The sequence below is a fragment of the Dechloromonas aromatica RCB genome, from assembly GCF_000012425.1.
This window is the reverse complement of the sequence record NC_007298.1, coordinates 2497071-2553697: the sequence shown is the minus strand read 5'-3', so window position 1 is coordinate 2553697 and position 56627 is coordinate 2497071. Positions and strand designations below refer to the sequence as shown.

The 56627-nt window shown below is 59.7% G+C and carries 53 protein-coding genes and 1 tRNA gene (2 of these 54 cut by a window edge); 28 read left to right on the top strand and 26 right to left on the bottom strand.

Annotated elements, in window-relative coordinates; all coding sequences use genetic code 11:
• Positions 1–876 carry the 5' portion of a beta-ketoacyl-ACP synthase III gene (locus tag DARO_RS12205; RefSeq protein WP_011288103.1) on the bottom strand. 276 nt of this gene lie to the left of the window's left edge, so 876 of the gene's 1152 nt are visible here — the first part of the coding sequence; its start codon is at positions 874–876; the stop codon falls past the left edge of the window.
• On the bottom strand, positions 860–1942 hold the full coding sequence (locus DARO_RS12200) for a dialkylresorcinol condensing enzyme (RefSeq protein WP_497462970.1): 1083 nt from the start codon (positions 1940–1942) through the stop codon (positions 860–862). Before DARO_RS12200 ends, DARO_RS12205 begins: the two co-directional genes overlap by 17 nt.
• A gap of 26 nt (positions 1943–1968) precedes the next feature.
• Here DARO_RS12200 and pyrG point away from each other — a divergent pair, with 26 nt between their 5' ends.
• The 5 genes from pyrG (at position 1969) to DARO_RS12175 (ending at position 6645) form a co-directional block, all read left to right on the top strand.
• The gene (gene pyrG / locus DARO_RS12195) at positions 1969–3609 is read left to right on the top strand and encodes a CTP synthase (RefSeq protein ID WP_011288101.1); all 1641 of its coding nucleotides are present in this window, start codon (positions 1969–1971) and stop codon (positions 3607–3609) included.
• The gene (kdsA, locus tag DARO_RS12190; RefSeq protein WP_011288100.1) at positions 3606–4442 is read left to right on the top strand and encodes a 3-deoxy-8-phosphooctulonate synthase; all 837 of its coding nucleotides are present in this window, start codon (positions 3606–3608) and stop codon (positions 4440–4442) included. Before pyrG ends, kdsA begins: the two co-directional genes overlap by 4 nt.
• Before the next feature lie 73 nt (positions 4443–4515).
• Positions 4516–5799, top strand: coding sequence for a phosphopyruvate hydratase (eno, locus tag DARO_RS12185; RefSeq protein WP_011288099.1), 1284 nt, complete (start codon positions 4516–4518; stop codon positions 5797–5799).
• Positions 5800–5805: 6 nt separating this feature from the next.
• On the top strand, positions 5806–6090 hold the full coding sequence (ftsB, locus tag DARO_RS12180) for a cell division protein FtsB (protein ID WP_011288098.1): 285 nt from the start codon (positions 5806–5808) through the stop codon (positions 6088–6090).
• 84 nt (positions 6091–6174) lie between these two features.
• A complete protein-coding gene (locus DARO_RS12175) occupies positions 6175–6645 on the top strand; it encodes a peroxiredoxin (protein WP_011288097.1) in 471 nt (156 codons plus the stop codon).
• A 118-nt stretch (positions 6646–6763) separates the two neighbouring features.
• Here DARO_RS12175 and DARO_RS12170 read toward each other — a convergent pair whose 3' ends face one another.
• On the bottom strand, positions 6764–7771 hold the full coding sequence (locus tag DARO_RS12170) for an AraC family transcriptional regulator (protein WP_011288096.1): 1008 nt from the start codon (positions 7769–7771) through the stop codon (positions 6764–6766).
• 293 nt (positions 7772–8064) lie between these two features.
• Between DARO_RS12170 and DARO_RS12165 the strand changes: the two genes are divergently transcribed.
• The 12 genes from DARO_RS12165 to DARO_RS12110 all read left to right on the top strand — a co-directional run bounded on the left by DARO_RS12165 (position 8065) and on the right by DARO_RS12110 (position 22380).
• The gene (locus DARO_RS12165) at positions 8065–8901 is read left to right on the top strand and encodes an ABC transporter ATP-binding protein (RefSeq protein WP_011288095.1); all 837 of its coding nucleotides are present in this window, start codon (positions 8065–8067) and stop codon (positions 8899–8901) included.
• Between the two features lies 1 nt (position 8902).
• The gene (locus DARO_RS12160) at positions 8903–9781 is read left to right on the top strand and encodes a branched-chain amino acid ABC transporter permease (RefSeq protein WP_011288094.1); all 879 of its coding nucleotides are present in this window, start codon (positions 8903–8905) and stop codon (positions 9779–9781) included.
• On the top strand, positions 9781–10827 hold the full coding sequence (locus tag DARO_RS12155) for a branched-chain amino acid ABC transporter permease (RefSeq protein WP_011288093.1): 1047 nt from the start codon (positions 9781–9783) through the stop codon (positions 10825–10827). Before DARO_RS12160 ends, DARO_RS12155 begins: the two co-directional genes overlap by 1 nt.
• Before the next feature lie 16 nt (positions 10828–10843).
• A complete protein-coding gene (locus tag DARO_RS12150; protein WP_011288092.1) occupies positions 10844–12013 on the top strand; it encodes an ABC transporter substrate-binding protein in 1170 nt (389 codons plus the stop codon).
• 7 nt (positions 12014–12020) lie between these two features.
• Positions 12021–12830, top strand: coding sequence for an ABC transporter ATP-binding protein (locus DARO_RS12145; RefSeq protein WP_011288091.1), 810 nt, complete (start codon positions 12021–12023; stop codon positions 12828–12830).
• Positions 12827–14659, top strand: coding sequence for an AMP-binding protein (locus DARO_RS12140; RefSeq protein WP_011288090.1), 1833 nt, complete (start codon positions 12827–12829; stop codon positions 14657–14659). The genes DARO_RS12145 and DARO_RS12140 overlap by 4 nt, the downstream gene beginning before the upstream one ends.
• Entirely contained in the window at positions 14652–15452 is an 801-nt protein-coding gene (locus DARO_RS12135) for an enoyl-CoA hydratase (RefSeq protein ID WP_011288089.1), read from the top strand. Before DARO_RS12140 ends, DARO_RS12135 begins: the two co-directional genes overlap by 8 nt.
• Before the next feature lie 121 nt (positions 15453–15573).
• Complete coding sequence (locus DARO_RS12130) at positions 15574–16710, top strand: acyl-CoA dehydrogenase family protein (RefSeq protein WP_011288088.1); 1137 nt, start codon at positions 15574–15576, stop codon at positions 16708–16710.
• A gap of 36 nt (positions 16711–16746) precedes the next feature.
• Positions 16747–17934 carry a thiolase family protein gene (locus tag DARO_RS12125; protein WP_011288087.1) on the top strand — a complete coding sequence of 396 codons (1188 nt, stop codon included), beginning with the start codon at positions 16747–16749 and terminating at the stop codon, positions 17932–17934.
• 15 nt (positions 17935–17949) lie between these two features.
• Positions 17950–19503, top strand: a complete 1554-nt coding sequence (locus DARO_RS12120; RefSeq protein WP_011288086.1) for an acyl-CoA synthetase — start codon at positions 17950–17952, stop codon at positions 19501–19503.
• 20 nt (positions 19504–19523) lie between these two features.
• Entirely contained in the window at positions 19524–21659 is a 2136-nt protein-coding gene (fadB, locus tag DARO_RS12115; RefSeq protein WP_011288085.1) for a fatty acid oxidation complex subunit alpha FadB, read from the top strand.
• 220 nt (positions 21660–21879) lie between these two features.
• Positions 21880–22380 (top strand): FKBP-type peptidyl-prolyl cis-trans isomerase, encoded by a 501-nt coding sequence (locus DARO_RS12110; protein ID WP_011288084.1) that lies wholly within the window; start codon positions 21880–21882, stop codon positions 22378–22380.
• A gap of 84 nt (positions 22381–22464) precedes the next feature.
• Here the strand turns inward: DARO_RS12110 and DARO_RS12105 are convergent, their stop codons facing one another.
• The 4 genes from DARO_RS12105 to menD are packed head-to-tail and all read right to left on the bottom strand — an operon-like array spanning position 22465 to position 28550.
• Entirely contained in the window at positions 22465–23430 is a 966-nt protein-coding gene (locus DARO_RS12105; protein WP_011288083.1) for a metallophosphoesterase, read from the bottom strand.
• Positions 23427–26009 carry a DNA mismatch repair protein MutS gene (mutS, locus tag DARO_RS12100; protein ID WP_011288082.1) on the bottom strand — a complete coding sequence of 861 codons (2583 nt, stop codon included), beginning with the start codon at positions 26007–26009 and terminating at the stop codon, positions 23427–23429. Before mutS ends, DARO_RS12105 begins: the two co-directional genes overlap by 4 nt.
• Positions 26010–26041: 32 nt before the next feature.
• Positions 26042–26893: an NADPH-dependent 7-cyano-7-deazaguanine reductase QueF gene (gene queF, locus DARO_RS12095; protein ID WP_011288081.1), complete on the bottom strand. Its 852-nt coding sequence runs from the start codon at positions 26891–26893 to the stop codon at positions 26042–26044.
• Between the two features lie 43 nt (positions 26894–26936).
• Positions 26937–28550 (bottom strand): 2-succinyl-5-enolpyruvyl-6-hydroxy-3-cyclohexene-1-carboxylic-acid synthase, encoded by a 1614-nt coding sequence (menD, locus tag DARO_RS12090; protein ID WP_011288080.1) that lies wholly within the window; start codon positions 28548–28550, stop codon positions 26937–26939.
• Between the two features lie 110 nt (positions 28551–28660).
• On the opposite strand from menD, the gene DARO_RS12085 reads away from it, so the two are divergent.
• Positions 28661–28737, top strand: a tRNA-Asp gene (locus DARO_RS12085).
• Between the two features lie 185 nt (positions 28738–28922).
• Positions 28923–29294, top strand: coding sequence for an Hpt domain-containing protein (locus DARO_RS12080; protein ID WP_011288079.1), 372 nt, complete (start codon positions 28923–28925; stop codon positions 29292–29294).
• A gap of 15 nt (positions 29295–29309) precedes the next feature.
• On the opposite strand, the gene DARO_RS12075 is transcribed toward DARO_RS12080, so the two are convergent.
• Positions 29310–29945, bottom strand: coding sequence for a response regulator transcription factor (locus DARO_RS12075; protein WP_011288078.1), 636 nt, complete (start codon positions 29943–29945; stop codon positions 29310–29312).
• Between the two features lie 107 nt (positions 29946–30052).
• Positions 30053–30502: an SsrA-binding protein SmpB gene (gene smpB / locus DARO_RS12070; protein WP_011288077.1), complete on the bottom strand. Its 450-nt coding sequence runs from the start codon at positions 30500–30502 to the stop codon at positions 30053–30055.
• Between the two features lie 59 nt (positions 30503–30561).
• Here smpB and DARO_RS12065 point away from each other — a divergent pair, with 59 nt between their 5' ends.
• Both DARO_RS12065 and DARO_RS12060 read left to right on the top strand, forming a co-directional pair.
• Positions 30562–31005, top strand: coding sequence for a type II toxin-antitoxin system RatA family toxin (locus tag DARO_RS12065; RefSeq protein WP_011288076.1), 444 nt, complete (start codon positions 30562–30564; stop codon positions 31003–31005).
• Positions 30998–31324 carry an RnfH family protein gene (locus DARO_RS12060; RefSeq protein WP_011288075.1) on the top strand — a complete coding sequence of 109 codons (327 nt, stop codon included), beginning with the start codon at positions 30998–31000 and terminating at the stop codon, positions 31322–31324. Before DARO_RS12065 ends, DARO_RS12060 begins: the two co-directional genes overlap by 8 nt.
• An 11-nt stretch (positions 31325–31335) precedes the next feature.
• Here DARO_RS12060 and DARO_RS12055 read toward each other — a convergent pair whose 3' ends face one another.
• Positions 31336–31836 (bottom strand): DUF4124 domain-containing protein, encoded by a 501-nt coding sequence (locus tag DARO_RS12055; protein ID WP_011288074.1) that lies wholly within the window; start codon positions 31834–31836, stop codon positions 31336–31338.
• A 63-nt stretch (positions 31837–31899) separates the two neighbouring features.
• On the opposite strand from DARO_RS12055, the gene guaB reads away from it, so the two are divergent.
• The 7 genes from guaB (at position 31900) to DARO_RS12020 (ending at position 39799) form a co-directional block, all read left to right on the top strand.
• Positions 31900–33363: an IMP dehydrogenase gene (guaB, locus tag DARO_RS12050; protein ID WP_011288073.1), complete on the top strand. Its 1464-nt coding sequence runs from the start codon at positions 31900–31902 to the stop codon at positions 33361–33363.
• A 61-nt stretch (positions 33364–33424) separates the two neighbouring features.
• Entirely contained in the window at positions 33425–35059 is a 1635-nt protein-coding gene (gene guaA / locus DARO_RS12045; protein ID WP_011288072.1) for a glutamine-hydrolyzing GMP synthase, read from the top strand.
• A gap of 222 nt (positions 35060–35281) precedes the next feature.
• On the top strand, positions 35282–36562 hold the full coding sequence (locus tag DARO_RS12040; protein ID WP_011288071.1) for a site-specific integrase: 1281 nt from the start codon (positions 35282–35284) through the stop codon (positions 36560–36562).
• Between the two features lie 99 nt (positions 36563–36661).
• Complete coding sequence (locus DARO_RS12035) at positions 36662–37381, top strand: DUF6088 family protein (protein ID WP_198134031.1); 720 nt, start codon at positions 36662–36664, stop codon at positions 37379–37381.
• A complete protein-coding gene (locus tag DARO_RS12030) occupies positions 37378–38457 on the top strand; it encodes a nucleotidyl transferase AbiEii/AbiGii toxin family protein (protein ID WP_011288069.1) in 1080 nt (359 codons plus the stop codon). Before DARO_RS12035 ends, DARO_RS12030 begins: the two co-directional genes overlap by 4 nt.
• The gene (locus DARO_RS12025; protein WP_011288068.1) at positions 38454–39398 is read left to right on the top strand and encodes an AbiJ-NTD4 domain-containing protein; all 945 of its coding nucleotides are present in this window, start codon (positions 38454–38456) and stop codon (positions 39396–39398) included. The genes DARO_RS12030 and DARO_RS12025 overlap by 4 nt, the downstream gene beginning before the upstream one ends.
• 77 nt (positions 39399–39475) lie before the next feature.
• The gene (locus tag DARO_RS12020; protein ID WP_011288067.1) at positions 39476–39799 is read left to right on the top strand and encodes a hypothetical protein; all 324 of its coding nucleotides are present in this window, start codon (positions 39476–39478) and stop codon (positions 39797–39799) included.
• Here the strand turns inward: DARO_RS12020 and DARO_RS12015 are convergent, their stop codons facing one another.
• The 16 genes in view from DARO_RS12015 to DARO_RS11940 are tightly spaced (at most 33 nt apart) and all read right to left on the bottom strand, a layout consistent with a single transcriptional unit that may run on beyond the window.
• On the bottom strand, positions 39800–42571 hold the full coding sequence (locus tag DARO_RS12015) for a conjugal transfer protein TraG N-terminal domain-containing protein (protein ID WP_011288066.1): 2772 nt from the start codon (positions 42569–42571) through the stop codon (positions 39800–39802).
• A gap of 33 nt (positions 42572–42604) precedes the next feature.
• Entirely contained in the window at positions 42605–44053 is a 1449-nt protein-coding gene (locus DARO_RS12010; protein ID WP_011288065.1) for a conjugal transfer protein TraH, read from the bottom strand.
• Complete coding sequence (locus DARO_RS12005) at positions 44050–44913, bottom strand: thioredoxin family protein (protein ID WP_011288064.1); 864 nt, start codon at positions 44911–44913, stop codon at positions 44050–44052. Before DARO_RS12005 ends, DARO_RS12010 begins: the two co-directional genes overlap by 4 nt.
• A gap of 8 nt (positions 44914–44921) precedes the next feature.
• On the bottom strand, positions 44922–45296 hold the full coding sequence (locus DARO_RS12000) for a hypothetical protein (protein WP_011288063.1): 375 nt from the start codon (positions 45294–45296) through the stop codon (positions 44922–44924).
• On the bottom strand, positions 45293–47398 hold the full coding sequence (gene traN / locus DARO_RS11995) for a type-F conjugative transfer system mating-pair stabilization protein TraN (RefSeq protein WP_049758899.1): 2106 nt from the start codon (positions 47396–47398) through the stop codon (positions 45293–45295). The genes DARO_RS12000 and traN overlap by 4 nt, the downstream gene beginning before the upstream one ends.
• Before the next feature lie 9 nt (positions 47399–47407).
• Positions 47408–48166: a type-F conjugative transfer system pilin assembly protein TrbC gene (gene trbC / locus DARO_RS11990; RefSeq protein ID WP_011288061.1), complete on the bottom strand. Its 759-nt coding sequence runs from the start codon at positions 48164–48166 to the stop codon at positions 47408–47410.
• Positions 48153–49181, bottom strand: a complete 1029-nt coding sequence (gene traU, locus DARO_RS11985; protein WP_011288060.1) for a conjugal transfer pilus assembly protein TraU — start codon at positions 49179–49181, stop codon at positions 48153–48155. Before traU ends, trbC begins: the two co-directional genes overlap by 14 nt.
• On the bottom strand, positions 49178–49813 hold the full coding sequence (gene traW, locus DARO_RS11980) for a type-F conjugative transfer system protein TraW (RefSeq protein ID WP_011288059.1): 636 nt from the start codon (positions 49811–49813) through the stop codon (positions 49178–49180). Before traW ends, traU begins: the two co-directional genes overlap by 4 nt.
• Positions 49810–50178, bottom strand: a complete 369-nt coding sequence (locus tag DARO_RS11975) for a hypothetical protein (RefSeq protein ID WP_011288058.1) — start codon at positions 50176–50178, stop codon at positions 49810–49812. Before DARO_RS11975 ends, traW begins: the two co-directional genes overlap by 4 nt.
• A gap of 10 nt (positions 50179–50188) precedes the next feature.
• On the bottom strand, positions 50189–50785 hold the full coding sequence (gene traF, locus DARO_RS11970; protein ID WP_011288057.1) for a conjugative transfer signal peptidase TraF: 597 nt from the start codon (positions 50783–50785) through the stop codon (positions 50189–50191).
• On the bottom strand, positions 50782–51150 hold the full coding sequence (locus tag DARO_RS11965) for a hypothetical protein (protein ID WP_011288056.1): 369 nt from the start codon (positions 51148–51150) through the stop codon (positions 50782–50784). The genes traF and DARO_RS11965 overlap by 4 nt, the downstream gene beginning before the upstream one ends.
• Positions 51147–53714: a type IV secretion system protein TraC gene (gene traC, locus DARO_RS11960; protein ID WP_011288055.1), complete on the bottom strand. Its 2568-nt coding sequence runs from the start codon at positions 53712–53714 to the stop codon at positions 51147–51149. Before traC ends, DARO_RS11965 begins: the two co-directional genes overlap by 4 nt.
• Before the next feature lie 7 nt (positions 53715–53721).
• Positions 53722–54303 carry a type IV conjugative transfer system lipoprotein TraV gene (gene traV / locus DARO_RS11955; protein WP_011288054.1) on the bottom strand — a complete coding sequence of 194 codons (582 nt, stop codon included), beginning with the start codon at positions 54301–54303 and terminating at the stop codon, positions 53722–53724.
• Positions 54300–55118, bottom strand: a complete 819-nt coding sequence (locus tag DARO_RS11950; RefSeq protein WP_011288053.1) for a DsbC family protein — start codon at positions 55116–55118, stop codon at positions 54300–54302. The genes traV and DARO_RS11950 overlap by 4 nt, the downstream gene beginning before the upstream one ends.
• On the bottom strand, positions 55105–56475 hold the full coding sequence (locus DARO_RS11945) for a TraB/VirB10 family protein (protein WP_011288052.1): 1371 nt from the start codon (positions 56473–56475) through the stop codon (positions 55105–55107). Before DARO_RS11945 ends, DARO_RS11950 begins: the two co-directional genes overlap by 14 nt.
• Positions 56472–56627 carry the 3' portion of a type-F conjugative transfer system secretin TraK gene (locus DARO_RS11940; RefSeq protein ID WP_011288051.1) on the bottom strand. It continues 720 nt past the right edge of the window, so the window shows 156 of its 876 coding nt (coding positions 721–876); the start codon falls outside the window, past its right edge — the gene reads right to left on this strand; its stop codon occupies positions 56472–56474. The genes DARO_RS11945 and DARO_RS11940 overlap by 4 nt, the downstream gene beginning before the upstream one ends.

Here is a 56627-nt window from a genome sequence, read left to right as displayed (position 1 = left end):
GGCTTCCGCCGTCAAGCCGCGGCTGGCTTGTGCTTTGGCCAGTGGCTTGCCGAAGGTCTGCTCGACAATGGCTTCGTTGAGCAGGCGAACGTCCTGCTTGACGGAGAAAATCGAGCGTTCGCCCCACTGGCTGGCCGCGTATTCCTGCCAACCCTTCAAGGATCCATCGTCCGCCTTGTCGCCGCCGGCATACATGCAGACCGGCATGCTGTCGGCCTGCGACTGGATGTCGATCCAGTCGATGCGCAACGACAGCCCTTCGCTACGTGGTGCCGGTTGCAGGAGAAAGGCGCCTGCACCATCTGACAGCATCCAGCGCAGGAAGTCCTTCTCGAAGGCGATTTCCGGATTGTCTTCCAGTTCGGCCACGCGATGTGCCGATTCCGGTTCGTAATGGCGCGCCAGCAGGCCGCCGGAGGCGCGTTCCGAACCGCTGGCCACCGCTTTGTCAGCCAGTCCGGTCAATACGGTCATGTAAGCATATTTCAGCGCGCCGATCCCGGCGGCGCAAATGCCGGCAGTCGACACTACTTCGCAAGGCGGAATAGCCAGTTCGCCATGCACCATCACGGCATGGCTGGGCATCAGCTGGTCGGGGCAGGACGTGCCGCAAGCCAGGACATCGATTCCGCCAGCCTCGAGGCCGCGAATGGCTTCGGCCGTCAGTTGGGCATTGGAATGCGTAAATTCGCCGCTTACCGGGTCGATGGCGTAGTGCCGGCTACGGATACCGTTGTTGCGCAGCACGATGCGCCGGGCACGCGAGGGCTTGCCACCGATCACGCCGAGCACTTGTTCGATATCGTCGTTGGCTATCGGAGCGTTGGGCAGAAAGGAAGACGTGCCTGTGATGTAAGCACTACCGCGACTGGTCATATTTTTCTAGATTGAATTCTTGGGACCCGCTCGGCAGTTCCAGCTGAGTGCGCAACCCCTCCAGGCGCGATTTCAGCAGCGGGGAAAACAACCATTGTAACAATAGGCTTGTCGGAACGACCGTCAATACCATCGTAATTAGATAAATGGCGAATACGAGCAGGATAGGGCGGCGCTGCCATTGCCCACGTTTGCCGAAGGCGCGGATTAGCCGGGACCAGACGCCAAAGGCCCGCCGACCGGCCCGTTCGCTGATGGCCAGCCGCGGGTTGACGGTGACGGCGCGTAGTCCGGTCAGCATCGGGCGGCCAGTCTTTTCTTGGTCTTTGTTCAATGCATCGGCCAGCGCCCGGCCGAAACGACTGGCGGCAATGATTTCGTCGGGGGCGACGCCGGCCGGTGGCATGCCGAGAAAGCAATCACGTTTTCCCGTCAGTACCCAGCGGGGCGTGGTGATGAAGGTGGCCAGCGGGTGCCCGCGGTCGGTGAAGGCGAGATGGTCGCGCAATTGGCCGCCAGCCGCGGCAATCAATCGCTGCATTGTTTCCTGTGCCGAAAGCCACATGTTGCGACAAGCGACGAGTGTGATGACCGGTTTGCCTTGGATCAGGCGCCGGCCTTCGGGGCTTTTCAGAAAAGCGGTCATGGGCAGGCCTGGAGACAGAAACCAGACCTGATAACTGAGTATGACCAGATCGAAGTCGGCATCCAAAGGAATGCTCAATGGTTTTAGCGGGGGCGCATCAAGCTGGATGCACTCGGGCATGGCGTCGACAAAATCGATAATCGGCCACGGAAAAGGGAATGAAGTCTCTGGCTGCAGCGTTTCCAGATGTACCTGATGTCCGGCATTGCGCAGCGGGCCAATCAACTGCGCGGTGATGTCCGATAGTTGGCCGGTTTGCGAAAAATTGACGACGAGAATGCGCTTCAAGGAGGTTTCTGGTGATTGATTAACAAGCGATTCTACCAAATGCCTGTGTGCTGCCGCTGCTACGGCACTAGTCACTTTGAATGAGGGCTTGTGTCGACGGGCTTGGGAAAATGTCAGCTTATCGGCTATCATTCTGCTTTCCCGCAGCCTGTCTTTCCATGACCAAATATGTTTTCGTTACGGGTGGTGTCGTGTCCTCTCTGGGCAAAGGCATCGCCGCCGCGTCGCTCGGGGCCATTCTGGAATCCCGCGGCATCAAAGTCACCCACCTCAAGCTTGACCCCTACATCAACGTCGACCCCGGTACGATGAGTCCTTTCCAGCATGGAGAGGTTTTCGTCACCGATGACGGAGCCGAGACCGATCTGGATCTGGGGCATTACGAGCGCTTTACCAGCGCCAAGATGGCCAAGCGCAACAACTTCACGACCGGCCAGATTTACGATTCGGTGCTCAAGAAAGAGCGTCGTGGCGAATATCTCGGCAAGACCGTGCAAGTCATCCCGCACATTACCGACGAGATCAAGGATCGCATCAAGGCCGGCGCCGAAGGTGCAGACGTGGCCATCGTTGAAGTCGGTGGCACGGTTGGCGACATCGAGTCGCTGCCCTTCCTCGAAGCCATTCGTCAAATGGGTATCATGGAGGGGCGTAACAACGTCTGCTTCATGCATCTGACGCTGTTGCCCTACATCCCGACTGCCGGTGAGCTGAAGACCAAGCCGACTCAGCATTCCGTCAAGGAACTGCGCGAAATCGGTATCCAGCCGGACATCCTGCTGTGTCGCGCCGATCGTTCGATTCCAGTCGAAGAGCGCCGCAAGATCGCACTGTTCTGCAATGTGATGCCGGAAGCCGTCATCGAGTGTCTTGATGCCGATTCGATCTACAAGATTCCGGGCATGCTGCACGAACAGATGCTCGACGAGATCGTCTGCCACAAGCTGAATATCCTGGCCAAGGCAGCCGACCTGACGGTCTGGGAAAATCTGATCGTGGCGCTGGAGCACCCGCTGCACCAGGTCAAGATCGCTTTTGTCGGCAAGTACGTTGATCTGACCGAGTCCTACAAGTCCTTGATTGAAGCCATCAAGCATGCCGGTATCCATACCCGCAGCCAGGTCAACATCATTTATCTCGATTCCGAAGATATCGAGAAGAATGGCACCGGCGTCCTTGAAGACCTCGATGCCATCCTCGTTCCCGGCGGTTTCGGTCGTCGCGGTACGGAAGGCAAGATTGCCGCGATCCGCTATGCCCGCGAGAACAAGGTGCCCTATCTCGGTATCTGTCTCGGCATGCAACTGGCCGTCGTTGAATTCGCTCGTGATGTGGCCGGTATGCCCGGTGCGCACTCCACCGAATTCGTGCAGGACACGCCATACCCGGTAATCGGCCTGATTACCGAGTGGCTGGACGCTTCCGGCAAGATCGAGAAGCGTACCGAGGATTCCGATATCGGCGGCACCATGCGTCTTGGCGCTCAGGTCTGCAAGCTGGGTGAGGGCACGCTGGCTCGTAGCATCTATGGCGCGCCGGAAATCACCGAACGCCATCGTCACCGCTACGAAGTGAACAACACGCTGCTCGCCAAGCTGGAAGAAAAGGGCCTGATCGTCGCCGGTCGTGCCCCTGGTACCGATCTGTGCGAAATGGTCGAGTTGCCGGCCGATGTGCATCCGTGGTTCGTCGGTTGTCAGTTCCACCCGGAATTCACCTCCAATCCGCGTCAAGGTCATCCGCTCTTCTCTTCTTACGTGAAGGCGGCGCTGGCCAATCAAAAGGCCAAAGGCAAATGAAGCTCTGCGGTTTCGAGGCTGGTCTTGACCAGCCTTTTTTCCTGATTGCCGGGCCATGTACTGCTGAATCCGAGCAGCTGTGCCTCGATGTGGCTGGCCATATGAAAGAGGTTTGCGCTCGCCTTGGCATCAACTACATTTTCAAGGCGTCCTACGACAAGGCCAATCGCAGCTCCGGCAAGTCGGTACGCGGCCTTGGTCTTGAAGAAGGTCTGCGTATCTTCTCGGAAGTACAGCGCCAGATTGGCGTGCCGGTGCTGACCGACGTTCATACCATCGAAGACATTCCCGCTGTAGCGGCAGTGGTCGATGTGCTGCAGACGCCGGCTTTCCTGTGCCGCCAGACTGATTTCATTCACGCGGTTGCTACCTGCGGCAAGCCGGTGAATATCAAGAAGGGGCAGTTTCTGGCACCGGGTGACATGAAGAACGTGGTCGACAAGGCGCGTGAAGTGAACAACGGTGCCGACAACATCATGGTTTGTGAGCGCGGAGCCTCTTTCGGCTACAACAATCTGGTTTCCGACATGCGTAGCTTGGCAATCATGCGCGAGACGGGTTGCCCGGTCGTATTCGATGCCACGCACAGCGTGCAGTTGCCGGGCGGCCAAGGGACGACTTCCGGTGGTCAGCGCGAGTTTGTGCCGGTGCTGGCGCGAGCCGCGATCGCGGTCGGCATTTCGGGTCTGTTCATGGAAACCCACCCTTGTCCTGAAAAGGCGTGGTCGGATGGCCCGAACAGTTGGCCGCTCGATCGCATGGAAAGCCTTTTGGCAACACTAGTTGCGCTGGATAAGGCCGTAAAAACTGCTGGTTTTGAAGAGTTGAAATAAGCCGCCGCTTAATTCTGATAATAATATTTTAATTTAAGTTGTCTATTTAACCTTCTGATAATAAGGAAGAAACATGAGTTCTATCGTTGATGTTATTGCCCGTGAAATTCTGGACTCCCGTGGCAATCCCACTGTCGAAGCTGACGTTCTGCTCGAATCCGGCGTCATGGGCCGTGCTGCCGTCCCGTCCGGCGCCTCGACCGGTACCCGCGAAGCCATCGAACTGCGTGATGGTGATGCCAGCCGTTATCTCGGCAAGGGCGTCATGCAGGCTGTCGAGAACGTCAACACCGAGATCTCCGAAGCCATCATCGGCCTTGACGCACAAGAGCAGGCTTTCATCGATCAGACCATGATTGACCTCGACGGTACGGACAACAAGTCCCGCCTCGGTGCCAACGCCATTCTGGCCGTGTCGATGGCTGTCGCCAAGGCTGCTGCCGAAGAGTCCGGTCTGCCGCTCTATCGCTACTTCGGTGGCATGAGCCCGATGCAGATGCCGGTGCCGATGATGAACATCATCAACGGTGGTGAGCACGCCAACAACAGCCTGGATATTCAGGAATTCATGGTGATGCCGGTTGGTGCTGCCAATATTCGTGAAGCGATCCGTTGCGGTGCAGAAATTTTTCATGCGCTGAAGAAGCTGCTGAACAAGAAGGGTCATTCGACCGCCGTCGGCGATGAAGGTGGCTTTGCCCCGAATCTGGGTAGCCATGCCGAAGCCCTGCAGATCATCATGGAAGCCATCGAAATTGCCGGTTATGTGCCGGGCCAGGATGTGCTGCTGGCGCTCGACTGCGCTGCTTCCGAGTTCTACAAGGACGGCAAATACAAGTTGGCTGGTGAGGGACTGGAGCTGACCTCGGCCCAGTTCGTCGATTACCTGGCCAACCTGGCTGACCAGTTCCCGATCGTTTCGATCGAAGACGGCATGTCCGAAGCCGACTGGGATGGCTGGAAGCTGCTGACCGATCGCCTCGGCGACAAGGTACAGATCGTTGGTGATGACATCTTCGTCACCAACACCAAGATCTTCAAGGAAGGTATCAAGAAGGGGATCGGCAATTCGATCCTGATCAAGATCAACCAGATCGGCACCCTGTCCGAAACCTTTGCTGCCGTTGAAATGGCCAAGCGTGCCGGTTACACCGCCGTGATCTCGCATCGCTCCGGTGAAACCGAAGACAGCACCATCGCCGACATCGCCGTTGGCCTGAACGCCGGTCAGATCAAGACCGGTTCGCTGTCGCGTTCCGACCGCATTGCCAAGTACAACCAGCTGATCCGTATCGAGGAAGATCTGGGCGATACCGCTTCCTACCCGGGCCGCGAAACCTTCTACAACCTGCGTTAATCACGCATGCGTTGGCTGACGGTCGGCCTCCTCGCAGCCATCGGCCTGCTCCAATACCCCCTGTGGGTGGGTAAGGGCGGCTGGCTGAAGGTATGGGAGTACGACCGTCAGTTGCAGCAACAGAAAGAAGTGACGCGCAAGCTGGAAATCAGGAACGCGGGCCTCGATGCCGAAGTCCGCGACTTGAAACAAGGCTATGATGCGATTGAAGAACGTGCCCGTTTCGAGCTGGGTATGGTCAAGCAGGACGAAACTTTCGTCCAGATCCCGGAAAAAGTTCCCGGAAAATAAATCTCGAAACTCTGCCAAACGTAGTAGTCACCCGGATTTACCTCCGCTAGAATCGTTCTCAGCAGTCCCCCCGAGGAGAACTAGATGCTGCTCAAGGTTGGCGAAAAAGCCCCTGTGTTTTCACTGCCGGATGCCGACATGGAGACTGTCGATCTGGCCAGGTACCAAGGCAAGCACATCGTGATCTTCTTCTACCCGAAGGATGGCACGCCGTGTTGCACCAAGGAAGTGACCGATTTCTCGGATCACGAAGACGAATTTCTCCGCCATAACTGTGTCTTGCTCGGCATCAGCCGTGACGATTGTCTGAAACATGCGGAATTCCGCGACAAGGAAGGTATCGGCATCGAGTTGCTGTCCGATACTGAAGGTGTCGTCTGTAAGCAGTACGGCGTCTGGCAGGCCAAGGATGTCGATGGTCACCGGAAATTCGGCGTTTGCCGATCCACCTTCGTGATCGATCGCACGGGCACCATCCGCCATGCGCTCTATGGCGTCAATTACAAGGGGCATGCCCTTGAAGTACTCCGTTTGGTCAAGGAGCTGAATTCATAAACCGGGCGGCAATAACTTCTATCAAGCATACAAGGGGCCGGGCGGCCCCTTTTTGTTATGCCCCATTCTTCATCAGGGGTTGGGTTGGTAGTGGTCTTGTATCCTGATAGCCTTGGCTTTATTTCGTTCGCCGTCGATACACGCCGGGAGAGCTGCCGGTCCATTTTTTGAAGGCGCGATGAAAAGTAGTCGGGTCGTCAAAGCCGATCTGATTGCCAATGACGGCAACCGGCAACCTGGTTTTTGTAAGTCGCTGAATGGCCACATCGCGCCTTAGTTCATCCTTGATCGCCTGAAAGCTGGTTCCTTCTTCGCCGAGGCGGCGGGAGAGGGTGCGTAGCGAGAAATGCAGGGCCTTGGCGACTTCCTCGATATTGGTAGTCTGATCCAGTCGCTTTTCAAGATGCTCGCGAACGCGGTGACTGACGATGCGTTCGGCAAAGGAAACGAAGATCCAGTCGGCCGGGGCATGGGCCAGGAATTCGCTCAGTGAATGCTTGTCCTGGCGAATTGGGGTTTGCAACTGCGATCCCTCAAAGTAGAGCGCAGTCAGTGCCTGATCGAAATAGGCTGGGCCAGGATATAAAAAAACATATTCGGAGACGTGCGCCGGACGCGAATAGGTGAAGTCGATCCGGGCTAGCGGAATCTTGCGCCCGGCCAGCCAGGAGGCGATCCCGTGCACCAGCTTGAGCATCATCTCCTGCGCAAAATAATTCTGGCTGACTTCACTGGTTTTTGGAATCAGTGCAATCCGTACCAGGTTTTCCTTGTTCTCCAGTTCGAACTCCAGGTCATCAAGGATCAGCCGGAAGAACTGGGTAAAGCGATACAGCGCGGCGATCAGGTTGGCCGATTCGAGCATGCTGAGGCACAGGAATTTCAGGGTGCCACCCCGCAGCGGACGAGAGAACATGCCCGGCGTTTCGTCATCGATTTCCCGGGCCAGCAGACGGTAAAGGCCGGCAAACTGGTCTGTCGTGACGCGGGCGCTGCCTTCATCCAGCAAATCCATCGAAATGCCGATTTGCTGCATGTATCTGGCGCGCTGTTCGAGGCTCAGGCTTAGTCCGCCGAGCAGGTTCTTGATGAAATCGATGGGGACTGTCGTTGCCGATTTGTTCATTGTAGTGGGTGCCGGGAACGATTCGCCTTTGCATAACCGGATGCAAATATTTTGGCCGATTATGCAATGTTTTCGGCGTGACCGGCAAGCGCGGCAAGTTTCTGATTAGTACAATCCATTTCACCAATTGCCAAGGTAAGCAGAAAACCAGAAGGTTTCGGGCGTTTGGCGGCCTCTGTTGGAGGCTTGGAGACTGAATGGGAAAGGTGTTCCGGCTGGCCTGAAAGTCACGTTCATGCAACGACTTCAGGGCGATAGGGAGCATCCGGTAACAAGCACAGGAGGAGGCCGGCGTGAAAACGAATTTATCCAATCCGATACTTGAATTATCCGGGCTAGGATTGGCTTTTGGCGGGGTCAAGGCGCTTAATGGCGTCAGCTTCGAAGTGGCGCCGGGTTCCATTACTTCGGTCATTGGTCCGAATGGCGCCGGGAAGACCTCGTTGTTCAACACGATCTCGGGTTTCTACCGCCCGAGTGCCGGCAGCATCCGTTTCGACGGTAACGACATCTCGGCCTTGCGGCCACCGGCTCGGGCCAAGTTGGGGTTGGCGCGCAGCTTCCAGAACATCGCCCTGTTTCGCGGGATGACCGTTCTCGACAACATCAAGCTTGGCAGACATTGTCATCTTGAGACCGGCGTACTCGATGCGCTGCTCTATTTCGGCAAGGCCCGTCGGGAAGAAAGCGAACTGCGCCGCGAGATCGAGGAAAAGGTGATCGACTTTCTCGAAATCGACCATATCCGCCATCAACCGGTGGCAGCCTTGTCCTACGGCCTGCAGAAGCGGGTCGAGATGGCCCGTGCCCTGGCCATGAAACCACGGGTGCTGATGCTCGACGAGCCGGTGGCCGGCATGAATCGCGAGGAAACCGAGGACATGGCGCGTTTCATCCTCGACGTGCGCGAGGAGTGGGGCGTGACGGTGCTGATGGTCGAGCACGACATGGGGATGGTGATGGACATTTCCGATCACGTCGTGGTCCTCAACTTCGGCCAGGTGATCGCCGATGGCCTGCCCAAAGAGGTTCAGGAAAACCCGGAGGTGATCCGTGCCTATCTCGGCTCGGGTGATGTCAGTGAGTTGCGCGCCCGTTTGCATCAACCCGTTGTGGCAAAGGCAGCCTGACATGGATTGGCTCTACTTACTCGAAATTTCCCTGGCCGGTATCGGTAGCGGTGGCCTGTACGCCCTGACGGCGCTGGCTTTCGTGATGATCTACAAGGCAACCAAGGTGGTGAATCTGGCCATTGGCGAAATGCTGATGCTCGGCGCCTACCTGATGTTCGGCATGGCCTCCAATCTTGGCTGGCCGATCTGGGTCGCCATCGTTGCCGCCATCATCGGCAGCGGCATTGGCGGCGCCATCGTCGAGCGGCTGGCCATCCGGCCGATGCTGGGCGAATCGCCGATCTCGGTCTTCATGGTCACGGTCGGCCTGTCGTCGGTGATGATCGGCCTGGTGGAATTGATCTGGACGGCTGACCAGCAGCGTCTGCCGGAATTCATGCCCTCCGATCCGATCATGCTGGGTGAAGCCTTCATTTCGCCCAAGCTGTTTTACGGCTTTCTGGTGGCGGCGGCGCTGATCATCATCGCGCTGGTGGTCTTCCGCTTCTGGCGTGGCGGTGTGGCGCTGCGGGCTACCGCTTCCGATCAGGCTGCGGCCTACTCGGTCGGCATCAATGTGCCGCGTGTTTTCTCGCTGGCCTGGATTGCCGCTGCCATGATCGCCGCCATCGCCGGCATCGTCGTCGGCTCGATTGGCGGCCTCTCATCGAGCATGGGCGTTTTCGGCCTGTCGGTGCTGGTCGTCGTCATTGTCGGCGGGCTGGATTCCGTTCTGGGCGCGCTGGTTGCCGGCCTCGGTATCGGCCTGCTGGAATCCCTGGCTGGCGGCTATCTCGGTGGCGAATTCAAACTGCTGGCCACCTTCTCCACCCTGATCCTGGTGCTGATGATCCGTCCCTACGGTCTGTTCGGCACCCATGAAATCGAGAGGCTCTGATGCGTATCGGTACCGCCAAGCAAAGCTACGCCCACGACGAGTCGCTGTTCGACACCAGGACCCAGTGGATCTGGCTGGGCCTCCTCGGCGTCAGTCTGCTGGTCTTCCCCTTCGTCGTCGATGATTACTGGCTCTATCTGGCCTGTCTGGTTGCGATCAACATCGCCAGCGCCACCGGGCTGAACATCCTGACCGGCTATACCGGCCTGGTCAGCCTTGGGCAGGCTGCTTTCATGGGGCTGGGCGCTTACACGGTGGCCATTCTGGAACAGCGTTTCGGTACGCCGGCCGTGCTTAATCTGGTGGCCGGCGGCGCCGTTGCCATGCTGGTCGGCGTTGTCGTCGGCATTCCATCCTTGCGGGTCAAGGGGCTGTACCTGGCCATTTCGACCATTGCGGCATCGTTCATCCTGCACTTCGTCTTTGCCAACTGGAGCAGCCTGACCGGTGGCACAGGCGGGATGACAGTGCCGCCGGCCAACTTCTTCGGTATTCCGCTGGATACATCGTTCCGCCTGTACTGGCTGATCGTCCCGGTGGCGCTGACCATGCTGGTCTGTGCCGCGAACCTGTTCCGCACGCGGATCGGCCGGGCCTTCATCGCCATCCGTGATCGCGACATCTCGGCTGAGGTGCTGGGCATTCCGCTGCTTCGCTACAAGCTGACCTCATTTGCGCTGTCGTCGTTTTACGCCGGCGTCGCTGGTGGCTTGTGGGCCTACTTCTTCCGGGTCGTTACGCCGGAAAGCTTCCCGCTGATGATGTCCATCTTCTTCCTGGCCGCGGTGATCGTCGGCGGCATGGGCACCATCCTTGGCGGCATCCTCGGTGCCATCTTCATGACCATGGTGCCGGAAGTCCTCAAGCTGATCGTTGGCTGGCTGCCGCTGGGCAGTGAGGGCGCCGTGATTCTTTCGCCGGTGCGGACCATCGTGTTTGGTCTGCTCATCGTCGGATTCCTGATCTTCGAGCCCCTTGGGCTCCAGGAACTGTGGCGCCGTGTGCGCCGCTTCTTTCACCTGTGGCCTTTCCGGGCTCAGGGATAACAACGGAGGAGACACCGTGGAACAAAAGAAAATCATCAAATGGCTGGGTTCGCTGGCTGCTGCTGCCAGCCTGATCGCTGCACCGCTGGCGCAGGCCGAGGAGGAAATCGTCATCGGCGGTTCGATCCCGATGACCGGCGTCTTTGCTTTTGCCGGCATTGGCATCCACGCTGGCATCACCGACTACGTCAAGATGGTCAATGACGCCGGTGGTATCAAGGGGCGCAAGATCAATTATGTGCCCGAGGATACCGGCTACAAGGTCGATGCTTCGGTCGCCGCGTTCAAGAAGATCACCAGCCAGAACAAGGTGAACCTGTACTACGGCGATTCGACCGCCTTCGCCAAGACGATCAATCCGGAACTGGAACGCATGGGCAGCATCATGATGGCCGGTGCCTCCTTTGCCACCGAGATCAACGATCCCAAGAAATATCCGAATCAGTTCCTGGTCGGCCCCGATTACACGGAAATGATGGGCATCCTGATGCGCCACATTGCCAAGGAAAAGCCGGGCGCCAAGGTGGCACTGGTCTATTCCGACACCGAGTTCGGGCGCGATCCGATCGACGAAGGCGAGGCGCTGGCCAAGAAACTCGGTCTCAATGTGACCGGCAAGATCATGACGCCGCCGGGCAGCGTCGATGTCTCTACCGAGATCGTCAAGCTGCGTCGTGCTGCCCCTGACTACACCATCTTCCATGGCTACGTCCTGGCCCCGATTCCCGAGTTCATCTCGCAGGCGCGCAAGATGGGCATGACCAGCCAGTTCATGGGTACCTTCTGGTCGATGGACAACTCGATGGTCATGAAGATGGGCGAGGCGGCCGAAGGCTTCATGGGGGTCATGCCTTTCCGCTACTACTACGAGAGCGATGCCAAGGCCCCCATGCTGGACAAAATCCGCAAGATGCGGCCGGAGTACCAGTCCAACGCCTACATGCAGGGCTTCCTGACCGCCATGCTGTTCACCGAGGCCACCAAGCGCACCCTTGATGCCGGCAAGCCGCTCGATGGCAAGAACCTGAAGGCATCGCTGAACACCATCAAGAACTTTGACACCGGTGGCGTGGTTGGCGTGCCGATCACCATTCGCGGCAATTCCATCCCGGTTGGCCGTATCTACCGCTTCGATGCCAAGCAACAGAAGATGCTGCCGGCCTCGGACTGGATCCACCTGGACTGATACCGGCATGAGCAAGCCCCTGGTTCTCGACCTCAACAACATTGAGGTCATCTACAACAACGCAGTCCAGGTGCTGCGCGGTCTCTCCCTGCAAGTGCCGCGGGGAGAGATTGTCGCGCTGCTCGGCTCCAATGGGGCCGGCAAGAGCACCACGCTGAAGGCCATCTCGAAGCTGCTTTCTCTGGAAAATGGCGAGTTGACCGGGGGCACCATTCGTTTCAATGACCGCGACACGGCCGGTCTGGCACCGCACGAACTGGTTCGTGCCGGCCTCTTCCACGTCATGGAAGGCCGGCGGGTATTCGAGGATCTGACGGTCGAGGAAAATCTGGTCGCCGCCACCTATGCGCTGAACGGGCGGGGTGGTGCGAAGCCGGATTTCGACCTGGTCTATGAATACTTCCCACGCCTGTTCGAACGGCGGCGCGGCCTGGCCGGCTACCTTTCCGGCGGTGAGCAGCAGATGCTGGCCATCGGCCGGGCGCTGATTGCCCGGCCGACCCTGATCCTGCTTGACGAACCGTCGCTCGGCCTGGCGCCGCTGCTGGTCGAGAACATCTTCTCGATCATCGCCCGCATCAATGCCGAGCAAGGCGTCTCGATGCTGCTGGTCGAACAGAACGCTTCAGTGGCGCTGGCGGTGGCCCATACCGGTTACATCATGGAAACCGGCAAAGTGGTCATCGATGGTCCGGCCGAGAAGCTGGCTGCCGATCAGGATGTCCGCGAGTTCTACCTCGGCATGGGCCATGGCGGCGAAATGAAGAGTTTTCGCGATATCAAGCATTACAAACGGCGTAAACGGTGGCTGTCATGAGCATGGAACTGGAAAACCTGACCCTGCCGCAGATGCTGCGTCAGCGCGCCCAGCAGCAGCCGAACCGGGTTGCCATCCGGCAAAAGGATTTCGGTATCTGGAACCCGATCAGCTGGGACGACTACTACCGCCGCGCTGGCCATTTTGGTCTCGGCCTGTGCGCGCTGGGTGTCCAGCCAGGCGGCCACATCGGCGTCATTTCCGAGAACCGTGTCGAATGGGTGCTGGCCCAGATGGGCGCCGGCCTGGTCGGTGCAGTGACGGTCGGTGTTTATCCGACCAGTCCGACCAATGAAGTCTCCTACGTGCTGGAGCACGCCGATATCGATGTGGTGATCTGCGAGGACCAGGAGCAGAGCGACAAGGTGCTGGCGGCCATCGACAGCCTGCCGCGTCTGCGCAAGATCGTCGTCATGGAAGAGAAGGGGCTGCGCAACACGCCGGCCGAATTTCGCGACAAGGTGCTGGCATTTTCCGAAGTTGAAGCTCTGGGCGTCGATTACGAAGCCGTGCATCGCACCCTGATCGACGAGGTGCTGGCCAAACAGTCGCTCGACGATATCGGCCTGATGATCTACACCTCCGGTTCGACCGGCAAGCCGAAGGGGGCGATGATCAGCTACGGCAACATCCGCGCCGTGGCGCCGGGCATCATCGAACGCCTCGGCCTCGACGAACATTCCCGGCATCTGTCCTACCTCCCACTGTGTCATGTGGCGGAGCAGATGCTGACGACCTTCACGCCGATCTATCTCGGCTCGCAGGTCAATTTCGGCGAATCGCTGCGCACCGTGCAGGAAGACCTGCGCGAAGTGGCACCGACGCTATTCCTCGGCGTGCCGCGCATCTGGGAGAAGCTGCATGCCTCGATCAGTATCCGCATTCATGAAACCGGGCGTTTTCGTCGCTGGCTGTTCGACAAGGCTCTGGTGGCCTGCGAGACCTTTGCCTGCAAGGCGGTGCACCAGCGCACGCTGGGCGAAAAGCTGACCTTCGGTTTCTACTATGTGCTGATTCTGCGCGCCCTGCAGAACTACATCGGCCTGCGCAACGCCAAGGTCGCGCTGACCGGTGCGGCGCCGATTTCACCAGCGATCATCAGCTTCTTCCGGGCGCTTGGCGTACCGCTGGTCGAGGTCTATGGCCTGACCGAATCGAGCGGCATGATCTTTGGCCAGCGTCTCGACCATGTGCAACTCGGCACGGTCGGCGCGGCGATCAGCGGTATCGATTACCGCATTGCCGAGACCGGCGAACTGCAGGTCAGGGGCGGGGCCGTGTTTGCCGGCTATTACAAGAATGCCGAGGCCACTGCCGCGTCGATCCGCGATGGCTGGCTGCACACCGGCGACGTGGTCAGGGAACTCGATGGCGATATCAAGATCGTCGATCGCCTGAAGGACATCATGATCACGGCCGGCGGCAAGAACCTGACGCCGTCGGAGATCGAGAATGGCATGAAGGCCAGTCCGTACATCAAGGAGTGCATCGTCGTCGCCGACGGCCGGAATTTCGTCGCGGCGCTGATCCAGATCGACTTCGAAACGGTCGGCAAATGGGCCGAGCGCAATCGCATGGCCTTCACGCATTTCCGCTCACTGGTCGAAAGCCCGCAGGTCCGGGAGCTGGTTGCCGAGGAGATCAACAAGGCCAACGCCAAGCTGGCCCAGGTTTCGCAAATCCGGAAATTCCATTTGTTGACCAAGGAGCTGGATCACGACGATGGCGAAGTCACTGCGACCATGAAGGTCCGCCGCAGCAGCATCTACAAGACCTACGAGAAGGAAATCGAGGCGATGTACGGCAAGGGAGGGCTGGCCAATGCCTGATGGCGCAATTCTGATCAGCCGGGAGGGAGGCATCGCCACACTGACCCTCAATCGCCCGGCCAGCCGCAACCTGCTCGACATGGAGATGGCGTTGGCCCTGCGTGCCTGTCTCGACGAAGTGGCGATCGATGCCTCGGTGCGTGCCGTCGTGTTGCAGGCGGCCGGCAAGCACTTCATGGTCGGCGGCGATGTGAACTGGTTTCACGGGTTGCTTGATGCCGCACCGACCGAGCGCCGGACCCAGCTCAATCGGATGATCGACGAGGTGCATGGCGCCATCGGCCGTATCCGTAGCATGGACAAGCCGGTATTGGCCGCCGTGCGTGGCGCCGCGGCCGGCTTCGGGTTTTCGCTGATGGCCGCCTGTGATCTGGTGGTGGCTGACCGGACGGCCTTCTTCACGCTGGCTTACAGTGGCCTGGGGGCCTCGCCGGATGGCGGTTCCACCTACAGTCTGCCGCGCCTGCTCGGGCCGAAGCGCGCCATGGAAATGGCTCTGCTCAACGAACGCATGGATGCTGGCAGGGCGCAGGAGCTTGGCCTGATCAACCGGGTTGTCGAGGCAGCCGATCTCGATGCGACGGTGGCTGACCTGGCCACACGACTGGCCACCGGCCCGACACTGGCCTTTGCCCGAACCAAGCGCCTGATCAACGAATCCCTCGAACACAGCCTGGCCAAGCAGTTGCAGGCCGAGGAGCGGGGTTTTCTTGAATCTTCACTGACCGGGGATTTTGCCGAAGGCGTTCGCGCTTTCGTGGAGAAGCGTATGCCTGAATTCCACGGGCGCTAGGCCCATCCCCTTCCTTTGCCGCTGCCGAGAGGCGGTTCGGCAAGTTATTACCTAACGCTAAAACATGACCTGAATGGGGTCAATGGGGCTTGTTCGCCCAAAATTTTGGAGAAACACACCGATGGACTTTTCCCTCACTGAAGAGCAACGCATGATCCAGGACTTGGCCCGGGAGTTCGCCGATCGCGAAATCGCGCCCCTGGCGGCCCAGGCCGATGTGGACAAAGTATTTCCGCTCGCTGTCCAGCAAAAGGCGCTGGAACTGGGCTTGCTGAACATCGTCCTGCCCACCGAATACGGTGGTGCCGGCCTCGGTTGTCTGGAGGTTGCCCTGATTACCGAGCAGTTTTGTCGGGCCTGCCTGGGCATTGGAACGACGCTATGCATCAATGCCCTGGCTGCCGAACCCATAGTGCTGGCTGGCAACGAAGCGCAAAAGCGCAAGTATTTTTCACGTCTGGCGGCCGGCGAATTTGCCAGCTTTGCGCTGACCGAGCCGGCAGCAGGTTCCGACTCCGCGGCGATTCGTACTTCGGCCAAACGGGTCGCCGGTGGCTACGAGCTGACCGGCAGCAAAATCTGGATTTCCAATGCCTCGCTGGCCAGCTTCATGGTGGTCTTTGCCAAGACCGATCCGGCCGCCGGGCACAAGGGCATCAGCGCCTTCATCGTCGAGCGCGAATCGGCTGGTCTTTCCGTCGGCGAGCCCCTGGGCAAGCTGGGCCAGCGGGCAGCGCCGACCTGCGAAGTGTTTTTCGATCAGGTCTTCGTGCCCGAAGAAAATCGTCTCGGGGCGGAGGGTGAGGGCTTCTCGATCGCCATGCGCACCTTCGACCAGTCGCGGCCGATGGTCGCTGCCTTCGGCCTGGGCCTGACCCAGCGTTGCATCGACGAATCGCTGGCCTATGCCTGTGAACGCCAGTCGATGGGCAAACGCCTGATCGACCATCAGGTGATCGCGCACCGCCTAGCCGACATGCGCATTCGTCTCGAAGCCTCACGCCTGCTGACCTACCAGTCGGCCTGGCTGGCTGACCAGGGCTTGCGCAATACCAGCCAGGCCTCGATTGCCAAGGCCTTTACCTCGGATGCCGCGATGTGGGCCGCAACCGAGGCCATCCAGATTTTTGGCGGCATGGGTTACAGCACCGAGTACCCCGTCGAAAAACTCTTCCGCGACGCCAAGGTGCTGCAAATCTACGAAGGCACCAGTGAAATTCAACGCAACATCATCGCCCGGGACATGGAACGGGCCTGAGCCTGTTCCTCCCGTATTCATCGCAAAGGAATCAACATGCAGAATTCTCAAGATCCGGTCATCCTGGCCGCCGTCCGTACCCCGTTTGGCCGCCGCAATGGGGCCTTCCGTCAGACCCGTCCCGATGAACTGCTGGCCGGTATTGTCAGTGAAGCCGTCAAGCGTTCCGGCGTTTCGGTGTCTGGTGTTGCCGACGTCATTGCCGGCTGTGTCAGTCAGGCTGGCGAGCAGGGGGCCAACATTGCCCGCCAGGCCTTGCTGCTGGCCGGTCTGCCAGCCGAGATTCCCGGTGTCAGCCTGAACCGGATGTGCGGATCGAGTCAGTATGCGGTACATGCGGCTGCCCAGTCGATTCTGGCGGGCGATGCGGAATTTTCGGTAGGCTGCGGCGTCGAGAACATGAGCCGGGTGCCAATGTTTCTCGACCTGACCCTGGGCAAAGGCGATTTCAAGGGCTTCGACAACCTGCACCCGGGTATCACGGCCCGCTTCGCCATCCCGCATCAGGTCGAGAGCGCCGAACTGATCGGCGACCACTGGCAGATCAGCCGCGCCGAGTGCGACGAATTTGCCCGCGAAAGCCATCGTCGCGCCCATGCCGCCCGGCTGGCCGGCGTGCATAAGGAAATCGTGGCGACGGCCGGCGTCGACAAGGAGGGCAACGCGATTACCCTCGATTACGACGAGGGCGTTCGCCCGGTGATTGATGTCGATAAGATGTCGGCCATGCTGCCGGTGTTCCGCACGCCTGAAACCGGTGTCGTGACGGCCGCCAACGCCAGCCAGATGTCCGACGGCGCGGCAGCGGTCGTGCTCGGCAGTGCCGAATCTGCCGCTCGCCTGGGCCTGAAGCCGAAGGCTCGTTTCAAGGCGCGGGTCGTGGTCGGCTCCGATCCGGTCATGCAGTTGACCGGCGTCATCCCGGCGACTCGTCTGGCACTGAAGAAGGCCGGCCTGAGTATTGCTGATCTGGACTGGATCGAAGTCAATGAAGCCTTTGCCACTGTGGCGATAGCCTGGGCGCGCGAGTTTTCTCCCAATATGGATAAACTTAACCCGTGGGGCGGGGCGATTGCCCACGGGCATCCGCTGGGTGGCACCGGCGCCGGCCTGATGGCCAAGATGCTGTCCGGGCTGGAGTCGTGCAACGGCCGTTTCGGCCTGCAGGTCATGTGCATCGGCCACGGCATGGCGACCGCCACCATCATCGAACGTCTGGCCTGATTGCGGAGCATTCTCATGGAGCACAAATTGACACCGGAAATCAAACAAAGCATTCGCAACACGCTGGGCGACGCCCTGCAGCGCTCGGTTCGCCGCTGGCCCAGCAAGGAAGCCTTGCTCTATGGCGCTCGGCGCTGGACATTTCAGCAACTGGCGCAGGCGGCTAATCGCGTGGCCAACGGTTTGCTGGCCAGGGGCCTGCAGCCGGGCGACCGGGTGGCCGCTTACGGCAAGAACTCGGATGCCTACGTGCTGCTCTGGCTGGCGTGCAACCGGGCCGGCCTGATTCACGTGCCGATCAATTACGCCCTGACCGAAGGGGAGTTGAAGTACATCCTAGACCAGTCGGGTGCCAAGGCGGTATTTCACGATGTAGCCATTGCCGGACATGTCGAACATCTGAAGCCTGAGTTGCAGTGTGCCCTTTACGGTACCTTCTACGACGGCGGCGATCTCGATGTCCTGGCCATGGCGCAGGCGCGCGGAAACGAGCAAATGCCGGCGGTTACCATCGACGAAAACTGCGTCGCGCAGATTCTTTATACCTCTGGCACGACGGCCAACCCCAAGGGGGCCATGATGACCCACCGGGCCCTGCTGGCCGAATACGGCAGTGCCATCGTCGCGCTTGAAATCAGCGCCTCCGACCGCTCGCTGGCTTCACTGCCGCTCTACCACTCGGCGCAGATGCATGCCTTCCTGATGCCGCAATTGCTGATGGGGGCGACAACGCTGATCATCGCGGCGCCGGTGCCCGATATCTGTTTCGACGTGATCGCGCGGGAGGGCATTACCTCGTTCTTTGCGCCGCCGACGGTCTGGATTTCTCTGCTCCGCCACCCGGGTTTCGATACGCATGACTTGTCCTGTCTGCGCCGTGGCTATTACGGGGCGTCGATCATGCCCGTGCCGGTGCTTGAAGAGCTGCGCCACCGCCTGCCTTCGATGCGGGTGTTCAACTGCTACGGTCAAAGCGAGATCGCGCCGCTGGCTACGGTGTTGTCGCCCGAGGATCATCTGATCGCGCCGGCTTCGGCCGGGCGGCCGGTGATGAACGTCGAGACCCGCGTCGTCAATGAACAAATGGAAGACATGGCGCCGGGCGAGATGGGGGAAATCATCCATCGCTCGCCGCAGGCGATGATCGGCTACTGGGACAAGCCGGATCAGACCGAAGAGGCTTTCCTGGGCGGCTGGTTCCATTCCGGCGACGTCGGTTACATCGACGAAAACGGTTTCCTGTTCATTTGCGATCGCATCAAGGACGTGATCAACACTGGCGGCGTGGTGGTTTCCAGCCGCGAGGTCGAGGAGTGTCTCTACACCCATCCGGCCGTCGCCGAAGTGGCAGTGATTGCGCTGCCCGATGAAAAATGGGTCGAAGCGGTGAGTGCCGTCGTCAGCTTGAAGGTCGGGGCTCAGGTCAGCGAAGCGGAGTTGATCGATTTTGCCAAAGGCCGGATTGCCCCTTTCAAGGTGCCGAAAAGCATCTTCTTCAAACAGGAATTGCCCCGCAACACTGCCGGCAAACTGTTGAAACGCGAGTTGCGTCGGGAATATTCGGTCTAGATAAGATAAAGGAGAACCTGATGTTTTCAGGGAAATGCATGGCAGTCCATCGTCTCGACAATGATGTTGCACACCTCGTTTTCGACCGCCAGGAGAGTGTGATCAACAAGCTGGATCGTGCCACGCTTGAAGAAATCGAAATTGCAGTCAAGCTGGTGGCAGCCGATACCAGCCTGCGCGGCTTGCTGGTCAGCAGCGCCAAGGATAATTTCATCGTCGGCGCGGATATCAAGGAGTTCGGCGAACTCTTTGGCCGGGACGAAGCAGCGCTTGATGCCCATATGCGCTGGGCCAATCAGATATTCTGTGCCTTCGAGGATTTGCCGATTCCAAGTGTCGTCGCCATCAATGGCATGGCGCTGGGTGGCGGTCTTGAATTTGCGCTGGGCGCGACGCTGCGCGTGATGGCCGAGAACGCCCAGATTGGCCTACCCGAGGTTACTTTGGGAATTTTTCCCGGCTACGGTGGCACGGTTCGCCTGGGGCGTCTGGCCGGTGCACAGGTCGCCGTCGATTGGGTGGCCTCCGGAAAGCCGCGGCGTGCTGCCGAGGCGCTGGTCGCCGGGGTGGTCGATGCCGTCAGTCCGGCCGAGCAACTGCAGGAGCAAGCCCTGAGTCTTCTGGGCAGGGCAATGGCGGGCGAGATCGATGTTGCGGCAATTCGCCGGAAGAAGCAGGGCGCGATTCCCGGTCACCATGATGCCGTCTTCGCCGACGCCTTGACCAGGCAGGCAAAGGCACTCGCTGTCCATTTGCCGGCGGCAGCGATGGCCATCGCATCGATGGCGCGCGGTGCGGGTAAAGGCCGGGATCTGGCCCTCGATGAAGAACGCCACGCTTTGCTCAAGGTTGTCAAAACCCAGGCGGCAGGCGCGATGATCCAGGGATTCCATAACCAGCAAGCCTTGAAGAAGCTGTTCGGTCGGCACCGTGCCAATGCCCGTCGGGTCCGCTCGGCCGCGGTGCTTGGCGCCGGTATCATGGGGGGCGGGATAGCCTTCACCAGCGCCCTGAAGGGCGTGCCGGTCCGGCTCAAGGATATTTCCCGGCAGCAGCTTGATCTGGGTATGGCCGAGGCGAAAAAACAGATTGGTCGCCAGATCAAGAGCGGTCGGGTCAGCGAGGCAAAGGGGCAGCAGGTACTGACCTCCATCCAGCCGCAGCTCGATTACGCCGGCTTTTCCGATTGTGATCTTGTCGTCGAGGCCATCATCGAGAACCTGAAGGTCAAGCATGCGGTGCTGAGCGAACTGGAACAGGCGGTCGCGCCGGATACCGTCATCGCTTCCAATACGTCCAGCCTGCGTATCGATGAAATCGCCATGCCCTTGCAACGCCCGGAAAATTTCGTGGGCATGCATTTCTTCAACCCGGTCCCCGTGATGGCGCTAGTCGAGGTCATCAAGGGCAGCAGGACCAGCGATGTCGCGGTTTCGACTGCGGTCGACTATGCAGTAACCATGGGCAAGACACCGATTGTCGTGCAGGACTGCCCGGGGTTTCTCGTTAACCGTATCCTGACCCCTTATGTTCGGGCTTTTCTCGACCTGGTGGCCGATGGGGTCGATTTCGTGCGTATCGATCGCGTGATGGAAGTCTTCGGGTGGCCAATGGGGCCGGCTTATCTGATGGACGTGGTGGGCATTGACACTGGTTGCCATGTCTTCGATGTCATTTCGGCCGGTTATCCCGCCGTGATGCCGATCCAGGAAAACAATGCGCTGGCCGTGATGGTCGCCAACCAGCGCTATGGCCAGAAAAACGGTATTGGCTTCTATCGCTACGAGAACGACCCCACCGGCAAGCCGAAGAAAACGGTTGCCGAGGACAGCTATCCCCTGCTGAAACCTATTCAGCTTTCGCCGCCAAGAGAAGTCTCGGATGAAGAGATTGTCGAGCGCATGATGTTGAGTTCCATCCTCGAAGCGGCCCGGGCATTGGAAGACGGTGTTGTCGCCACGGCGGGGGAACTCGATGTCGCCATGCTGCTCGGTATCGGCTACCCGCAATACCTCGGTGGCCCGCTGAAATACGCCGACTGGCTTGGGCTTCCGAAGGTCGTTGCGCTCGGCGAGAAGCACGGCCATCTGGGACCACAGTATCGGGTAACCGACAAAATAAGGAGCATGGCGGCTTCGGGCGCGCAGTTCTATTGACTGAACGAACGGCAACCCCCCAGGAGAGACAGTGGGCTAGCCTTCTCTTGGGGGATGATCCGGGGCACCAAGGTCGCTAGTGTTCGTTGGCGCTACCGGATAGGGTAGAGAGGGTGTGGTGGTAGAATTCGCCAATCTGGCGGACTCAGGATGTGCCACGTGCTGGCGGCAATATCCGTAGTTTGCTGAAAAAGCCCATCAATACTAGGAATGCCACAGAATGAACATGCAAGTCGCCAAGAATACCGTCGTTACCCTCGACTACCACGTCACCGATCCGGATGGCGAAGTGGTCGATGAAGGCCGTGAGCCGTTGGTCTACCTGCATGGTGGTTATGAAGACATCTTCCCGAAAATCGAAGAAGCCATGCAGGGCAAGAAGATTGGCGAATCGATCCAGGTCAAGCTGCAGCCCGACGAAGCCTTTGGTGACTACGATGCCGAGATGGTGCAGATCGAGCCGCGCAAGGATTTTCCGAAGGAACTCCAGGTTGGCATGCAGTTCGAAGGCGGTCCGGAAGATGGCGGCGAGGATGACTTCATCATCTATCGCGTCACCGATATCGCCGACGACAAGGTCGTCCTCGACGGCAATCACCCCTTGGCCGGCATGGCACTGGTGTTCACCTGCACGGTGACGTCGATTCGCCCGGCTAGCGAGGAAGAAGTCGAACACGGTCACGTCCATCACCCGGATGAAGATGGCGAAACCTGCCACTGATTCCGGTTTCAGCCGGATGGAAAGATACCCGCTGCGGCGGGTATTTTTTTGCCCCCGATTTATTGTGCTTCCTGCTGTGCTGCGTCAATCCGGCTTTGGCGGCCAGGGGTGATTTTCGAAGCGGAACAGGGCAGGCGAGGTCGTATCGATCGTGCCGGTGGTCCAGCCCATGAACGGATAGCCGAAGGTTTCAATCCGGATGAAGTTCTGTATCGGACGGCCGGCCTGATCACGCATGGGGTGGTCGATCCGGTTCATGTGGGTATCGCCGTGAACCGCGACGACCTGACCCTGAAAATGCAGGGTTTCTGCGCTCAGGGTGTCGAGAAAATCGCGATAACCGCGGTGAGCCAATCCCTGGGCATGGTGAGAGAAACCCGGATTTGCCTGGAACAGCAGGACTATGCCTGACAGCTTTTCGCGGCGGGCCAGGGCGAAATTTTCCTTCAGCCAGGCGAGTGTGACGGGATTCCGGGCTGCATACTCGGCCCTTGGTTCTCCGGTCAGCCCCCAGTTGTTGTTGCCACCGGGAAGATTGAGCGTGACGAACAGCACCGGACCGAGGCGAAACCGGGCGTGCTCGGGGTAGCTTCCCGGTTGGCGCTCGACGGTCAGCGTCTGTTGACCGAGCGATTGGTTGCTGTTCCAGAACAGGCTGCGCAGCTTTTCCAGTCGCTCAAGCGGTTCGTAAGCCCCGTTATTGAGGCGCTCGCAATCGGTCCATTCGTTATCGCCCGGGACGAAGACAAAGGGCGCCCGGCTGGCATTGAACAGGGCGAAGCGATCGGCATATACCTCGTCATCGCAGCGGCTGGCGCCGGACTTGATGTCACCGATATGCGTGATGACATCCACCTGACTGTCGGCGATAGCGGACAGCATCTTTGGCAGTTCGGAGCGCTCATGGCTGCTGTAGGGGGTGTCGCCAATCAGTGCAAAGCGCCAGCTTTCCGCCTCTGCCGAGATGGCCACTGCAACAAGTGCCAGGGCCGGTAGCAGATTGCGGAGCAGGATGCAGCGCGATATGGCGACCGACCACCAGCCTGTCACCGCAAAAGGCCTTTCAAGGCATACAGGGCATCGAGCGCTTCGCGCGGCGTCAGGCTGTCCGGATCGATGGCGGCGAGTTGCTCTACGACTGGATGCGGCTCCGGTTCGGCCGGCTCGGGTGCGCCCTGAGCGAAGAGGTCGGGCTGCAGCGGATCGACGGCCGCCCGCTGTTCGAATTCGCGCAGTTGCTTGCGTGCAGCACGGACGACGGCGGTTGGGATGCCGGCCAGTGCGGCGACCTGGATACCGTAACTCTGGTTGGCCGGGCCTTCTTCGACGGCATGCATGAAGACGATGCGGTCGTTGTGCTCGACGGCGCCGAGATGGACGTTGGCCAGTTCGGAGTACTCGTGCGACAGCCGCGTCAATTCGAAATAGTGCGTGGCGAATAGCGTCAGGCTTTGGTTTTTCTCGATCAGGTGGCGCAGGATGGCGAAAGCCAGCGCCATGCCGTCAAACGTGGATGTGCCGCGTCCGATTTCGTCCATCAGCACCAGGCTCTGATTCGTCGCGTGGTGCAGGATGGCGGCCGCCTCGGTCATCTCGACCATGAAGGTCGAACGTCCTGAAGCCAGATCGTCGGAAGCGCCGATGCGAGTGAAGATGCGGTCGAGCGGGCCGAGTACGCAGCGGTCGGCCGGCACGTAGCAGCCAATGTGGGCAAGCAGGGCGATCAGCGCCACCTGGCGCATGTAGGTCGATTTACCGCCCATGTTCGGGCCGGTGATCAGCAGCAGGCGGCGGTTTTCGGCGAGCAGGCAGTCGTTGGCGATGAAGGTTTCAGCCTGGTTGGTCAATTCGCCCTCGACCACCGGATGACGGCCGCCGGTGATGCTTAACTGGGTTTCGGCGGCGAATTCCGGTTTGCACCAGTTGCGCTTCAGCGCCGACTCGGCGAAGCCGGCCAGCAGGTCGAGTTGGGCGATGGCGCGAGCGATTGTCTGCAGGGTCGGGACAACTGGTAGCAGCGCATCGAGAATGGCCTCATAGAGCAGCTTCTCACGGGCCAGCGAGCGTTCCTGGGCCGACAGCGCCTTGTCCTCGAAGGCTTTCAGTTCCGGCGTGATGTAGCGCTCCGCATTCTTCAGCGTCTGACGGCGGCGGTAGTCGTCGGGAATCTTGTCGACATTGGCATGGGTGACCTCAATGTAGAAGCCATGCACCTTGTTGTATTCGACCTTGAGGCTGGCAATGCCACTGCGCTCGCGCTCTCGGGCTTCCATATCAACCAGGAAGGCGCCACAGTTGTCGTTCAGCGAGCGCAGTTCGTCGAGATCAGGGTCGTAGCCCGGGGCAATGACGCCGCCGTCGCGCACCTGGGCGCCGGGTTCGGCCGCGATGGCACGAACCAGAAGTTCGAGGGCCGGGTAGGGCGTTTCGAGTTCGGTAAAGAGCTGGGCAATCAGCGGTGCGGGGCTGTCAGACAATGGCGCCCGCAGGCCCTCAAGGCGCGCCACCGATTCGCGCAGGCTGGCCAGGTCGCGCGGACGGGCGTTGCGCAGCGCGACACGGCCGGCAATGCGCTCGATGTCAGCGATGCCGCGCAGGGCTTTTCTGACCTCGTTGCCCAGTCGGCCGTAGTCTTCTAGCAAGGCTTCGACCGCGCCATGACGGGCAGCGGGAATATCGCGCGCGCGCAGAGGGTGGTGCAGCGTGTGGCGCAAGAGACGAGATCCCATGCTGGTCACGCAGTTGTCGAGCAGAGAGAACAGGGTCGGCGACGGCTGGCCGCGCAGGGTCTCGGTCAGCTCCAGGTTACGCCGGGTGGCGAGATCGAGGCCAAGATAGGCGCCCTCGATTTCCACGGTCAAGCCGCGCAGATGCGGCAACTTGCCGGACTGCGTCGCCTGGGCGTATTGCAGCAGGGCCCCGGCAGCGGCAATGGCCGGCTTCAGGCCCTCGGCACCAAAACCGGCGAGCGAAGCGACCTCGAACTGGTCGCAAAGCAGGCGGCGCGCCGAGTCGAATTCGAAATACCAGTCCGGCTGGCGAGTGCGGGCAACGTCGACGCCGAAATTTGGCGTCCAGCTTTCGGGATAAAGAATTTCAGCCGGCCGGATGCGCTCCAGCGTCGCCGGTATTTGCTCGGTGGGTACCTCGATCAGGATAAATTCGCCACTGGCCAGATTCAGGCGGGCGATACCGGCCGTGTTGCGGTGCGTCGTGACTGCCAGCAGCCAAAGATCCTGCTTGTCGTCGATCAATGCCGCATCGGTCAGCGTTCCGGGCGTCACGATGCGCGCCACGGCGCGCTCGACCGGCCCCTTGCTGGTCGCCGGATCGCCGATCTGCTCGCAGATGACCGCCGATTCGCCCAGCTTGACCAGACGGGCCAGATAAGGCTCCAGCGAGTGGAAGGGAATGCCGCACATCTTGATCGGCACGCCGGCTGACTGGCCGCGCGTCGTTAGTGTGATGTCGAGCAGGCGTGCAGCCTTTTCGGCATCCTCATGGAACAGCTCATAAAAATCGCCCATCCGGTAAAACAGCAGGGTGTTCGGATGATTGGCCTTGAGCGCCAGATATTGGCGCATCATCGGTGTGTGCTTGGACAGGTCGGGGGCTTTGTCTTTAACCATTGTTCTATAGATTGTTCTTCTGTCTTGCCTGATTACTGGCGGATTTCGCGGGTGTTGTCAGGGGCCGCGTAGTCGCCAGTGCTGCGGAATGGGTTGATGTCGAGTCCGCCGCGCCGGGTATAGCGGGCATGGACGGCCAGCACTTCAGGCTGGCAGCGCACTCGGATGTCCGAGAAGATCCGTTCGACACATTGCTCATGGAATTCGTTGTGATTGCGAAAGGAGACGATATAGCGCAGCAAGCCGGCGCGGTCGATGGGCTTGCCGCGGTAGCGGATGACGACCATTGCCCAGTCTGGCTGGCCAGTGACCAGGCAGTTTGATTTCAGGAGATGGGAATACAGTGTTTCCTCGACGTTTTCACCCGGCAGGGTGGCCAACAGTGCCGGTTCCGGTTGATAGCGGTCACAGGTGATATCGAGTTCGTCAAGCAGGATGCCGTCGGGAGTGCCGATCGAAGCCAATGGTGATGCCGATAGCGGCTCCAGTGTCACGATAATAGGGCTGCCGGCTGCGGCAGAAAGGTCGCGGCTCATCGTCGCGCTGACGGCTGCGATGTTGTCGAAAGAGGACTGGTTGAACGAGTTCAGATAGAGCTTGAACGATTTGGATTCAATCAGATTCGGGCTATTGGCCGGTACCCGGAAAGTGCCTACGGCGACCACTGGCTTTCCCTTGGAATTCAGCCATGATAGTTCGTAAGCGTTCCACAGATCCTCGCCGACAAATGGCAGATTGGCATCAGTGATGCCGAGTTCGCTGCGCTTGAGTTGGCGCGGGATCGGGTAGAGCAGCTCAGGCGCATAGTGGCTCTGATATTCGGTCGCCTTACCCAAGGGGGAGGCGTGGCTGGGATCGGCGATGTGCGTTGTGGTCAAGGTCATGGGGGCGAATTTTACCTGCAAGGCTGTTTGCAAGCCGCTTGCATCAGCATTGCCTGAGTTCGATCAGGTGCGGGCCGCCAGCAGCAAATGCGTGGCGCAGGGCCGGCCGTAAATCGTCATCGGAATGGGTAGCGGCATAGCCTAAACCGAAGGCCATTGCCGCGTGCTCGAAGTTTACATTTTGTGGCGTACGCCAGCCTTGGGTGAATTCGGGCAGATCACGTTGGGGCAGGTGATCAAAAATACCGCCGCCGCCGTTGTTGACCACGATGATGACTATGTTCTGGCCCTGGGCCAGGGCCAGGCCTCCAAGGTCGTGCTGGCAGGTCAGGTCCCCAATCAGGGCAACCGCCCGCCCACGGCTGGCCGCAATTCCTGCTGCAGTGGAAATATTGCCGTCGATGCCGCTGGCGCCACGATTGGCGTAAATGCGAAGTGTCTTGTCGGCACTGCCGGAATGGGTGTCCATTTGCCGAATGGCCAGGGAGTTGCCGACGAATAGATCCGTATCGTCCGGCACTTCTTCGAGCAGTACGTGAATATGGTTTCTTTGCTCGTCCGCTTCGGCGTTCCCTTCAAACTTGGCCAAGGCGGAAAGCCATGTCTCGGAAAACGGCACAAGAGAAAGATCCAGCAGTGCTTTACAAATAGCCGCAGGTTCCGAGCGTAGCAAGTGAGTCAGTCTGCGTGCCGGATCGATCCAGCGTGGCCATGGGTCGACGAGCGCGTGTGTCTCCGTGATCTCGGAGACGAGCTTCTGCAAGTTTCGGGTAACTGGATAGGCGCCAAAACGAATGACCCATTCCGGCCTGTACTGACTCACAAGATCGGTTTTGCCTAGCCAGTCGTTGTAGCGGACGCAAAGGTGCGAGCGATCATGTGGACCGAAACGAAGACCGGACAGGGGTTCAGCGAAAATCGGGCTACGCAGCCGAGTTGCCAGCGCGACGAGCGCTTCGTTTTGTCCATCGCGGGACGGCATCTCGCCACAAACGATGATGCCAGGCCGGCCGGAGATACGTCGGGCCAGATCGCCTAGTGCATTCAGGTCCGGCTGGAGGTCGGGATGGGAGATGCTTATTTTTTCCGGCATTTCCCCAGAGAGTACTGGCTCTGATGGCAGCATTGGCTCACGGAATGGCTGATTGATATGGACGGGGCCGGGGTGTGGCCAGCTTGCCTGCTCGCAGGCCTGTCTGGCCACGCGATGCAAGTAGCCAGGGTTAAAGCCCGGCTCCGGTGTGCCCAATGTGTAGCTGGCTCGCGTGTGGGAGCCGAACAGGCCTGGCTGGCTGACGGTCTGGTTGGCGCCGCAGTCTTGAAGCTCCGGTGGGCGATCGGCGGAAATCAGAATCAGTGGTATGCCGGACTGGCTGGCCTCAATCACGGCCGGCAACCAATTCGCCGGTGCAGTCCCCGATGTAGCCAACAATAGCACCGGGCAATGGCTGCTCTTGGCTAGGCCCAATCCAAAAAAAGCGGCGCTACGCTCGTCAATCGCGATATGGCAGCGCAGACCAGCTTGTCTGAGCATGGCAAGCGCCAGAGGTGTTGAGCGTGATCCAGGCGAGATGACCGCGTCAGTAATGCCGGCAGCGACGAAACCGCCAATGATGGCTTGCGACCAAGTGAAATTGAGCGTGCCGATATCGGTCATTACATCATCTGCGGGTTTTGAAAAGCGAAATTGTAGTCGTTGCCGCCTGCTCGGAGCGTGCTATTATTCGCCCCGTTCTTTGCCACCAGGATATCTGCGTGGTCCAACGCGGAGTGGTAGTTCAGTTGGTTAGAATACCGGCCTGTCACGCCGGGGGTCGCGGGTTCGAGTCCCGTCCACTCCGCCAGAATTATTGTTAGAGCCCGAAAGCCCCGCTTTTCGGGCTTTTTCTTTTTCTGGCAGCTAGCTTCTGGCAATTGCCGGCGGCTGCTGAATTATCAATCTCTCCCTAGGGTAATGCCGAGTTCACGGCCTTGCGCCATTGGTTCTAAGCTGTGACCAAACAATACAAAAAAGTCTGGGTGCCCGGTAATGGCGGAGAGAATCAGCAATCTGCAGGGCGATAGCCTCTGCAATCTAGAGTACCTGTTGGTCAACCTTGGTCGTAATCACGCGACCGCAGAGCGCTTGATCAAACTCTTTCTGGAAAGCCATCTGGTTTTGATACAGCGGATGCAGGGTGCGCTCAAATCTGCGGATATTCCTGCCCTGAAGGATGCGCTGCACGACATTCGCAGCAGTTGTGTGTTGTTCTCGGGCCATCGATGCGTCGATCTGGCCAAGGAGTTTGAGCAGGCAGTACATGAGGGGGAGGGCGACTGGAATTCGATGGCCGACTCTCTAAGTCAGTGCATGCTGTGCATGGCCGGCGAACTGGCTTCCTATCTGGAAAAAGATTTGTGAGCTGACTGCTGAATGTCAGCAGACTACGCCTGTTTGTAACGCAAAGCGGGTAAGGCCGGTGACATCGTGAACGCCGATGCGCTCCATCAGTCTGCTGCGGTGAAATTCCACTGTTTTTGGGCTGATTCCCAAATCCCGGGCAATTTCCTTGGTGGTTCTCCCGGAGGCAACCAGTCGGAGAATTTCCGTTTGTCGAGCAGTCAGCTGGGTGCCGCTTCCGGAGGTGCCCTCTGCGTCACTAAATCGCGACATCTCACGGATTTTTGGCGAAAGAAAACGCTCTCCATGCAGCACCATTTCAAGCGCCTGGAGTAGTTCGGCCAAGACAAAGTCTTTCAGTAGATAACCATTGACGCCTGCTGCCAGCGCTTGTTCGATTATTTCCGGACGATCAACGCTAGATAGCACCAAAATCTTCGTGTTCGGGTCAAACTGTCGGATGGTGCGTGCCACCTCGATGCCGGAAGGGCCGGGCATCGCAATGTCGAGCAATACAACATCAGGCTGCAGACGTTGTATTGCAGAAATGGCTTCGTAGCCATCGGTGCATTCTGCTTCGATCTGAAAACCGGGCAAGGTTTCAACGATCGCCCGAATCCCAGCCCTTATCAGTAACTGGTCGTCAGCGAGAATGATGCGAGTCTTTTTCATGCCGGAATTGAGTATGGTTCAGTTATCCCTGTTTTTTTTGATTGCCCGTTAGGCCATCTTTGATTGGGCCTCGGTGATTTTTACACAATCGTCTTGGTCTGGCGTGACTATCTCTGGCGTTCTTTCATGGCGCGCTGTGCTTCGCGCTTTGAATCCTTGTCCAGTTCGTCGGCACGTTTGTCGTGCTGCTTTTTGCCCTTGGCCAAGCCAATTTCAAGTTTGATTCGACCCCGTACGAAATGCAAATCAAGCGGTACCAAGGCGTATCCGGCGCGCTCGACTTTGCCGATCAGTTTGCTGATTTCCTTGGCGTGCAACAACAGCTTGCGCGTGCGTGTCGGATCGTGGCTGACATGGGTCGAGGCGGTGGCCAGCGGTGATATATGCATGCCAATCAGGAAAAGCTCGCCGCCCTTGATGATGACGTAGGATTCCTTGATGTTCATCCGTCCGGCGCGAATGGCTTTGACCTCCCAACCTTCGAGGGAAATGCCGGCCTCGTACTTTTCTTCGACAAAGTAGTCGTGAAAGGCTTTTTTGTTGACAGTAATGCTCATGCTGCCGGGTGATCCATTAAAATCGTGAATTCTACAGGATACAGGAATGCTGCTGCCGCATGGCTCTGGTTGAAAAGACAGTCTTGATCGAGCAATCTGCCGAACGCATGTTCGAGTTGGTGGATCGCTGCGAGGATTACCCGGTGTTTCTGCCCTGGTGCAGCCATACCGAGGTGAAATTTCGTGACGCGTCCAGGACAGTCGCGACGCTTCACATCAACTACCATTCGGTCAAATCCTGCTTTACTACGGAAAATGACAAGGAATATCCTCGCCTGATGAAGATCCGGCTGGTCGATGGTCCGTTTCGCCGCTTGGAGGGATCATGGCATTTCAAGGCTTTGGCCGAAAATGCCTGCAAGATTGAATTCCAGTTGCACTATGAGTTTTCCAGCAAGTTGTTCGAGAAAGTGATTGGCCCTGTTTTTAGCCATATCGCGAACACGTTTGTCGACGCTTTTGTGCGTCGTGCTGCACAGGTCTATGGAGTCAGCCATGGCTGAAATGCTGAATATTGAAGTTTGCTACGCCCTGCCCAACAAGCAGGAGCTCGTTCGTGTGAAATTGCCGGAAGGTGCATTGGTGCAGCAAGCGCTTGAGGCTTCCGGTCTGTTGGATAAGTACCCTGAGATCGATCTCAAAAAGAACAAGTTTGGTATCTGGAACAAACTTTCCAAAGTCGATTCGGTGTTACGCGACAAGGATCGCGTCGAAATCTATCTGCCACTGATTGCTGATCCCAAAGAAGTCCGCAAGCAACGTGCGGCCGAGGGGAAGGTCATGAAAAAAGGCGCCGGTGATTCCGACGCCGCCGAGAGTTAACGCGGACTTCCTTATTTGCAGTACTCGGCGACCGCCCTGCGGGCACGGTCCAATTCCTGTTCGCGCTGAGCGCTATCCATCTGTGTCTGTTGACCTTTATCATCGTAGGTTGCCATCGGCTGGTTGGCTTCCAGCGCAGCCAGGTTGCGACGGGAGTTTTCACAGTTATCCCGCTTGTCCTTTTCTGCCGCTTGTTCCTTGGCTTGCTTCTCGGCTTTTTCCTTGGCGTCCTGTTGGCGCTTTTTGAACTCGAAATCTTTTTCTGCCGTGGTCTTCGGTGCATCGTTGGCCTTTGCGCCGTCCGCTGATTTCTCTGCAATCTTCTCCGAAACGACGACCGGTTGCTGACCTCCTATAGAGCGTCGGCCCTTGGCGCTAGCCGGTGGCGGCACGTCAGAAATAACTGTCTGCCCGTTACTGTCTTTCCATTGAAAGGTTTCAGCATGGGTTGTGACACTGGTTGTGGCGGATGCGAAAACAAGGGCAAAAACGAGAGAGGATTTCGTGGTCATCTGGGTTTCCTTGGCTTTTCTGTATAATACGATTTTGTGACCTTGGATTAAAGGCTAAAGGCCATGCGACTGCTGCAAAAAGCCCTGACATTCGACGACGTTCTGCTCGTCCCCGCACACTCTCAGATTCTGCCCCGTGACGTAAGCTTGGCAACCAGGCTTACGCGCAACATTACCCTGAACCTGCCGTTGCTTTCCGCTGCCATGGATACCGTGACGGAAGGGCGCCTTGCGATTGCAATGGCCCAGGAGGGTGGTATCGGCATCATTCACAAGAATCTGTCACCGAAGGCACAAGCTGCCGAAGTGGCCAAGGTAAAGCGTTTCGAATCCGGTATTCTGAAGGATCCGATCACGGTTTCTCCGTTGATGACTGTGCGTGATGTGATTGAAATCACCCGTCAATACAAGATTTCCGGGCTGCCGGTGATCGACAAGTCTGGCAAGGTCGTCGGTATAGTCACCAATCGCGACATGCGCTTCGAGACCAATCTAGATCAACCGGTCAAGGCGATCATGACACCGCGCAAGCGTCTCGTCACGGTCAAGGAAGGCGCCAGCGTCGAGGATGCCAAGGAACTGATCCGCAGGCATCGCCTGGAGCGCGTGCTGGTCATCGACGATGAGTGGCACATGCGCGGCCTGATCACCGTCAAGGATATTCTGAAATCCACTGAGCATCCGCTGGCCAACAAGGATTCCTCTGGTCGCCTGCGCGCTGGCGCGGCAGTTGGCGTTGGTGCCGGCACCGAGGAACGTGTTGAATTGCTGGCCGAAGCTGGTGTTGATGTGATTGTCGTCGATACCGCCCACGGCCACTCGCAAGGCGTGCTCGACCGCGTCCAGTGGGTCAAGAAGAATTTCCCGCAGATCGAAGTTATCGGCGGCAACATCGCTACGGCTGATGCCGCTCGGGCGTTGGTTGATATGGGGGCCGATGGCGTCAAGGTTGGTATTGGTCCTGGTTCCATCTGTACGACGCGCATCGTCGCCGGTGTTGGCGTGCCACAGATCACGGCCATCCAGAATGTATCCGATTCGCTCAAGGGTACTGGCGTACCGATGATTGCCGATGGCGGCATCCGTTACTCCGGCGACATCGCCAAGGCCATCGCGGCTGGTGCCGATACCGTCATGCTTGGCGGCCTGTTTGCCGGTACGGAAGAGGCTCCGGGCGAAGTTGAACTGTTCCAGGGGCGTTCCTACAAGTCATACCGTGGTATGGGGTCGTTGGGCGCCATGCAGGCCGGTTCGTCGGATCGCTATTTTCAGGAAACGACATCCAATGTCGACAAGTTCGTACCGGAAGGCATTGAAGGACGTGTTCCCTACAAGGGTTCCGTGCTTGCCGTGATCCACCAGTTGATGGGCGGCCTGCGCTCGTCGATGGGTTACCTCGGCAGCCCGACCATCGACCACATGCACGATAACGCCTGTTTCGTCGAAATCACTTCAGCCGGTATCCGTGAGTCGCATGTCCACGACGTGCAGATCACCAAGGAAGCACCGAACTACCATCTCGACTGATCGTTCCTGTGTCCCAGAGGGGCGGCTCCGGTAGCCGCCCTTTTCATTCAAGGTCTTGAATATGTCTCACCAGAAAATCCTCATCCTCGATTTCGGTTCCCAGGTCACTCAGCTGATCGCCCGTCGCGTGCGCGAAGCGAAGGTCTTCTGCGAAATTCATCCGTACGACGTTTCCGAAGAATTTATTCGCAATTACGGCGCCAAGGGCATCATCTTGTCGGGTGGCCCAAGTTCGGTGACCGAGGGTGATACGCCGCGAGCGCCGGAAGTGGTTTTCCAACTCGGTGTTCCGGTTCTCGGCATTTGCTACGGCATGCAGACCATGGCCCAGCAACTGGGTGGCAAGGTGATGACCGCCGAGGCAGCGGGCAAATCCCGCGAATTTGGCTACTCGGAAGTCCGCGCCCACGGCCACACGGCACTGCTCAACGATATTGCCGACTTTTATAGTCCGGAAGGTCACGGCATGCTCAAGGTCTGGATGAGCCACGGCGATTCGGTCATGGAACTGCCGGCCGGCTTCGTCAAGATGGCTTCGACCGCCTCGTGCCCGATTGCGGCGATGGCCGACGAGAGCCGCAAGTTCTACGCTGTTCAGTTCCACCCGGAAGTGACGCACACCCAGCAGGGCCGCGCCATCCTCGAACGTTTCGTGCATGGCATCTGCGGCTGTGGCACTGACTGGGTCATGGGCGACTACATCGCCGAGGCGGTCGATGCCATCCGGCGTCAGGTCGGCGACGAGGAAGTCATTCTCGGCCTGTCCGGCGGTGTCGATTCCAGTGTTGCCGCGGCGCTGATCCACAAGGCAATCGGCGACCAGCTGACCTGCGTTTTTGTCGATCACGGCCTGCTACGCCTGAACGAAGGCGACATGGTGATGGAGATGTTTGCCCGTAATCTTGGCGTCAAGGTCATCCGTGTAGATGCCGTTGATGACTTCATGGGCAAGCTGGCCGGTGTCTCCGACCCCGAGCAGAAGCGCAAGATCATCGGTAAGGAATTCGTGGAAGTTTTCCAGGTTGAATCCAAAAAGCTTGCCGCTGCCAAGTGGCTGGCCCAGGGCACGATCTACCCGGACGTGATCGAGTCGGCCGGCAAGGGCAAGAAGGGCGCTCACACGATCAAGAGCCACCATAACGTTGGCGGCCTGCCGGAAGATATGCACCTCAAATTGCTTGAGCCGCTGCGTGAGTTGTTCAAGGACGAAGTCCGTGAACTGGGCATTGCCCTCGGACTGCCACGCGAGATGGTGTATCGCCACCCGTTCCCGGGGCCGGGCTTAGGGGTTCGGATTCTTGGCGAAGTCACGCTGAAGGCGGCTCATCTGTTGCAACGCGCTGATGCCATTTTCATCGATGAACTGCGTGCCACCCACGCAACCGAACGTGATGTGGCGGCCGGTGCCTGCACTGAAGCCGACATCGGCAAGAGCTGGTACGACCTGACCAGCCAGGCCTTTGCCGTTTTCCTGCCAGTCAAGAGCGTTGGCGTGATGGGGGATGGTCGGACCTACGAGAATGTCGTCGCCTTGCGCGCCGTGGTGACCAGCGACTTCATGACGGCACACTGGGCGCACCTTCCGTATGAGCTGCTTGGCCGGGTTTCCAATCGCATCATCAACGAAGTCCGGGGTCTGAACCGCGTTGTTTATGACGTGTCAGGCAAGCCGCCGGCTACGATCGAGTGGGAATAATTTATCATCATTTCAAGTCGTTTCACACCGTCCAGATTTTGTAAAATATACCCGCTATAACAACCAGTTAGCGTCTCATGGCGTCTCACGCCGTCCTAGCAAAGCTCGACTAAAGTGTCGGTATTGCTGACGGTATAGAGATCTGGTCCTTGAACGACCCAAGTTGATACCGTCAAATGCTCTGACGGTATCGGATGACGGTATCAGTTTAAGGAGGATCAGATGCTCACTGACATGCAGTTGAGGGCTTTGAAGCCCACAGGGCAGATTTATAAGGTTGCTGACCAGCAGGGCCTCTATGTCGCAGTTACGCGGACAGGGGTTGTCAGTTTCCGGTTCGATTACCGGGTAAACGGGCGCCGTGAGACCCTGGTGATAGGCAAGTACGACCCGACAGTCGGGACCAAGAAGCCACGCGAACTGGACGGGTTGGATTACGGCATGTCCGTGTCTCTGGCCGAGGCGCGTTTACTGCTGACACGGGCGCACAGATCCGTCGAGCAGGGAGAGAGCCCCTCGCGTTCCAAGGTTGAGAAGCGGACCGAAGCTGCTGACGCGCTAACGTTCGGTAGCTGGGCAGAAAAGTACTTTGCCGAGGCTGATCTGGCTGAGTCCACAAAGGCCATGCGTAAGTCGGTCTACGATCGCAACTTGGCAGACGAGTTTGGCCGACTGAAGCTGGAAGAAATCACCCCGGTGCGTCTGATGGCCCGATGCGAGAAAATCAAAGAGCGTGGCGCGGCGGCGCCGGCAGTACATGCTCGCGAGATCGTGTTGCAGGTATTTCGCTTCATTCAGGCCCGCGGATTAAAGATCGACAACCCTGCTGAGTCGATTCGACCCAGTGCCATTGCCACATTCAAGGCCCGCGACAGAGCACTGATGCCGGCCGAGATTCATACTTTTTTTAAAGCGCTTGAGCAGACTGCAACGGCGGCCACGCTGCGCTTGGCAGTCAAGTTCATGTTGCTGACAATGGTGCGCAAGACGGAGTTCATCGAGGCTAAATGGGACGAGGTTAACTTCGAGACTGCAATCTGGACGATCCCCAAGGAACGTATGAAAGCAGGGCGCCCGCATAATGTTTACCTGAGCCAGCAGGCGCTCGATATCCTGGTGGCCTTCAAAACTTGCTTTAGTGCTAGTTCGTACCTGCATCCTGGGCGGTACGAGACCGCGCTTCCTATCAGTTCGGCCACGCTGAATCGGGTGATCGACGCCACCGTGAAAGTGATTCACGATCGAGGGGAGGAGTTTGCCCCCTTCACCGTGCATGACTTGCGCCGTACGGCTAGCACGCTACTGCATGAGGCTGGTTTTAACACTGACTGGATCGAGAAGTGTCTTGCGCATGAGCAGCGCGGTGTGCGTGCTATCTACAACAAGGCTGAGTACGCCGAGCAGCGCCGAACCATGCTTCAGGCCTGGGCTGACATGTTGGATGCCTGGATCAAAAATAGCGCCAGCGTGGTGCCCATTAGACGCAGTGCTGGCGTTGCTTGAGGTATGGATATGGTCCGTCCGAAATATATCTACAATTTTCGGACATCACTTCTTGCAAATTGTCCGAAAAAATTATACAAATATCGGACAAGGAACCCCATGTCTGATCTCAAATCCGCCATCTCGTCGCAAATCAATGCCGCCGGTCCAGGCCATGTCTGGGTGCCGACCGATTTTGCACATCTCGGCAACCGTGATGCGATCGACAAGACGCTCCAGCGCATGGTGCTGGCGGGTGACCTGCGGCGTATTGATCGAGGTTTATACGACAAGCCCAGCATCAACCGTCTGACCCAGCGTCCCAGCACTCCCGACTATCGCGCGATTGTCGATGCCATCGCGCGGCGCGACCAACTGCGTCTGCTGGTGGATGGGATGACTGCAGCCAACGATCTTGGCCTGACGGATGCCGTCCCGGCTCGTGTCACCCTTCATACCGATGCACGTCGCCGGGCGATCAAGCTCGACAAACTCGTCATCGACTTCAAGCAAACCGCCCCCAGTCGGCTTTATTGGGCCGGTCGTCCCGCCATGCGAGTTGTGCAGGCCCTACATTGGCTGAAGGACACGCTGATCTCCGACCATGACCACATAGTGAACCGACTAAGCCAACTACTCGTCGATTCCGCCCAAGGGGCTGCGATCTGCCAGGACCTGCGCGATGGCTTCAACGTGTTGCCAGCGTGGATGCAAAGTCTGGTCCGTGATCTACCCGGTTGCGATCCACTTGGGGCCGTACCCATGACCTTGCAGGCGCCTAGCGGCGTGAAGCCCCCGGCAGATTCATCTTGGGCCAAGGGCATCAGGGGGGGACGTTGAACCCTTCATTTCACGATGTCATCACCGCTGCCGATGGTGATCGACTCGATTTGTTTCTCGGCGCAGCCACGCGTTTGGGTACGGCGGTTCAGAACGTCGAGAAGGACTTCTGGGTCTGCTGGACACTGGATGCCTTGTTCAACGGATTGGCTACTGGCGGACCTCGGCTCTTGTTCAAGGGGGGCACTTCCCTGTCCAAGGCCTTCGGCCTGATCTCCCGCTTCTCCGAGGACATCGACATCACGGTTTTCCGTGGCGATCTGGGACAGGCCGCTGAGGTGGCAGAACTGGACGCCTTGAGCGGCAAGAAGCGCCGGGCTCGTCTTGAAGCCATCCGGCTGGCTTGTCAAGCCTACATCGCCGGCCCATTGGCGGATGAATTCACTCAGATCGCCGCTGCCGTCATTCCCGATGGCCGCTTCCGCCTGGAACTCGATCCGGACGACAAAGACGGCCAAACCCTGCTGTTTTGGTATCCCGCCGTCACGCCCACGACCAACGACTACATCCATTCCGCCGTGAAAATCGAGTCCGGCGCGAAGTCGGCACTCGACCCCCACATTGCGGCAACGGTCACGCCATACGTTGCGCAGGACTTGCCCGCGCTGGATCTCACCGTAAGCAACGTGATCACCGTAAAGCCGGAGCGCACCTTCTGGGACAAGGTCATCATCCTGCATGGCTTGCGGCAGTGGCACGACCGTCGCGGAGAACTGCGGCACGGCGGGCAGCGCGTCTCGCGCCACTATTACGATGTGCACCAACTGATGCAGGCAAGCGCATCGCCCGAGTGGCAGGCCGATCAGGCACTCGCTATAGATTGCGCTCACCACGCCAGGCTTTTCTTCGGTAGCGCCGATCTGGGCCTGGAGGCAGCCCAACCCGGGTCCTTCACGTTGAGCCCGAGTGCGGCCATGCATGAGGCGTTATCCAGGGATTACGAAGCCATGGCCGGCATGGTCTTCGGGGAAATTCCCGCACTTAGTGCGGTACTGTCCAGCATCGAACGATTTGAAGAGATCGTAAACAGCGCGGTAGTTGCAGAGACACTGTTGCAGAAAGAACCACGCACGTGAGCGACTATTTCAGTGACCGAGAAAATGGGCCGCGGGCGCGAACCGAGCAGGTGATTTCACCCGCCGTTTGGGCGGGCTTGGTGGCAACGGTACAGGCCCTGATCAACAGCGGGGCCTTCGGGTTGCGTTTTCCCGAGCGCTGTCCAGATGGACAAGCCGTTTGCGGTTGCGATACGGATGCTCTGGCCGCTTCCGTGATTGCGGAGATGCCGGGGTTGGCTTGGCCGCTCGAAACCATGTGTCTGGTGGAAGAAGGTTTCCTGTCGCAGCGAGAGCCCTTTGCGCCGGACACGCTGCTCATCATGGATTTCATCGAGTTCATCTACGCTTCGGTGGCGAAGCCGATTCCCGGGAAACACCACGATTTCTTCAGCCACCACCATTTGACCTTCGACCAACAGTCGGGACAGGAAGAGTTCCGGGCGACCGTAAATCGCATCTTTTCGCGCAACGGCGTGGCCTTCGAGATGTTGTCGACCGGCCGCATCATGCGCGTGCTTCCGCCGGTGCTTGGGGAAGAATTGAAGCGGACAATTTTTCGGACTGGAGACCGGACCCTCGATAACATGTTGGATGAATGTCGGGCCAAGTTTTCTGACCGGAGTCCCCTGGTACGGCGCGAGGCCTTGGAGCGCTTGTGGGATGGGTGGGAGCGGCTCAAGTCTCTTGCGGACCCCGGCGACAAGAAGAGGTCTATCAAGATCATTCTTGATGCCACCGCCGCCGAGCCATCACTCCGGGCACGAATGGAGGAAGAGGCCACAGAACTGACGTCCATCGGCAACAGCCATCTCATTCGGCACTCGGAGGTCAGTCAGGTGCCCGTCATCGATGTGGATCAAGTCGATTACCTGTTCCATCGGCTGTTCGCGATGATCCAGTTGGTATTGAGGAAGCAGGGCCCCGTATCGGAGATCGGCCGGGGCGGCGGGTCTTGGTAGTGGAAATGTTAGCTGGATAGGTCGCCATAGGCTTGCAACCAATGCCACCAGAGCTACTCTGAATTCAAGAGGCAGAGATGAGAAAATTCATTTTTATTGGATTCATTGGGCTGGGTGCGCTAATTGGCTTGCTCGCTGCTGCAAATAGCGATTGGAACACCCGTCTGGCGATGATGGGAGTCGGGGCACTTTTTGGATGGCCCATTGGGGGGGCTTTGGCCAGCATTGGCAAGAAGGAGTGGCAGCGTCTCGAACGGGATGAGAATTCGCTCCCCGGGATAGGCACTACACCGAAGGATTTGGCTGCGAATTACTGGCGTGACAAAGGCCATCCACCTTTTATGAAGCCGTCTGAAGTTGAGCCCGACCAACACATGTTCGACCCTGATCGACTCGGCTGACTATTTCCGCAGTAAGTCCTTCACCATATCCTTTGTATTCTCGAGCGTCGCTCCGGCGTCCTTCCCTACCTGTTTGCCCGACTGAACTAATAGCGACTTTTTGGACGCAAGCGTTCCGTCATCGGTTTTGACGATCTCAGCCTTGGCGTCAAATTCTGCACGGCTTGATGCCGCATCCGTGCGAATTTGATTGCCACTAGTGCGAACATCATCTCGAATCGGCGATACGGTGGTTGCCGCTCGCTGGGTCGGTGAGTCAGTCGCAATCCGCGAGGTTTGTTGTCGGTTGGATTGATGTAGACCATCAATGTCGGGCGTCAGCTCAGCATCGCTTCGCTGTTGTGCATGTTGCTCTCTGATGTCTCCAAAGGATGCGGGCAGGGCAGTTCCGTCGGAAAACACCCGGTTCGGCCGAAGCGACTGCCGCGCCAATTCAGATTCCATCAATGCATGCGCTGCGGCACTGTTGCCACCATACTGCTCAGCGTAGCGCATAAACATTTCCAAATTGTGCGGATCCTGAGCGATATCGATGGAAATGCTTTCTCCCTTTTCGTGAGCTGTAGAGACACGCTCCGCGAAAGCTATGCGTTCGGCGAGGTTTGCTTCGGCGCGTTCCGAACGCGCATGCGTGGAGGCGAGCCGGGAAGTCATGTCGTTTGCTTCGCGGGAGTCATTTGATATCGCGCTCATGAAACCAGCATCGCGTGACACCCTGTCACCGAACTGTTTGAACTCTGCTAACTGTTCGCTGCTCATGCTGCCCAAGACCTTTTGTTCCTGGGTTGATAAGCCAGATAGGTAACTCTTATTTGCGCTAGCGCTTAGGCGCCCCCCAACTGCGCCGGCGTTAAATCCTAGATGCCCCGTTGCTCCGAACGCGATACTGGCAACTTGAGACTGCGACATTCCAGTATTTTCGGCCACGCTCTTTGATATCTGATCCAGTCTGTTCAACGTTTCACCCGTTTGTTCGAAGCTACTGGACGTGGAGCCACTGCTACTGCGCGATGAACGCAATTTGCTCAATCCTCGAGAGAACGCCTCTGACAAGATTGCTGAGCGTTCGGTGCTAGCTGCGACGGCTTCGTTTTGTGCTGCATCAACCTGCTTGCTGGCCTGGGCCACATCCTGCTCAGACACCCGCATCGAAACCATCCGGGAAGCAAATCCCTGGTTGCGAAGCAACGAGACGGCAGTACGACCGGTCAGCGCGTTCGACGAGAACGTATTTCCGGAGATGTCGTTTTGCCAACTGCCCATGAATGCCGACGTACGGTTGGGCGCCAGTTGCATCTGGTCCATACCGACGTTCCCCATTGAGACGTTACCAACGGTGGCGGCCGAGGTTCCGCCCGAGATCATTCCTTGCAACCCCGACAAGCCACCGACCAACGCTGTTCCAAAGTTTTCCATGCGCTTCAGGGCGGCCCACGCAATGAATGGAATACTGATGGCGAGGTAACCGACAACGGCTTCCCCCGAGATTGCCCGCGAATAGATCGTCGAAGCCGTCTGCAATGCCAGCGATTTGCCCCCCGTTCCGAGGTCGGCAGCGGCGGCGAGGTCGTAAGCCGCGTAGATCGAAGCCATGTAGTTCAGGATGGCGTAGAGCGGCGGCCACAACTGAATCCAGATCAGCACGGCCGCATAGCCTTTGAAGGCGAGCATTGTCTCCCGTCCGCTGGTCAGCAGCAGGAGCATCACGAAGAGTGGAAACATCGCGTAGGTCACCGCCTCGACCACGTTGCGGAACACGGGCAGCGCTTGCTCGGCCACCTTGCCGTAATTGAGCCAGGAGGCGTTCTGTTGTGCCACCGCCTGGGCGCGGCCGACCGCCAGAACCATAGCCGCCGGATCATTGACCTTTTGGCCGACGATCTTGCTGGTGTCCTCAAGCGCGTTGAGCATAGCGTTCTGCCGAATGATGTCGGCCGCCGTCGCCGCTGCGGTGGCGATGCTGTTCTTGATATAGGCCTGCTGAATCTGTCCGGCAATGGCCGCTGCAGCAGCGGCGCCGGGCAAGGTCGGATTGAGCTGAAAGGCCAGGCGCCCCTGGATGCGGGTGATCTGGGCCGGCAAGCGGCCATTGAGGCTCAGATAGACATTGGGGCAGGTATCGACGCCGACACTGCCGCCAGCACCGGTCAGCGTACTGAAGCGCGCCGGATTGGGTGAGGCCATCAGCGGCCAGACATCATCCGATGCAGAAAAGACCGCCGGATCGAGCGTGCCATCGATCAGATCGTAGGTCGTGCAGTTGTGGATGAAGTTGATCAGGTCGGTGCGGAAAGCTGGATCCTGAAACACCACATTGCCAGTCTCGCGGATCAGTCGGTTGCCGAACATCAGGCCGTTCTGCTGGTAGCTCAATTCAACCGGGAGCGCTCCGGCACCTGGAATGACCTGGAATGCCGTTTCGAACAGACTGGTCAGCGTGTTGCCGATCGTGCTGGTGATGCTGCCGAGTGCGGCCACCCCGAACGGCACGTTGCCGACGACTTTGATGGCCGAACCGCCGGTCTTGTCCACGATGCCCACCGTGACCTTGGGCACGATCAACACCGAAAAGACCAACACGACTGTGCCCAGCCACTTCCAACCCTGCAACTTCTCGGGAGCGAAAGCGTAGGCAATCAAGGCGGCCACAAAACCGCAAAATGCCACGGCAGCCAGGGCAGCGGCGTAGTCGCCCGAGGCGTGAATCGCTGCCGCTGCATTGAAGACGCCGAACAGGCTGTCGGCATTCTGGTAGGCGTAGATTTCCCACATGGCGCTTTCTCCTGTCGCTCTATCGCATCGTCTCTATTGCGACAGATAGGCGGCCTGCTGGCCGAGCATGTCCATCACGTGTTGCGGCATGCTGGAACGTAGTTGGCGTTCGAGTTGCTCCAGGTGGTTCGATACTGCCCGGAAGGAGCCGACCTTCTGGTAGAGCAGGTTCTTTTCCTGGGAGAGTTGCGTGAGCATGGCTTGTGCCCGCTGACGGACCTGGTTGGCCTGCTCGCGTTGCGACTGCTGCAGGGTGTAGTTCTTGTCCAGCGCGGCCATGCCGAGCCGCAGATTGCGTTCAAGGAAAACATAGGCGTAGTCGGCGGCAATCACATCGCGGTACTGGGCGATCAGGCTGTCGGCCAAGCCCGATCCCGGAATGCTGGTGCCGATGGACAACATCTTGTAAACCGGCTCGGTGGTCTGATTCACGAAGCCGACCTCGGTCGAGTTATTGGGGATGGCGGTGCGCGTGGTGATCTTTTCGGCAATGGAGCGCATGATCGCCTCGACCTTGGCGGTAAAGGGCGTGTGGGTGTACGTGGTGTTCAAGGTGACGACGTCGCAATTGCTGTAGTCGTTGCACTTCAAGACATGCTGCACGACATCCGTACCGGCGGCCGCACCCTGTCCGTAGAGCAACTGGCTGATCGAGGTCAGCGTCGGGGCGATCGGCTCGGGGTCGCGGGCCGACTCTTCCGGGTAATAGATAATGGTGCCAACCAGGCTCATGATCAGTTCGCGCTCCTGATCGTCGAGATAGGCACCGGTGTACTGCAAGGCTTTCCAGGTTAGGTTGCCGACGAAGGGCGCCTTGTTTTTCACCTTCGGGTCGGCCGAGGAGCGTGCTGACGACAGAATGCTCGGCCGATCCGTCGCACAGCGCCGACGCGCTGCATCACGATCGCTTTCCATGCCCATCTCGATGGCCAGATCGGCACAGGTTTCCTGCGAACTGTAGCCAATCGATTCGGCTGCCGTGCTGACTATGGCCTTGGCGGTCTCGCAGGAATTGATCCGGGCATTGTTGATCCAGGTCTCCAGTCCCTTGGCCCATTTGGTCAGTCCGCCGAGCAGCGGCGAGACCGCTTCCAGTGCGAGTTGGAAAGCGATTCCCGGCAGGGCAGCCGTGATGTTCTTCAGCATGTTCTTGAACTCGGTTGCCGAAATGTGCGAGAAGGAGCCGCCAAAGACGTCGATGCCGCCGCAGCCGGCTTTGGCGCTGGGGAATTGGATGGCAGCCAACTGATAAACCTTGTTCGGCGAGCGCATCATCAAGTTGCCGCCGGTGTAGGTATTGAAGGTCTGGCCACGGAAGGCACCGGGGGCGGTGTAGTTGCCAATGGAGCCTAGATTGTTGAACATGTTGTTCACCTCGCTATTGAGGTCGCCCGCCTGCAGTTGGAAGGACGGGATCGCCAGCAGCAGCGCCAGGAAGGCGGCAGCGCTGCGCCGCAAATGAGGATGGTCGTAATGTTTCATGGCACCTCCGGGGGTAGGGCGAGACCTTGCGTGGTTGTAGGCAGCAGGGCCTCGGCTTGCGGAGCGGACACCGTGGCAATGCGTTCGAGTAACTGGGATTCCGAGAGCACACCGAAGCCGATGGGGGATATCTTTCCGGTGAAGGGTTGAGCCAGAAAAACGGCGGGTACCTGGCTGACCTTCAGGGTGGTGGCAATGCCGTTGTCCGGGCGGGCATTGGGGAAACTCGGCAGCGGACCACCGTCCACGCTGATGGCGACGACTTGGATGCCGTGACGGGCCTGGAAGGCTGCCAAGGTCGGTGCGAAGGCATGGCAGTACGGACAATCCGAGCGATAAAAGAAGAACAACACGTGATCCTTGCCCAGGTCGGCAATGGCGCGCGAACGATCGACCAGTTCGGCCTGGTCGAAGACTTCCAGGGCCTTGGCATTGACTGGGCGGCCCTGCAGGGTTGGGTCCAGTTGCGGTGTAGCCCAGGCCACGCGCTGCGCGACGTCGGCGAAATAGGAAGCGCGGGCGACGACCTGGGACTCCAGTTCCATGTAGCGCCGGACATTGGCTTCGCTCGGTCGCATGATGGCGATATTGCGCGTCTCTTCAAGGGTTTTCTGGAGGCGTTCGAATTCGACCAGTTCCGGTGCGCGCGGCGGTAGAGTCGGTGGCGCAGTTGCTGAGGTCTTGCCCGGTGGCAATGGAAGTTCGTGTTCCTCGGGTGCTGGCATTTCATAGAAATGCCAGCCGCGCCAACTGTCGGCCCAGTAGCGGGAAGTCGCATCCTGGGCTGTTGCGCTATCGCTACCGAACATCACAACAAAGGTCAGCAGCAGCGGGAGGGCGGGGCGGTTACGGATCGTCATGCGTGGCCCTACTTCAGGGATTGCGGCGGCTGGCCATCGAGGCAGTAGTTGATGCCGAAATCCATGGTCTGGCGGCGCGGGCTCGAGGCGCCGGGCAGCAATACCCCGTCCTGCCATAATCTGACATTCAAGCGGGCACAACCGGCATGGGTGTAGCGCTTCTCGGTTGTGACGTCGATGTAGATCGGCGAGGTGGCAGCAAAGCGTTGGGTGAGCGCCTCGGCAATCTCGCCACTGAGAATGCCATGGGCCTCGCCATTGACTGATCGGAGGGCGGCCAACATGACCGGTCGCGGATCCGAGACCGGGGCTCTGAGCATCTCGTCGGCGAGGACTGGCGCCGTGAATCCGGCGATCAAGGCAGCAGCACAGGCGATCTTCATTGGCACTTCCCTTGTCCGTAGTAGCAAGTCGTCAGGCGCGCGGCATTGCTGCCCTGCAGCGCGCCGGTATTGGGCAGCGTCGGGACGATGGAGGCGTAGAACTCCGTGAGGTCCATGGCCGCAAAGTCGAGGCTCTGGAGTTGCGCGATGGTGAACCCCGAGCAGTCGGGGCTTTCGCCCGAGCCCCAGCCCTTGCCGACCTGCACGCGGCCCTGTTCATTGACGATGCGGGCGAGTTTGCTGTTGAAGCAACACTTGCCGGTGCTGTGTTCGAGGCAGGAGACGCACTTGCCGAAGAGGCGGAAGCAGGATGAGCACCAGGTGCCGACGGTATGGCACAGGCCGGCCCCTTCCTTCATGGCGAGCTTGCCTTCTTCCTCGTTGCAGGAAGACATCGACATGATGATGTAGATGACGATCGCGATGACTAGGGACCAGGGGTCGAAGGCGACGACCAGGCTTTCACCGGAATAGAGTACGGCCGAACTGGCCGGCAGTGCCGTGCCGTTGACCGCGACGGTGATGCCATAGGTGGTGAAGCTACCGCTGAAACCGCCGCCTAGCAGCAAGGCCTGCATGCCCTGATAAAGGAACTCGCGGTTCTGGGAATTCATCAGCACGTCGTAGACCAGACTTGAGCCGGTGCCGAACAGGCTCTGATTGGTCATGCCGGCGCCAGCCGAATCTGAACTGCAACAGTTCTTCAGCAGGCGGTGGCGGCAGCGGTTGCCTTCGCCCTTGAAGACCTGCATTTTGGTGGTGTCGAGGTAAACGCCGGCCTCACGTCCGGCTTCCATCATGGACATCGAGCGGGCAAAGTCGGCATCGTTGGTGTAACTGGTATTGAAGCAGTTCGCACCCAGGCAGTAGACGTTGGCCGGGCAGTTCGAGGCGGTGGTTGCGGTTTGCGCGGCGACCGGGCAGGTAAAGGTGTCCTGGGTGATCTCGCACAGCCCGCTGCCGACATTCATCTGCTTGCAGTTGCTGCTGGCCGGGGTGCAGCCGCTGCTGGCCAGCGCTGCACACTCGTCGATCGGGGCGCCCGAGGTGCAGGTCATTGTGCGCTCATAGGACCAGCAGGCACGGGTCACGGCGCGGCCTTCGATGGCCTTCGTCGCCGGGCCGTCGACGCAGGTGTCGGCAGTAGTGATAGCGCAGCGCCCACCCGCATTGAGCACGGCACTCTTGTCGACCCAGACATCGGTCTCGTGTTGCACCATGGCCGGCTGGATGAATGACAAGGGTAGGCTCCAGCTTGAACCAAACTGGAAGGTGTAATTGCACGCCCCGCCCGTGCAGCCGGAACCCGGCATCATGGTGACCGCGAACGGGCTCCAGCAATGGCCCTCCCAATGGGGAGCGAGGTTGGTGACATAGGTGGTCTGGGTGGCTGGTGCGGTCGGCAGGTCGACGGTTTGCCAGCCGATGCAGGCCCCTTTGCCGCCCGCCGCATAGAAACGAAAACGTTGCAGCCCATCGCTGCGCAGTTGGCATTGAGCTTCCGCCACCATATAGTCGGCGCCATTGCGGTTGACCTGGCCGTGGGCGATCCAGGTGCCTTCGATGCAACTGGGCTGGAGATCTATCTCCACCGTCAGATCGCGCCGCGTCGTGTAGTTGCCGACACCGCTGTAGCGGTTGCAGACCTTGGTCGTGGTGCCTGCTGCGGTGCTGACCTCGGCAGTCGTGCAGCCGGAGTAATAGTCAGCCAGGCTGCCCAAAGCACTCGATGGATTGCGGGTGATGTCGCGGGCCGCAGTGACTGCCGGATCGTAGACGGAGACTGCCGGGCGGGGCGTGTTGGCCGAGGTTAGCGCGCCATCCTGGGCCTGGCAGACTGGATCGTTGGCGCTGGCCGCGCAGGTGCTCAGGCGGACATTGGCTGCACCCGACAGGTTGGGCTGGCCGTAATACGCCGTTTCGGGGGGCGTCGTGGTGTACTCCGGCACGGTGCTCGAGGCGCTGGGCATGTTAACTGTGCCGCGGATGACCGGGTTGGCCGCCTGGCCGGCGGCGGTGCCTTCTTCAAATGGCCCGGCGATGGCGGCGCTCTGCGTCGTGATGAAGCAGAACAGCGTGATCCAGATGATCAGGCGGCGCATGGCGATCATCTATCCTCTGATGCGTTTCAGGAAGAGTTCGGCGGCTGGAGCAAAGGCAGGCGCCGAGCGCTGCATGTGTTCCAGCGCGTAATCCAGGCTGACGTCACCAGTTGATCGCAGGAAACTGTCGGCGGAGGCGCAACTGCCGCTGGCGCAGACGACGGGACGTGTACCGTCACGCACCAGGACAAAGCTGGGTACCTTGCTGATGGCGAACCGGTCGAAGGCCAGCGGATCGATCTGGATTGCTACCTGCCGTTTGCCGATCAAGCCCTGGACCAGGGCAACCGTGTCGCGCAGCGAACCGTTGGCAAAGCCGCGGATGACGATGGTGGCCTTGGCCCGTGCCGCCTGGTCGACCAGACCTTGCAGCGTGGCGCGGGGCATGGTCAGGCTGACGAAGAGGAAAAGTCCTGGCCCGGCAGTGAGCCCCTGCGCCTGAGCCATCGCATCGGATTGCCCGGCATAGCCGCGAGCCAGCGCTTCCAGATCGACCGGTATCTGCGTTGCCGGCTTGGGTAGCGCCTCGATATTCGGGCTGTTCAGCGGGGCGAGCCGTTGTCCGGCATCACCCGGCAGGGCGTACTTCTGCCGCGCCAACTCGATATCTTGCTCGGTGACGGTGGGGGTCTCGCGCCGGGCGCGTTCGATGTCCGCCTCTATGACGACCGGCGAAATCTGGGCCTGGGCCGAACTGCCGGCAACGAGTGCGGCGCTGAGACCGAGGATCATGGTGACGAGGGTTCGTTGGAGGTTAGTAGCCGACACAGCAATTCCTTTTGCGAAACAACATGAAGGCAAAGTCCTCGCCGCGGACCGGGTATTCCTTGCCGGCACCCCAGAGCACGGTGGTCCGCCCGAAGGGCTGGCAGCAGCGGCCGCCTTCCTTGTCGGTGTTGGGAATGGGATAGGTGAGTTGGGTTTTGTAGGCGGTCTTGTCCATCACCGGCTCGAAGTACGGACCGCACAGGCCGTCTTTGCCATGCCAGCCCCAAGCCACCAACTCGCGGTGCATCTTGGCGCTCAAGCGCTGGGCCATCAGCGCGGCAGTCCGCACGCCACCGAGGTGGTAGGGGACGTGACCGTTAAGGGGATAGACGCCGCCCTGACAACCGGCGCACCAGAACAGCTCGCGTATGCCGAAGCCGACTGAGGCCGCCACGCAATCGGCGGCGCACGCGGCAATGGCGACCGGATTGGCAAACAGTACGGCATCGGGATTGAGGATCAGGGTGAGTTCGTCGTCGGCCCACAAGGGATCGACTTCGGTCATGTAGGCCAGATCGAAGGAACTCTTCTCCAGGCAGGGAAAGTCGGTGACTACTTCCAGCCAGTACATCACCGGGTTCAAGTAGTAATGCGCCTGATAGAAACCGCCACCGTCGCCATCGCCTTCCGGACGGGTAAAGCGGGCTGCCTCGGGGGCCGGGATGCCCGGATCGAGGTCGACGCCGCCGAGCGAGACGAGGCAGAAGGGTTTGCGCACCACTTCGACATGGCGCGCCGGTTCCCAGAAACCGATGGACAGACCGACGATCGGATTGACCAGGCAACTGCAGACAGGATTGGGTGGATTGTCGGTATCCTCCTGGTCGCCGAAGTTGGCTATGCGCGCACTGCCAATGCTGATCGGCAGGATGCAGGACCAGCAAATATCTGTGATCGGATTCGGAAACTTGCCGGTGCAGGTGGCGGTGCCGGCGGCCTGGGTCGGCAGGGTGGAGAAACCGAGGAGCAGTGCCAGAAGGATAGGGAGGCTGTTTAGGAAGCAGCGTTGGCTCATGGCGCGATCTCCAGTTCGTCGATGCGTAGGCGCAATCCTTCCTGCGATACCAGGGCCGGTACCTGAGTGATGCCGAAGCGACGGGTGAGCAGACCCTGCTGATCGAAATAGACCGGCATGCGCCATGACTTCATCAGTTCGAGGTAGGAACCGCCGACCAGGATCGGCTTAACCCGCCCCTGGTAGAAGGCGATCAACTGCCGGGCACGGCCGACCTGACGCGCGTCGCGCCCATCGAAAAAGAGCAGGTGTCGGGACAGCGACACCACCTCCAGCGGGTTCTTGCGGGTGCCGGCGGCAAACAGCAACTCGCCTCGCGGGCCGAGGATGTTGCGATCTAGCGTGAAGCTCGGGTCGAAGTAGTAGGTTCGGGCTGTTTCGGTCGAGTGCAGGCCGGCAACCGGTGGCGGGTTTTTGACGGTTGCGATGCCGCGTTCCCGGGCCTGTTCTTCCCGGCGCTTGAGTTCGCCGCTGCGTTCCTTGTCGCGCAGGCGCTGTTCGATCATCTGCAGCAGATGCGGTTCGCTGATCTCGTAGGTCGGCCCGATGACGCCCAGATCAATGGCCCGCGCGCCCGGTGCGGCCAGCAGCAGCGCGAAGAGAACGAGCGGGATGGCGATCAGGCGTTTCATCGTGCGGCCTTGCCCGGACAGTGGATCTGTCCGGCGAGTTGTTCGCGCCCGGCGGTCTCGCCCAAGTGGTTCGCCCGAATCAACGCCATCAATGCCGGATCACCGTCGCCGTCGGCCATTGCTCGGCGCAATTCGGCTGGCGTCAGGGGGCGGCCGCAGCGCTGCGCGAAAGCGGCGAGGTAATCCCGCGCCCCGGCTTCGGCGGCTGGGGCGATTTGCCGGAGCAGGGCGAGGTAGTCGGCCAGTGGCACGTTGTCGGAGGGCTGAGTTCCTTGCGTTGGAGCGCTGACCGGAGGGCTCTGGGCCCATGCGCTGGAAAATGCCAGAACACCGAACAAGGTGAGGCTAGAGAGGGTGCGGGGCATCACCGGCATCTCACAACAGAGGGACCACGACGCCGATCACCTGCTCCGCCCGGACCAGGCCACTTTCCTGATAGCGCGAGTCGAAGGAGTCGGGGCTGGTACCCTGCACGTAGTAGTGGCGAGGCGGGATGACGGTCGGCGCGATCGGCGCGAGTGGCCTGAGGTCATAGGCCTTTGTCTTGGCCACGCCGACGTCCTGGCCGTTGATGGCCACTTGCCGGCCGGCGACGGTTACGGTGTCACCCGGCAAACCGCGCACGATCTTGAAGAAAGGTTGACCGCGTAATCCCGGATAACGGTGCTGCGCCTCGCCGGCAAAGGAGAAAACGATGAAGTCGCCGCGCTGCAGTTGGTGCGGGCCGTGCTGCAGCCAGGCAACGCGATAAGGCAGGCTTGGCGTCCAGTTGAAAAGGACCGGCACGCGCGGTGTCGCGTCGACGAAGAGGCGGACATAGGCCAGGCTCCAGATGGCGACGATCGGCAGGTAGAGGTACCAGCGCTGGCGGGCATGGCACAGGAAGTCGCCCACCCACCCGAGGATTCGTCGCCCATGGTCGGGGCGTGCGGCGGGAATGGCGACTGCCGGTTGATGCGGGGCGTTGTTCATGGTGCGGTCACCTTTCTACGCAGTGCGGCCGTCAGATCGACGGTATTCGGGGTCGCTCCGGCCACGGCCGCCTTGAGGACGACCAGGCAACCGCATTCGCGCGGCAATTCATCGAGGGCGACTGGCAGGCGCTGGGCAAAGCTTCGCGCCATGAACAGGGCTTTTTGTCGGTCATCTTCGGAACTGGCCTTGGTCAGCATCTGGGTAAATTCGGCTTCCTTGGCGCGGTACACCTCGGCCACGTCGACCACACCGATAAGCAGTGCGGGGCGCAGGACGAGACGGTCGTAGGCGGTCAGGGTGGCGCTCACCACGAGTAGCGTCAGCAAGCCCTGGCGCAATAACTGGGAGGTATTCGGTTTCATACCGCGTGCCCCCGATGGCGCAGCAGTTCGCTGATCGCCTCGTCGATGGATAGGCCCTGGGCGCGCAATTCATCGATCGGGGCGTTGTCTTCCAACTTGTTGGAGAACAACAGGTGGGTGGCCGGATCGAGGATGTTGCGGGCGACGCCTTCGCCGACCGGCGACGAGATGTACAACTCGGAGAAGACGCCGGCCTCGGTGCGCAGGGAATTGAGCAGGCGTTTCTTCGGTTCATCCATGGTCAGCCGGCCCTTGCGGTCGAGCATTTCGATGGATTCGGGCTTCTGACGCAGCAGGAAGACCCAGTCTGAGCAGTTGAAGGCCGCTTCCATCTGGGTCGAGCCGTAGAAGTCGTCGGCACTCTGGGTCGCAGTGCCGAGCGCACCGCCGTACTTGCGGGCACGCCGGGCCGCTTCCTCGATCACGGCAGCCTTGACCGGGTCGTCGGCACCGATGTCGCCCAGTTGCTGTTTCAACTCGTCGACGAAAAGTACCTTGCGCCGGTTGCGCGTGAGGTACATCTCGCCGGTGATCCGATGGAGCAGCAGAATATTGACGACGGCATGCAGGTCGGGCCGGCGTTTCAGTTCCTCGTTCTCGATGACGATGAAGTCATTGGAAAAGTCGATGTTGTTCTGGCCTTCGAAGAAGCGTTCGTATTGCCCGCCACGCGAGTAGGGGTTGAGCATGATGGCGAGGTCCTTGATGCGCTGGTCGCCAACGATGCCTAGTTCTTCGATGCTCCCGCTCTTGAAGGCATCGCGTAGCCCGGTGATGCGCAGTTCGTTGCCGTATTCGCGCCAGAGCTTGAGGACCATGGCCGAGATGGCCTTGTACTGAACCTCTTCCAGGGTGTGCTGCATCGAGCACATCTTGGAAATGCCGGGTACCAGCATGTCGATGTCTTCATTAATGTCGACGATGTGGGTGAACGGATCCAGGCAGATATTCACGTCGGGCCGGAACTCGATATAGGTGCCCTTGGCCTTGCGGCACAGCTTCTCGAAGCTGCGACCAAGATCGAGCATCCAGACCTTGGCGCCGATGGCGCGGTAGGACCAGGCCATTTCGTTCATCAGTACCGACTTGCCCGAGCCGGGGGCACCGATGATGGCGAAGTTGTAGTTGCCGAGATCGTTGTCGAAGATATCGAGCGTCATCAACTGCCCCCGCCGTCCCCCAAACACTAGGGCCGGGGTGCGCGTGCCGCGCCACTCGGCGATCAGCGGCGCCATGTGGATGGCGTTGGCCATGGTCTTGCGCGTGACCCGGCGCATTTTGACCAAGTCCTTGTGGAACTTCTCGGTCAGCGTCATCGGCAGGCTGGCGAGCAGTGCCTGGCGGTGCATGTAGGCGTCGGCATTGAGCTGGAAACCCCGGCCGCGCCAGATCGCATTGGCCGCTTCGTGAGCGGCGACCGATTTGTTGGGTGCGGTGAATATCGCCAACTGGTGGTACAGGCTGACCAGATTGCCGCCGGTGTCGATGGCATCGGCCGCGGCCGTCCAGTCCTGCAGCTTCTTGTTGACGTCCGGCATGACGTCAGCCATCTTCGATTTGGCGTTTTGCGTCGCCCGCACATGGTTGGCGGTGACCACCGACTTGGTGAGGTTGGGGTCGAGAATCTGGACGCCGAGGGTGAGCAGAAACGGTGCGCTGTACTGCAAGGCCGGCTGCATCAGGTCGCCGATCAGCGACCCCATCTGCCACAGGGCAAAGCGCTCGGGGAAACTCTTGATCGAGTAGAAGCGCGCCTCTAATACATCGGGACTGGCTTCCTTCCACAAGGTCAGGCCACTCGGATGCGGGTCCTGGATGGTGTCGAAGTCGACGATCTGGTCGCGCAGTTCTCGACCATCATCGTAGTTGAGGTCCGGCGCATCGGTTTGGGAGATGCGGTCGGGATTGGTGAACAGCGCACACCAGTTGATCAGGTCGGCGGCATCACAAACGCGATTGGGCAGCGAGGCTGAGCGCAGGCTGGACGACATCGAGTCGCGCAGGGCGAGCAGTTCGTCGCGTTTGTTGAGGTCTTCCGGGTCGCCCGGAAAGGCGACGCTCAGCATCAGCCGAAAATCCCGGATCGTGTAGTGGAAACCGGCGGTCAGCGACTTCTGTGCCCCCTGCAGCAGGTGCTCGACGCGCTGCCTGGCCAATTTGCGGAACAGATTTCCGTTGCGTGCCGGACGGCCCCACTGTTTGGCCTGCTCGGCCTGATCCTCATCCTCGACCCGCAGATTGGCGTACTGGCGCAACTGGCTGCGCACCTGCGGCGAGGCGAACAGATGGAACTGGATACCGGTGCCGGGCGGGCAATTGGCGTAGAGCGAAATCAGCACTTCCGCCATCCGCTCGTCGGCGCCCGACTGCGGCATCAATTCGAGCATGACGCCCATGCTGTCGCGGTTCACGAAAATCTTCTCGGCGGCGAGATAGCCAGAGTAGGGCAGCCAGTTGGCGAACTGTTCAGCCGGTGTGTCCGCCGGCTCGCCAAAGGGAAAGCGCGGCGCATGGGCGTGGTCGCGCTGACCAATGAAATGGGGATCGCCGTGGGCGGTGTTCATATGGACCTCAATGCGCAGGGTTGGCGCCGGCCCCGGACAGCGGCGGGCGTTGCAACATCGGTAGGGGCGGCGGTGTATTGGCGCCGGGTTCGTTTGCTGCCTCAGTGTCCGGCTTGGGCGGGGGCTTCAGCGGCGCATAGAGATCACGGATCTGGCGTTGCACGTGGTCGATCTGCCACTGGCCGTTGTCCACCTGGACATAGACGTAGCCCTGATCGTAGAGATCGCCGTCGGCGTCTTCCCAGGGTTTGATCCACAGCCGCAGGATACGGGCCTGGGTTCGCAGGGGGGCGGGCGTTACGGCCATGCCGGAAGCGTTGGCTGCTGCCGATGAGGTGGTACGTCCAAGCGTCGGGGAGGGGATTTCTTCGGATAGCTCTTTCTGTCGGCGAGCGAATCGTTGTGCCTGCTGGCTGGGCAGATTGTTGTGTAGGGCGTTGGCGTAGGTGCCCGACACCGAGTCGCAGGCGACGCCATCGGGGGCCTTGCAGGCGTACTTCGAGTCGCCGCCCAGGCCGGACATGTTCATGCAGGCGGCCAAGGGGAGGAATAGGCAGACTGCAACCATTCGCAGGACGAGCGTCTTCATGGCTGTTTCTCCGGGGCAACTTGTGAAGCGGTCGCGGCGAGTCGTGATTCGATCACGGTCTGTCCAACGAACCCTTCGCTACGGGTGCCATCCGCCCAGATCAGTGTGGGCGTGCCTTGCACGCCGAGTTGGCGGGCCAGCGCCAGGTTGCGACCGATCGGGTGGTCGCAGGCGGCGCCGGTGTTGAGCAGACTGTCGTCGCCATCAAGCATCAGGCGCTGCCAGGCCGCCGCACGATCCGCCGCACACCAGATGGCGATCGGTTTGGTCTCACCCAGGAAAGGCAACAGGAAGGTGTAGATGGTGAGGTTGTCGAGGCTGGCCAACTCCGTTTCCAACTGTTTGCAGAAAGGGCAGTTGGGGTCGCTGAAAACGGCCATCCGGCGCTGACCGGTACCGTGCACGGTCTTGATCGCGTTGCTCAGAGGCAACTGTTCGAAGCGGATCGGTGATGCTGTGGTTGGCTGGTATTTCTGAGGCGCTTCATCGGGGCTTTTTGCCTTGCCGGCCTGCGCCATTTTCGGGTCGGTCAGGTCGCTCATGCTCTGGGTGTCGAACAGATGACCAAAGAGGAAATAGCGTGGTTGCCTGGCCGACACGTAGGCCACATTGCCGTTCATCCAGACCTCGTAGAGGCCGGCGATGGGCGTGCGGGCGACGCTGGAGAACTGCGTCCCCGGATGGGCTTTCTGCAATGCCGTCAGCAACTGCGTCTCGTCGGGCTTGGCTGCATTGGCGGCGAAGCAGGCGCCTAAAAGGATCGTGCTCAAGGCCGCGACGAGTGCTCGCCGGCGCATGGGTTTAGTAGTTGCCATCGTCCGAGGTCTCCAGATAACGGGTTTCAGGGGAATTGGCGAAGCGGGCGGAAGGCGGTTCGCCGCTTGTCATCGGCACATCGATGCGCACGCCCTTGGTGATCACCACGTCGACTTCGCGACCGGCGTCCACTTCGATGACCGGAAAGGTGTTCTCGGCGAGCTTGATGTAGTACTGGGCCAGCCGGTCGAGGGCCTTGCCGACACCCGAGCCGAGGCCGGCGCGATAGGCTTCGGATCCGGTGGCACTGGCGACTGTACCGAGAGCTGAGGTGCTGTACTCGGTCGACGAGGTGGCCAGGCCCTGGCCGATGCCGCTGACCACACCGGCTAGCAGGGCGTTGGCGAGCATTTGGCCCTGCTTGGTGACCAGTCGCCCGCGCATGCCGACCTTGCCATCCTCGCCGTAGATCGAACCCTGAATCTTGACTTCCAGCGTCGCGCCGTCGGTTCGTACGCAAGACAGACTTTCGGTCCGCAGATAGGCACGCTCGGAACTGATGTCGCCATAGCCGGCGGCTACCACGAAGCACTCCCGGTATTCGGCGCGGAAGCGGTTGGGCAGGAAGGAGTTGTCTGAAAGACGGATCAGGACCGGGTGCGGATTGGATTGCGATTGCCCACCGGTCGGCGCATCCAGTCCCCCCAGCAGCGTGCCACGGGTAAAGCTGACGGGCAGGAAGGTGGATACGGTTCGGGGGTTTTGTGATCCAGCCCCGGCGGCGCGCTCGGCTTTCTCTCCCGGGCTGGCGAGCAGGGAGCGCTCGGCCACCGTAATCCGGGTGATCGCTGGCGTTTGCGCAATCAGCGGGCTCGGAGGCAGCAGGTCGCCGGGCGTGCCGCTCGGCATTGCCCCAGTGGACAAGCCCTTGGAGGGTGGCGGAGCAGGGGGCAGACTCGCCGCCGGTGGCATGGTCGGGACTGGCGTGGGAGGCATGGGCGTCGCAACTGCCTGCTGGGTCGACGTCAGTCGCTGTTCCAGTTCGGCAAAGCGTTGCATCGTCTTAGCTTCGAAGGTCTGGCGATCCTTGTTGAGTCGTCCCTGTTCTTCGCGTTCGTTCTCGTACTGGGCAAGCTTGCGGCCGGCTGTGCCGACCCACTGATCGACCGGATTGACCTGAGCGCCAGGCGACATCACGCCGATGTTGGTGACCGAACTGGCTGGCCCGGTGGCGGGTTGCGTGCTGATCGCTGGCGGACTGCTCGCCGTGAATGCAAAAATCGTCCAGAGCAGCCCGACGCCACCGACCAGCAGGGCGCCAAGCATGGCGTACTGGCGTTGCCGCGGGGAGAGGTGCTGCAGTAATTGCTGCGGTAAGCCCCGCAGCGTTTGCATCCACTGACGCGGCGTCGTCATGGCGTTTCTCCGCGGCGGATCACATAGACGCTGGTGCTCTCGCTAGGGCGAAGGTTGTGGTGCTCGACGGCAATGCCGACGACGCTGTCCCGTTCGCGGTCGAATTCCGGTTCGGCCAGCACCATGGGGGCATCGCTGATGTTCTGCAGCAG

Excerpts from the sequence above, each read along its gene's own strand:
- DARO_RS12155 (WP_011288093.1), top strand. The coding sequence starts at position 9,781 with ATGCGTATCGGTACCGCCAAGCAAAGCTACGCCCACGACGAGTCGCTG.
- traC (WP_011288055.1), bottom strand. The coding sequence starts at position 53,714 with ATGAACACCGCCCACGGCGATCCCCATTTCATTGGTCAGCGCGACCAC.
- traF (WP_011288057.1), bottom strand. The coding sequence starts at position 50,785 with ATGAACAACGCCCCGCATCAACCGGCAGTCGCCATTCCCGCCGCACGC.
- DARO_RS12120 (WP_011288086.1), top strand. The coding sequence starts at position 17,950 with ATGGAGCACAAATTGACACCGGAAATCAAACAAAGCATTCGCAACACG.
- DARO_RS12200 (WP_497462970.1), bottom strand. The coding sequence starts at position 1,942 with ATGATAGCCGATAAGCTGACATTTTCCCAAGCCCGTCGACACAAGCCC.
- DARO_RS12075 (WP_011288078.1), bottom strand. The coding sequence starts at position 29,945 with ATGAAAAAGACTCGCATCATTCTCGCTGACGACCAGTTACTGATAAGG.
- guaB (WP_011288073.1), top strand. The coding sequence starts at position 31,900 with ATGCGACTGCTGCAAAAAGCCCTGACATTCGACGACGTTCTGCTCGTC.
- DARO_RS11965 (WP_011288056.1), bottom strand. The coding sequence starts at position 51,150 with ATGAAACCGAATACCTCCCAGTTATTGCGCCAGGGCTTGCTGACGCTA.
- eno (WP_011288099.1), top strand. The coding sequence starts at position 4,516 with ATGAGTTCTATCGTTGATGTTATTGCCCGTGAAATTCTGGACTCCCGT.
- DARO_RS11975 (WP_011288058.1), bottom strand. The coding sequence starts at position 50,178 with ATGCCCCGCACCCTCTCTAGCCTCACCTTGTTCGGTGTTCTGGCATTT.
- kdsA (WP_011288100.1), top strand. The coding sequence starts at position 3,606 with ATGAAGCTCTGCGGTTTCGAGGCTGGTCTTGACCAGCCTTTTTTCCTG.
- DARO_RS12040 (WP_011288071.1), top strand. The coding sequence starts at position 35,282 with ATGCTCACTGACATGCAGTTGAGGGCTTTGAAGCCCACAGGGCAGATT.
- DARO_RS12175 (WP_011288097.1), top strand. The coding sequence starts at position 6,175 with ATGCTGCTCAAGGTTGGCGAAAAAGCCCCTGTGTTTTCACTGCCGGAT.
- traU (WP_011288060.1), bottom strand. The coding sequence starts at position 49,181 with ATGAGCCAACGCTGCTTCCTAAACAGCCTCCCTATCCTTCTGGCACTG.
- DARO_RS12015 (WP_011288066.1), bottom strand. The coding sequence starts at position 42,571 with ATGTGGGAAATCTACGCCTACCAGAATGCCGACAGCCTGTTCGGCGTC.
- DARO_RS12020 (WP_011288067.1), top strand. The coding sequence starts at position 39,476 with ATGAGAAAATTCATTTTTATTGGATTCATTGGGCTGGGTGCGCTAATT.
- DARO_RS12135 (WP_011288089.1), top strand. The coding sequence starts at position 14,652 with ATGCCTGATGGCGCAATTCTGATCAGCCGGGAGGGAGGCATCGCCACA.
- DARO_RS12065 (WP_011288076.1), top strand. The coding sequence starts at position 30,562 with ATGGCTCTGGTTGAAAAGACAGTCTTGATCGAGCAATCTGCCGAACGC.
- fadB (WP_011288085.1), top strand. The coding sequence starts at position 19,524 with ATGTTTTCAGGGAAATGCATGGCAGTCCATCGTCTCGACAATGATGTT.
- DARO_RS12170 (WP_011288096.1), bottom strand. The coding sequence starts at position 7,771 with ATGAACAAATCGGCAACGACAGTCCCCATCGATTTCATCAAGAACCTG.
- smpB (WP_011288077.1), bottom strand. The coding sequence starts at position 30,502 with ATGAGCATTACTGTCAACAAAAAAGCCTTTCACGACTACTTTGTCGAA.
- DARO_RS12160 (WP_011288094.1), top strand. The coding sequence starts at position 8,903 with ATGGATTGGCTCTACTTACTCGAAATTTCCCTGGCCGGTATCGGTAGC.
- DARO_RS12055 (WP_011288074.1), bottom strand. The coding sequence starts at position 31,836 with ATGACCACGAAATCCTCTCTCGTTTTTGCCCTTGTTTTCGCATCCGCC.
- mutS (WP_011288082.1), bottom strand. The coding sequence starts at position 26,009 with ATGGTTAAAGACAAAGCCCCCGACCTGTCCAAGCACACACCGATGATG.
- traN (WP_049758899.1), bottom strand. The coding sequence starts at position 47,398 with ATGCGCCGCCTGATCATCTGGATCACGCTGTTCTGCTTCATCACGACG.
- DARO_RS12125 (WP_011288087.1), top strand. The coding sequence starts at position 16,747 with ATGCAGAATTCTCAAGATCCGGTCATCCTGGCCGCCGTCCGTACCCCG.
- ftsB (WP_011288098.1), top strand. The coding sequence starts at position 5,806 with ATGCGTTGGCTGACGGTCGGCCTCCTCGCAGCCATCGGCCTGCTCCAA.
- DARO_RS12145 (WP_011288091.1), top strand. The coding sequence starts at position 12,021 with ATGAGCAAGCCCCTGGTTCTCGACCTCAACAACATTGAGGTCATCTAC.
- queF (WP_011288081.1), bottom strand. The coding sequence starts at position 26,893 with ATGACCTTGACCACAACGCACATCGCCGATCCCAGCCACGCCTCCCCC.
- DARO_RS12110 (WP_011288084.1), top strand. The coding sequence starts at position 21,880 with ATGAACATGCAAGTCGCCAAGAATACCGTCGTTACCCTCGACTACCAC.
- traV (WP_011288054.1), bottom strand. The coding sequence starts at position 54,303 with ATGAAGACGCTCGTCCTGCGAATGGTTGCAGTCTGCCTATTCCTCCCC.
- pyrG (WP_011288101.1), top strand. The coding sequence starts at position 1,969 with ATGACCAAATATGTTTTCGTTACGGGTGGTGTCGTGTCCTCTCTGGGC.
- DARO_RS12130 (WP_011288088.1), top strand. The coding sequence starts at position 15,574 with ATGGACTTTTCCCTCACTGAAGAGCAACGCATGATCCAGGACTTGGCC.
- DARO_RS12005 (WP_011288064.1), bottom strand. The coding sequence starts at position 44,913 with ATGACGATCCGTAACCGCCCCGCCCTCCCGCTGCTGCTGACCTTTGTT.
- guaA (WP_011288072.1), top strand. The coding sequence starts at position 33,425 with ATGTCTCACCAGAAAATCCTCATCCTCGATTTCGGTTCCCAGGTCACT.
- DARO_RS12080 (WP_011288079.1), top strand. The coding sequence starts at position 28,923 with ATGGCGGAGAGAATCAGCAATCTGCAGGGCGATAGCCTCTGCAATCTA.
- DARO_RS12060 (WP_011288075.1), top strand. The coding sequence starts at position 30,998 with ATGGCTGAAATGCTGAATATTGAAGTTTGCTACGCCCTGCCCAACAAG.
- DARO_RS12035 (WP_198134031.1), top strand. The coding sequence starts at position 36,662 with ATGTCTGATCTCAAATCCGCCATCTCGTCGCAAATCAATGCCGCCGGT.
- DARO_RS11950 (WP_011288053.1), bottom strand. The coding sequence starts at position 55,118 with ATGGCAACTACTAAACCCATGCGCCGGCGAGCACTCGTCGCGGCCTTG.
- DARO_RS12010 (WP_011288065.1), bottom strand. The coding sequence starts at position 44,053 with ATGAAACATTACGACCATCCTCATTTGCGGCGCAGCGCTGCCGCCTTC.
- DARO_RS12140 (WP_011288090.1), top strand. The coding sequence starts at position 12,827 with ATGAGCATGGAACTGGAAAACCTGACCCTGCCGCAGATGCTGCGTCAG.
- DARO_RS12000 (WP_011288063.1), bottom strand. The coding sequence starts at position 45,296 with ATGAAGATCGCCTGTGCTGCTGCCTTGATCGCCGGATTCACGGCGCCA.
- DARO_RS11945 (WP_011288052.1), bottom strand. The coding sequence starts at position 56,475 with ATGACGACGCCGCGTCAGTGGATGCAAACGCTGCGGGGCTTACCGCAG.
- menD (WP_011288080.1), bottom strand. The coding sequence starts at position 28,550 with ATGACCGATATCGGCACGCTCAATTTCACTTGGTCGCAAGCCATCATT.
- traW (WP_011288059.1), bottom strand. The coding sequence starts at position 49,813 with ATGAAACGCCTGATCGCCATCCCGCTCGTTCTCTTCGCGCTGCTGCTG.